This window comes from Pelagibacterium sp., from assembly GCF_048264985.1.
Classification (GTDB): domain Bacteria; phylum Pseudomonadota; class Alphaproteobacteria; order Rhizobiales; family Devosiaceae; genus Pelagibacterium.
Map to the genome: position 1 here is coordinate 1 of NZ_JBLXCL010000011.1, position 56071 is coordinate 56071.

57 protein-coding genes (1 of these 57 cut by a window edge) are annotated in these 56071 nt (G+C 57.7%); 31 read left to right on the forward strand and 26 right to left on the reverse strand.

The window, feature by feature from the left end:
* Positions 1 to 213: 213 nt before the first annotated feature.
* Entirely contained in the window at positions 214 to 537 is a 324-nt protein-coding gene (locus ACN0TA_RS17045) for an ArsR/SmtB family transcription factor (protein WP_417585168.1), read from the reverse strand.
* A 49-nt stretch (positions 538 to 586) separates the two neighbouring features.
* On the opposite strand from ACN0TA_RS17045, the gene ACN0TA_RS17050 reads away from it, so the two are divergent.
* Together ACN0TA_RS17050 and ACN0TA_RS17055 are read left to right on the forward strand one after the other, a co-directional pair.
* Complete coding sequence (locus ACN0TA_RS17050) at positions 587 to 1048, forward strand: SRPBCC family protein (RefSeq protein ID WP_417585170.1); 462 nt, start codon at positions 587 to 589, stop codon at positions 1046 to 1048.
* Between the two features lie 9 nt (positions 1049 to 1057).
* A complete protein-coding gene (locus tag ACN0TA_RS17055; protein WP_417585172.1) occupies positions 1058 to 1510 on the forward strand; it encodes an SRPBCC family protein in 453 nt (150 codons plus the stop codon).
* On the opposite strand, the gene puuE is transcribed toward ACN0TA_RS17055, so the two are convergent.
* Complete coding sequence (gene puuE / locus ACN0TA_RS17060; RefSeq protein ID WP_417585174.1) at positions 1507 to 2925, reverse strand: allantoinase PuuE; 1419 nt, start codon at positions 2923 to 2925, stop codon at positions 1507 to 1509. The genes ACN0TA_RS17055 and puuE overlap by 4 nt on opposite strands.
* 148 nt (positions 2926 to 3073) lie before the next feature.
* On the opposite strand from puuE, the gene uraH reads away from it, so the two are divergent.
* From uraH to ACN0TA_RS17095, 7 genes are all read left to right on the forward strand, one after another.
* The gene (gene uraH / locus ACN0TA_RS17065) at positions 3074 to 3430 is read left to right on the forward strand and encodes a hydroxyisourate hydrolase (RefSeq protein ID WP_417585176.1); all 357 of its coding nucleotides are present in this window, start codon (positions 3074 to 3076) and stop codon (positions 3428 to 3430) included.
* Positions 3431 to 3432: 2 nt separating this feature from the next.
* Positions 3433 to 4890 carry a xanthine dehydrogenase small subunit gene (gene xdhA, locus ACN0TA_RS17070; RefSeq protein ID WP_417585178.1) on the forward strand — a complete coding sequence of 486 codons (1458 nt, stop codon included), beginning with the start codon at positions 3433 to 3435 and terminating at the stop codon, positions 4888 to 4890.
* The gene (xdhB, locus tag ACN0TA_RS17075; protein WP_417585180.1) at positions 4890 to 7226 is read left to right on the forward strand and encodes a xanthine dehydrogenase molybdopterin binding subunit; all 2337 of its coding nucleotides are present in this window, start codon (positions 4890 to 4892) and stop codon (positions 7224 to 7226) included. Before xdhA ends, xdhB begins: the two co-directional genes overlap by 1 nt.
* Positions 7223 to 8056: a xanthine dehydrogenase accessory protein XdhC gene (xdhC, locus tag ACN0TA_RS17080; RefSeq protein WP_417585182.1), complete on the forward strand. Its 834-nt coding sequence runs from the start codon at positions 7223 to 7225 to the stop codon at positions 8054 to 8056. Before xdhB ends, xdhC begins: the two co-directional genes overlap by 4 nt.
* Positions 8053 to 9288: a urate hydroxylase PuuD gene (locus ACN0TA_RS17085; RefSeq protein WP_417585184.1), complete on the forward strand. Its 1236-nt coding sequence runs from the start codon at positions 8053 to 8055 to the stop codon at positions 9286 to 9288. Before xdhC ends, ACN0TA_RS17085 begins: the two co-directional genes overlap by 4 nt.
* Positions 9285 to 10592, forward strand: a complete 1308-nt coding sequence (gene guaD / locus ACN0TA_RS17090) for a guanine deaminase (RefSeq protein WP_417585186.1) — start codon at positions 9285 to 9287, stop codon at positions 10590 to 10592. The genes ACN0TA_RS17085 and guaD overlap by 4 nt, the downstream gene beginning before the upstream one ends.
* 70 nt (positions 10593 to 10662) lie before the next feature.
* Entirely contained in the window at positions 10663 to 12855 is a 2193-nt protein-coding gene (locus ACN0TA_RS17095) for a malate synthase G (RefSeq protein ID WP_417585188.1), read from the forward strand.
* 49 nt (positions 12856 to 12904) lie between these two features.
* Here the strand turns inward: ACN0TA_RS17095 and ACN0TA_RS17100 are convergent, their stop codons facing one another.
* From ACN0TA_RS17100 to ACN0TA_RS17125, 6 genes are all read right to left on the reverse strand, one after another.
* Positions 12905 to 13219: a hypothetical protein gene (locus ACN0TA_RS17100; protein WP_417585190.1), complete on the reverse strand. Its 315-nt coding sequence runs from the start codon at positions 13217 to 13219 to the stop codon at positions 12905 to 12907.
* Positions 13220 to 13275: 56 nt separating this feature from the next.
* Entirely contained in the window at positions 13276 to 14985 is a 1710-nt protein-coding gene (gene ade / locus ACN0TA_RS17105; RefSeq protein WP_417585192.1) for an adenine deaminase, read from the reverse strand.
* 114 nt (positions 14986 to 15099) lie between these two features.
* Positions 15100 to 16173 carry a BMP family ABC transporter substrate-binding protein gene (locus ACN0TA_RS17110; protein WP_417585194.1) on the reverse strand — a complete coding sequence of 358 codons (1074 nt, stop codon included), beginning with the start codon at positions 16171 to 16173 and terminating at the stop codon, positions 15100 to 15102.
* Positions 16174 to 16199: 26 nt separating this feature from the next.
* On the reverse strand, positions 16200 to 17114 hold the full coding sequence (locus ACN0TA_RS17115) for an ABC transporter permease (RefSeq protein WP_417585196.1): 915 nt from the start codon (positions 17112 to 17114) through the stop codon (positions 16200 to 16202).
* Positions 17107 to 18201: an ABC transporter permease gene (locus ACN0TA_RS17120; protein WP_417585198.1), complete on the reverse strand. Its 1095-nt coding sequence runs from the start codon at positions 18199 to 18201 to the stop codon at positions 17107 to 17109. The genes ACN0TA_RS17115 and ACN0TA_RS17120 overlap by 8 nt, the downstream gene beginning before the upstream one ends.
* Entirely contained in the window at positions 18198 to 19733 is a 1536-nt protein-coding gene (locus ACN0TA_RS17125) for an ABC transporter ATP-binding protein (protein WP_417585200.1), read from the reverse strand. Before ACN0TA_RS17125 ends, ACN0TA_RS17120 begins: the two co-directional genes overlap by 4 nt.
* A 229-nt stretch (positions 19734 to 19962) precedes the next feature.
* Here ACN0TA_RS17125 and ACN0TA_RS17130 point away from each other — a divergent pair, with 229 nt between their 5' ends.
* Positions 19963 to 20334, forward strand: coding sequence for a hypothetical protein (locus ACN0TA_RS17130; protein ID WP_417585202.1), 372 nt, complete (start codon positions 19963 to 19965; stop codon positions 20332 to 20334).
* A gap of 89 nt (positions 20335 to 20423) precedes the next feature.
* On the opposite strand, the gene ACN0TA_RS17135 is transcribed toward ACN0TA_RS17130, so the two are convergent.
* Positions 20424 to 21446: a LacI family DNA-binding transcriptional regulator gene (locus ACN0TA_RS17135; protein ID WP_417585204.1), complete on the reverse strand. Its 1023-nt coding sequence runs from the start codon at positions 21444 to 21446 to the stop codon at positions 20424 to 20426.
* 208 nt (positions 21447 to 21654) lie between these two features.
* On the opposite strand from ACN0TA_RS17135, the gene ACN0TA_RS17140 reads away from it, so the two are divergent.
* From ACN0TA_RS17140 to ACN0TA_RS17150, 3 genes are all read left to right on the forward strand, one after another.
* Positions 21655 to 23190, forward strand: a complete 1536-nt coding sequence (locus tag ACN0TA_RS17140; protein ID WP_417585278.1) for a sugar ABC transporter ATP-binding protein — start codon at positions 21655 to 21657, stop codon at positions 23188 to 23190.
* A complete protein-coding gene (locus ACN0TA_RS17145; RefSeq protein ID WP_417585206.1) occupies positions 23171 to 24202 on the forward strand; it encodes an ABC transporter permease in 1032 nt (343 codons plus the stop codon). Before ACN0TA_RS17140 ends, ACN0TA_RS17145 begins: the two co-directional genes overlap by 20 nt.
* A 79-nt stretch (positions 24203 to 24281) precedes the next feature.
* Positions 24282 to 25232 carry a substrate-binding domain-containing protein gene (locus ACN0TA_RS17150; RefSeq protein WP_417585208.1) on the forward strand — a complete coding sequence of 317 codons (951 nt, stop codon included), beginning with the start codon at positions 24282 to 24284 and terminating at the stop codon, positions 25230 to 25232.
* Positions 25233 to 25289: 57 nt separating this feature from the next.
* On the opposite strand, the gene ACN0TA_RS17155 is transcribed toward ACN0TA_RS17150, so the two are convergent.
* From ACN0TA_RS17155 to ACN0TA_RS17170, 4 genes are all read right to left on the reverse strand, one after another.
* Positions 25290 to 26816, reverse strand: coding sequence for an alpha,alpha-trehalose-phosphate synthase (UDP-forming) (locus ACN0TA_RS17155; RefSeq protein WP_417585210.1), 1527 nt, complete (start codon positions 26814 to 26816; stop codon positions 25290 to 25292).
* Positions 26813 to 27619: a trehalose-phosphatase gene (gene otsB, locus ACN0TA_RS17160; protein WP_417585212.1), complete on the reverse strand. Its 807-nt coding sequence runs from the start codon at positions 27617 to 27619 to the stop codon at positions 26813 to 26815. The genes ACN0TA_RS17155 and otsB overlap by 4 nt, the downstream gene beginning before the upstream one ends.
* Before the next feature lie 249 nt (positions 27620 to 27868).
* Complete coding sequence (locus ACN0TA_RS17165; RefSeq protein WP_417585214.1) at positions 27869 to 28066, reverse strand: hypothetical protein; 198 nt, start codon at positions 28064 to 28066, stop codon at positions 27869 to 27871.
* A gap of 458 nt (positions 28067 to 28524) precedes the next feature.
* Complete coding sequence (locus ACN0TA_RS17170; RefSeq protein ID WP_417585216.1) at positions 28525 to 28974, reverse strand: hypothetical protein; 450 nt, start codon at positions 28972 to 28974, stop codon at positions 28525 to 28527.
* Between the two features lie 268 nt (positions 28975 to 29242).
* Between ACN0TA_RS17170 and ACN0TA_RS17175 the strand changes: the two genes are divergently transcribed.
* From ACN0TA_RS17175 to ACN0TA_RS17205, 7 genes are all read left to right on the forward strand, one after another.
* Entirely contained in the window at positions 29243 to 30997 is a 1755-nt protein-coding gene (locus tag ACN0TA_RS17175) for a hypothetical protein (RefSeq protein ID WP_417585218.1), read from the forward strand.
* A gap of 69 nt (positions 30998 to 31066) precedes the next feature.
* A complete protein-coding gene (locus ACN0TA_RS17180; protein WP_417585220.1) occupies positions 31067 to 32056 on the forward strand; it encodes an MDR family oxidoreductase in 990 nt (329 codons plus the stop codon).
* A 116-nt stretch (positions 32057 to 32172) separates the two neighbouring features.
* Positions 32173 to 33705 carry an acyl-CoA carboxylase subunit beta gene (locus tag ACN0TA_RS17185; RefSeq protein ID WP_417585222.1) on the forward strand — a complete coding sequence of 511 codons (1533 nt, stop codon included), beginning with the start codon at positions 32173 to 32175 and terminating at the stop codon, positions 33703 to 33705.
* Between the two features lie 11 nt (positions 33706 to 33716).
* Positions 33717 to 35717, forward strand: coding sequence for an acetyl-CoA carboxylase biotin carboxylase subunit (locus ACN0TA_RS17190; RefSeq protein WP_417585224.1), 2001 nt, complete (start codon positions 33717 to 33719; stop codon positions 35715 to 35717).
* The gene (gene scpA / locus ACN0TA_RS17195) at positions 35717 to 37834 is read left to right on the forward strand and encodes a methylmalonyl-CoA mutase (RefSeq protein WP_417585226.1); all 2118 of its coding nucleotides are present in this window, start codon (positions 35717 to 35719) and stop codon (positions 37832 to 37834) included. The genes ACN0TA_RS17190 and scpA overlap by 1 nt, the downstream gene beginning before the upstream one ends.
* A complete protein-coding gene (gene mce / locus ACN0TA_RS17200; protein ID WP_417585228.1) occupies positions 37831 to 38256 on the forward strand; it encodes a methylmalonyl-CoA epimerase in 426 nt (141 codons plus the stop codon). Before scpA ends, mce begins: the two co-directional genes overlap by 4 nt.
* A gap of 34 nt (positions 38257 to 38290) precedes the next feature.
* On the forward strand, positions 38291 to 38569 hold the full coding sequence (locus ACN0TA_RS17205; protein ID WP_417585230.1) for a hypothetical protein: 279 nt from the start codon (positions 38291 to 38293) through the stop codon (positions 38567 to 38569).
* 6 nt (positions 38570 to 38575) lie between these two features.
* On the opposite strand, the gene ACN0TA_RS17210 is transcribed toward ACN0TA_RS17205, so the two are convergent.
* From ACN0TA_RS17210 to ACN0TA_RS17225, 4 genes are read right to left on the reverse strand one after another with little or no spacing between them, the layout of a single operon-like run.
* A complete protein-coding gene (locus ACN0TA_RS17210) occupies positions 38576 to 38905 on the reverse strand; it encodes a DMT family transporter (RefSeq protein WP_417585232.1) in 330 nt (109 codons plus the stop codon).
* Positions 38902 to 40185, reverse strand: coding sequence for a UDP-N-acetylmuramoyl-L-alanine--D-glutamate ligase (gene murD, locus ACN0TA_RS17215; protein WP_417585234.1), 1284 nt, complete (start codon positions 40183 to 40185; stop codon positions 38902 to 38904). The genes ACN0TA_RS17210 and murD overlap by 4 nt, the downstream gene beginning before the upstream one ends.
* On the reverse strand, positions 40175 to 41509 hold the full coding sequence (locus tag ACN0TA_RS17220; protein WP_417585236.1) for a hypothetical protein: 1335 nt from the start codon (positions 41507 to 41509) through the stop codon (positions 40175 to 40177). Before ACN0TA_RS17220 ends, murD begins: the two co-directional genes overlap by 11 nt.
* Positions 41510 to 41556: 47 nt before the next feature.
* Entirely contained in the window at positions 41557 to 42507 is a 951-nt protein-coding gene (locus ACN0TA_RS17225) for a metallophosphoesterase family protein (RefSeq protein WP_417585238.1), read from the reverse strand.
* Between the two features lie 32 nt (positions 42508 to 42539).
* Here ACN0TA_RS17225 and ACN0TA_RS17230 point away from each other — a divergent pair, with 32 nt between their 5' ends.
* Entirely contained in the window at positions 42540 to 43004 is a 465-nt protein-coding gene (locus tag ACN0TA_RS17230; protein WP_417585240.1) for an NUDIX domain-containing protein, read from the forward strand.
* Between the two features lie 8 nt (positions 43005 to 43012).
* On the opposite strand, the gene ACN0TA_RS17235 is transcribed toward ACN0TA_RS17230, so the two are convergent.
* Positions 43013 to 43972, reverse strand: a complete 960-nt coding sequence (locus ACN0TA_RS17235; RefSeq protein ID WP_417585242.1) for a glutathione S-transferase family protein — start codon at positions 43970 to 43972, stop codon at positions 43013 to 43015.
* Positions 43973 to 44235: 263 nt separating this feature from the next.
* On the opposite strand from ACN0TA_RS17235, the gene ACN0TA_RS17240 reads away from it, so the two are divergent.
* The 3 genes from ACN0TA_RS17240 to ACN0TA_RS17250 are packed head-to-tail and all read left to right on the forward strand — an operon-like array spanning position 44236 to position 46615.
* Positions 44236 to 44775, forward strand: coding sequence for a GNAT family N-acetyltransferase (locus ACN0TA_RS17240; RefSeq protein WP_417585244.1), 540 nt, complete (start codon positions 44236 to 44238; stop codon positions 44773 to 44775).
* 6 nt (positions 44776 to 44781) lie between these two features.
* Positions 44782 to 45414 carry a CoA pyrophosphatase gene (locus tag ACN0TA_RS17245; RefSeq protein WP_417585246.1) on the forward strand — a complete coding sequence of 211 codons (633 nt, stop codon included), beginning with the start codon at positions 44782 to 44784 and terminating at the stop codon, positions 45412 to 45414.
* Positions 45404 to 46615, forward strand: coding sequence for a CCA tRNA nucleotidyltransferase (locus ACN0TA_RS17250; protein WP_417585248.1), 1212 nt, complete (start codon positions 45404 to 45406; stop codon positions 46613 to 46615). The genes ACN0TA_RS17245 and ACN0TA_RS17250 overlap by 11 nt, the downstream gene beginning before the upstream one ends.
* Here the strand turns inward: ACN0TA_RS17250 and ACN0TA_RS17255 are convergent.
* The 3 genes from ACN0TA_RS17255 to ACN0TA_RS17265 all read right to left on the reverse strand — a co-directional run bounded on the left by ACN0TA_RS17255 (position 46609) and on the right by ACN0TA_RS17265 (position 48339).
* Entirely contained in the window at positions 46609 to 46794 is a 186-nt protein-coding gene (locus ACN0TA_RS17255) for a DUF1059 domain-containing protein (protein WP_417585250.1), read from the reverse strand. The genes ACN0TA_RS17250 and ACN0TA_RS17255 overlap by 7 nt on opposite strands.
* Positions 46795 to 46868: 74 nt before the next feature.
* On the reverse strand, positions 46869 to 47765 hold the full coding sequence (gene hemF, locus ACN0TA_RS17260) for an oxygen-dependent coproporphyrinogen oxidase (RefSeq protein ID WP_417585252.1): 897 nt from the start codon (positions 47763 to 47765) through the stop codon (positions 46869 to 46871).
* Positions 47766 to 47850: 85 nt separating this feature from the next.
* Positions 47851 to 48339, reverse strand: a complete 489-nt coding sequence (locus ACN0TA_RS17265; RefSeq protein WP_417585254.1) for a tRNA (cytidine(34)-2'-O)-methyltransferase — start codon at positions 48337 to 48339, stop codon at positions 47851 to 47853.
* Positions 48340 to 48597: 258 nt separating this feature from the next.
* Here ACN0TA_RS17265 and petA point away from each other — a divergent pair, with 258 nt between their 5' ends.
* The 5 genes from petA (at position 48598) to ACN0TA_RS17290 (ending at position 52182) form a co-directional block, all read left to right on the forward strand.
* Positions 48598 to 49122, forward strand: coding sequence for a ubiquinol-cytochrome c reductase iron-sulfur subunit (gene petA, locus ACN0TA_RS17270; RefSeq protein ID WP_417585256.1), 525 nt, complete (start codon positions 48598 to 48600; stop codon positions 49120 to 49122).
* Positions 49123 to 49136: 14 nt separating this feature from the next.
* Complete coding sequence (locus ACN0TA_RS17275) at positions 49137 to 50390, forward strand: cytochrome b (protein WP_417585258.1); 1254 nt, start codon at positions 49137 to 49139, stop codon at positions 50388 to 50390.
* A gap of 22 nt (positions 50391 to 50412) precedes the next feature.
* Positions 50413 to 51237, forward strand: coding sequence for a cytochrome c1 (locus tag ACN0TA_RS17280; protein ID WP_417585280.1), 825 nt, complete (start codon positions 50413 to 50415; stop codon positions 51235 to 51237).
* 135 nt (positions 51238 to 51372) lie between these two features.
* Positions 51373 to 51576 carry a hypothetical protein gene (locus ACN0TA_RS17285; RefSeq protein ID WP_417585260.1) on the forward strand — a complete coding sequence of 68 codons (204 nt, stop codon included), beginning with the start codon at positions 51373 to 51375 and terminating at the stop codon, positions 51574 to 51576.
* Positions 51577 to 51648: 72 nt separating this feature from the next.
* On the forward strand, positions 51649 to 52182 hold the full coding sequence (locus ACN0TA_RS17290; protein ID WP_417585262.1) for an adenine phosphoribosyltransferase: 534 nt from the start codon (positions 51649 to 51651) through the stop codon (positions 52180 to 52182).
* A gap of 32 nt (positions 52183 to 52214) precedes the next feature.
* Here the strand turns inward: ACN0TA_RS17290 and ACN0TA_RS17295 are convergent, their stop codons facing one another.
* Complete coding sequence (locus ACN0TA_RS17295) at positions 52215 to 53057, reverse strand: SDR family oxidoreductase (RefSeq protein ID WP_417585264.1); 843 nt, start codon at positions 53055 to 53057, stop codon at positions 52215 to 52217.
* A gap of 90 nt (positions 53058 to 53147) precedes the next feature.
* Here ACN0TA_RS17295 and ACN0TA_RS17300 point away from each other — a divergent pair, with 90 nt between their 5' ends.
* Positions 53148 to 53552, forward strand: coding sequence for a winged helix-turn-helix transcriptional regulator (locus tag ACN0TA_RS17300; RefSeq protein WP_417585266.1), 405 nt, complete (start codon positions 53148 to 53150; stop codon positions 53550 to 53552).
* Between the two features lie 4 nt (positions 53553 to 53556).
* On the opposite strand, the gene ACN0TA_RS17305 is transcribed toward ACN0TA_RS17300, so the two are convergent.
* The 3 genes from ACN0TA_RS17305 to ACN0TA_RS17315 are packed head-to-tail and all read right to left on the reverse strand — an operon-like array spanning position 53557 to position 54949.
* The gene (locus tag ACN0TA_RS17305) at positions 53557 to 53901 is read right to left on the reverse strand and encodes a DUF423 domain-containing protein (RefSeq protein ID WP_417585268.1); all 345 of its coding nucleotides are present in this window, start codon (positions 53899 to 53901) and stop codon (positions 53557 to 53559) included.
* Between the two features lie 5 nt (positions 53902 to 53906).
* Positions 53907 to 54458: a MaoC/PaaZ C-terminal domain-containing protein gene (locus ACN0TA_RS17310; protein ID WP_417585270.1), complete on the reverse strand. Its 552-nt coding sequence runs from the start codon at positions 54456 to 54458 to the stop codon at positions 53907 to 53909.
* Positions 54455 to 54949 carry a MaoC family dehydratase gene (locus tag ACN0TA_RS17315; RefSeq protein WP_417585272.1) on the reverse strand — a complete coding sequence of 165 codons (495 nt, stop codon included), beginning with the start codon at positions 54947 to 54949 and terminating at the stop codon, positions 54455 to 54457. Before ACN0TA_RS17315 ends, ACN0TA_RS17310 begins: the two co-directional genes overlap by 4 nt.
* A 70-nt stretch (positions 54950 to 55019) precedes the next feature.
* Between ACN0TA_RS17315 and ACN0TA_RS17320 the strand changes: the two genes are divergently transcribed.
* Entirely contained in the window at positions 55020 to 55160 is a 141-nt protein-coding gene (locus tag ACN0TA_RS17320) for a hypothetical protein (RefSeq protein ID WP_417585274.1), read from the forward strand.
* A gap of 607 nt (positions 55161 to 55767) precedes the next feature.
* Here the strand turns inward: ACN0TA_RS17320 and ychF are convergent.
* Positions 55768 to 56071: the end of a redox-regulated ATPase YchF gene (gene ychF, locus ACN0TA_RS17325; RefSeq protein ID WP_417585276.1), read on the reverse strand. 794 nt of this gene lie beyond the right edge of the window; 304 of the gene's 1098 nt are visible here — the last part of the coding sequence; its start codon lies beyond the right edge, outside the window; it ends in the stop codon at positions 55768 to 55770.

Genomic DNA, 56071 nt, shown 5'->3' on the forward strand with positions numbered 1-56071 from the left:
TCTCGAAAGGGAGAAGGGATTGACCCTGGCCTTTGAAGGGCGACTAAGCCAAAAATCCCGGATGCATGGGGCAATGACCGCTTCATAATTACAAATCTCAGTGCGGAGCGTTCAGCGCCCCATGCCGTCTATCCCTTCATAGCCCGAGGCGATGTCGCCGTCGGAGGTTGGCGCGTGACCATCAGAAAGAATGGACTTTTAGTTGCGATAACCTCAATGCCCGAGTTCCTCTTCCAGGCGGGACATCAGCCCCGCAGCGCTGCGAGCATAATCTCCGATCCAGCGATCGTGGATGGATTTGATGGGCAGCGCGTTGAGATAGTTCCAGCGCTCGCGACCCTCCTTGCGGGCCACGATCAGCCCCGCGGTTTCGAGCACCTTCATGTGCTGCATTACCGTGCAACGATCGATCTGGGGAAGCAGCGCCACGAGCTGGCCGGTGGTTTTCGGTTCATCCTTGAGGGCATCGAGGATCGCTCGCCGTTTGCGGTCGGCGAGGGCTTTGAAAATCACGTCCGAATCATCATCGCTTGACATGTTATAAATTTATAACATAATTGGCTAAACGCAAGCGGGAGTTGGCGATATGGACTTCAAATTCACGGTATCGGGCCGGATTTCCAAACCGGTTCACGAGGTGTTCGAGGCGGTGGTGGATCCGAAAAAGCTATCGGGCTATTTCACCACCGGGGGTGCCAAGGGCCGGCTGGAAACCGGCGCTACGGTCACCTGGGATTTCCACGATTTCCCGGGCGCGTTCCCGGTCAATGTGGTCGAGGTGGTGCCCGACGAAAAGATCGTCCTCACCTGGGGCGCCGCGCCCGAAGGCGACGACACCGGCAATTACGACACCACGGTCACCATGGTTTTCGAGCCGCTGGACGACAATACCCGCACACTGGTGTCGATCACCGAGGAGGGTTGGAAAGAGACGGAAACGGGTCTCAAATCATCCTATGGCAACTGCGAGGGTTGGACAGGCATGCTCGCTGCCATGAAAGTCTATGTCGAGCACGGCATTAATCTCCGCGAGGGCTTTTACAAGTAAGGAATTCCCATGCCTAACGTGATGGCTCGAACTGAACATCGCTTTTCTGGTCTTTCGGCCGACGCTGTGTATGCGGCCTGGCTCGATCCCGGCGCGGTGCGTTCATGGATGCAGCGCAATCTCGAGCGCACGGGAAGCTCGGCCCGAATTACGGAAATTGACATCGATCCCCGGGTTGGTGGCAGCTACCGATTTTCCGACATTGACGACGAAGGTCAGGAGAATCCCGCCTGGGGTTACTATCGCGAACTGGTGCCCGGCCATCGCATTGTCTTTACCTGGTTTGTCGAACCCGCCGAAGAGGCCGAAGACAACTCGACGGTAACACTTGAATTGCGCCGGGACGGGGCGGGTTGCGTGGCGACCATGACCCATGAAATGGATGCGCAATGGGCCGACTATATTGAGCCGACCGCCAAGGCGTGGAAAGGCATGCTTGAATCCATCGAGGAAAGCGCTTAGCCCGCAAACAGCGCTTCAATCCGCAACTGCGCAATGCGCTCGACCTGGGCGCACGCTGTGGCGAACTCGGCGTCGCGGTCGTTCTCCAGGCGGGCTTTGAATGCCTCAAGGATCGAAGCCTTGGTATTGTCGCGCACGGCGATGATGAAGGGAAAGCCGAACTTTTCCACATAGCGCGTGTTGAGGTCGGTGAAGCGCTCCCGCTCATCATCGGTCAGTGCATCGAGCCCGACCGAGGCCTGTTCCGAGGTTGAATCCGCTGTGAGCCGTTTGGCTGCTGCCAGTTTTCCGGCAAGGCCGGGGTGGGCATTGAGCACGCCGAGCCGCTCATCGTCCGATGCCATGCGGAACTGGTTGCGCAGGGCGAAGTGGATGCCGAGAGGGCTGTCATTGACCGGGCCGAGCTCGGCCTCCCAGGCGCGCTGGGCAATGAAGGGCGAGTGCTCGAACACCCCGCCGAATGTCGCCATAAAGCTCTCGGCATCCATCTGCGAGGGGGCAAGCTTGGGCGGTTGATAGGGGTGATGATCGGCCCAATGCCGGGCAATGTCGATCCGCTTGGCCACCCAGACCTTGTCGAACCCTCTGATGTAATCGACAAACCGCTTAAGCCCCTCGAACCGTCCGGGCTGGCCCACGAGACGGCAGTGCAGACCAATCGACATCATTTTCGGGCTTCCCTCCTCGCCTTCGCGATAGAGGCAATCGAAACTGTCCTTGAGCGCCTGAAAGAACTCCTCGCCATTGGCAAAGCCAGAGGCGGTGACAAACCGCATATCGTTATTCGCCAGCGTGTAGGGAATGATAAGCTGTGGCTTTGCGTTGTGAACCCTCCAGTATGGGAGGTCGTCGTCATAGGTGTCGGAGATATAGGCAAAACCACCCTGTTCCGACACCAGATCCACCGTATTGATCGAACAGCGACCAGTGTACCAGCCTCGTGGTCGTGATCCGGTAGCTACTGTGTGCAGCCGCACCGCCTCTGTGATCTGCGCTGCTTCTTCTTCGCGCTGCATGTCCTTGTGTTCAATCCATTTGAGGCCGTGGGACGCGATCTCCCAATCGGCGTCGAGCATGGCCTGAACCTGGTGGGGGGCGCGCATCAGCGCTGTTGCGACACCATAGACGGTCACGGGCAGTTGGTTTTGCGTGAACATTTGGTGCAGGCGCCAGAAACCGGCGCGGGCGCCATACTCATACATGGATTCGATGTTCGAATGCCGCGCATCTGGCCAGGGCGCAGCGCCGACCACATCGGCCAAAAAAGCCTCGGAGGCCTGATCGCCATGCAGGATGTTGTTTTCGCCACCTTCTTCGTAGTTCAGAACGAATTGCACAGCGATGTTTGCCCCGTCTGGCCAGGCAGCATAGGGGGGATTGGGGCCGTAACCGGCCAGATCGCGGGGGTATCGCATGGCGCACTCAATGATGGGCAGACAAAACTGGTGCCTACCTTAGACACAAATTTTTCGACCATGTGGTAAAAAATTCTGACCACTCCCCCTTTCGCGGGGCAGTTTTTGGGTTGATAGTCGAAGAAAACCAATGGCGCTTGGAGCGGGCATGACCACAACCGGACGGCTGACCACCCACGTTCTCGATACCGCGAACGGAACTCCCGCAAGGGGAATGACCATCGATCTCTATCGGACGAATGGTGAAAATGAAATGCTTGAAAAGTCGGTGGTTACCAATGCTGACGGGCGGTGCGACGGGCCATTGCTGGACGGGGATGAATTAGCGGAAGGGGGATATCGACTAAACTTCCACGTCGGGGAATACTTTAGCAAAATCAATGGTCAGCCGGTCGATTTTCTCGATGTCGTGGCTGTTGATTTCCGGGTAAGCGACGCCGCTTCGCATTACCATGTGCCGCTGCTGGTTTCGCCCTTCGGCTATTCCACCTATCGGGGGAGCTGATCTTGGCGCCTCGTACTGCTATCCGCTTTTATTTGAACGACAATCTGGTCGAGCTCGATACGCTGGAACCGGATCGGACGCTTCTCGATTTCCTGCGTCTGGACTGGGTTTTGCGGGGCACCAAGGAGGGCTGTGCGGAGGGTGATTGCGGGGCATGTACGGTCATTGTTGGCCGCATAAGTGGTGGAGTTGTGCGATATTTGCCTGCAAATGCGTGCATAATTCTGGTTTCGATGCTCGATGGCGCGCATGTGGTGACGGTCGAGCATCTCAAGGGCGCCGATGGCGGCCTGCATCCGGTGCAGCAGGCCATGGTCGACTTCCACGGCAGCCAGTGTGGTTTCTGCACGCCCGGGTTCGTGATGAGCCTTTACGGGCTGTGGCTTTCCAATCCCAATCCAAGCACTTCCGATATTGAAAAGGCGCTGCAGGGCAATTTGTGCCGTTGCACAGGGTATTCTCCGATCGTTCGCGCGGCGCAGGCGGTGTCCAACTATGGTTCGGTGCTGGAAGATGCGCTGAACAGGGAGCGCGAGACGATCGTTGCAAACCTGACAGCGCTCAAGGACGGGCGGAGAGTGGTTGTCGCAGGCAAGGGCGGCAAGACAATCATCCCTGCGGACGTCGATGATCTGGCAGCGGTGCTTGACGAATTGCCTGGGGCTACGATTGTCGCGGGGGCTACCGATGTGGGGCTGTGGGTCACCAAATTCATGCGCGAAATCGCCCCGGTGGTGATCATCGGGCATCTGATGGGCGAGGTGTCCGTCGAGGATGGACGCATCGTTTTCGGAGCCGGGGTGAGCTACGCCAGGGCGTTCGAGACCATCGCCACCCATATTCCGCAGATGGTCGAGTTGTTTGATCGGATCGGCGGCGCGCAGGTGCGGGCCATGGGAACCATCGGGGGCAATATCGCCAATGGCTCGCCGATCGGCGATGCCCCGCCGCCGCTGATCGCGCTGGGGGCCGAGGTTACATTGCGCAAGCGTGATCGCCGCCGTGTCGTCAAGCTCGAAGATTTTTTCATCGCTTACGGCAAGCAGGATCTTGAAAAGGGCGAGTTCGTCGAGAGCGTGTCGGTGCCCGTTCCAGCAAGCGATGAGCTGTTCGGCGTCCATAAGGTCACCAAGCGCCGGGACGAGGATATTACAGCAACGCTCGGGGCGTTCAGGGTGAAAGTTGTTGATGGCCTGGTCGTGGCAGCGACCATCGCTTATGGCGGCATGGCCGGAACGCCCAAGCGGGCAAAGGCTGTTGAAGTTGCGCTGGTCGGTGAAGCCTGGACGCTTGAAAGCATTGAAGCCGCGCTGGGCAGTTTCGATGACGATTTTCAGCCCTTGAGCGACTGGCGGGCAAGTGCGGACTATCGGATGCTGGCGGCCAAGAACCTTTTGAAGCGCTTCTACTTCGAGACTGTTGACGGGCCGAGCCATATCGTCCGGCACGAGGTGGTGTGATGACGGCGCTGGACAACAAGCCTGCAATCCAAGGCGGCGTGCATGTGCCGCAAAAGCACGATTCCGGGCACAAGCATGTGTCGGGCACGGCCGAATATATCGACGACATGCTCGAACCCGCCGGCACCCTGCATGCCTATCTTGGATTGTCGACCAATGCGCATGGCGAAATCCAGTCGCTCGGGCTCGAAGCCGTGCGGCAGGCGCCCGGCGTTGTCGGGGTGCTGACAGCGCACGATGTGCCCGGTCACAACGATATTTCCCAGCCGGGCAAGCATGACGAGCCGATCTTTGCCGAAACGCGCGTGGAGTTTTATGGCCAGCCGCTGTTCGCCGTGGTCGCGACGACCCGCGAAGCGGCGCGGCGGGCGGCGAAACTGGCGCAGGTGAGCTATACCGAACTGCCCTTCGCGCTCGATGTGACCGCCGCGCGCCAGGCGGGCGGCACTTTGGTGACGCCGGGCATGAAGCTCGAACGCGGCGATGTGGCGGCGGGGATGGCGGGCGCGAAACACCGGATCACGGGATCGATGGAAATGGGCGGGCAGGACCATTTCTACCTCGAAGGCCATATCGCCATGGCCATTCCGGGCGAGGACGACGAGGTGACCGTCCATTCCTCCACCCAGCACCCCAGTGAAGTCCAGCACATGGTGGGCCATGCGCTGGGCGTGCCGTCCAACGCGGTCAATGTCGTGGTGCGGCGCATGGGCGGTGGGTTCGGAGGCAAGGAAACGCAGAGCAATCTATTCGCTGCCGTTGCTGCGATTGCGGCGAAAAAGTTCAATCGCGCCGTCAAGATACGGCCCGACCGGGACGATGACATGATCGCGACGGGCAAGCGGCACGATTTCGTTGTCGACTATGAAGTCGGCTATGACGACGAGGGGCGGATCGAGGCCGTCGATGCGGTGTTTGCGGCGCGCTGCGGGTTTTCGGCGGACCTGTCCGGACCGGTGACCGATCGGGCGCTGTTTCATGCCGACAATGCCTATTTCTATCCCAATGTGCGACTGGTCAGCCAACCGCTCAAGACCAACACGGTTTCCAACACCGCGTTTCGCGGGTTCGGCGGGCCGCAGGGCATGGTGGGCTGCGAGCGTTGGATCGAGGATATCGCTTACGCGCTGGGCAAGGATCCGCTCGATATCCGCAGGGCCAATTTCTATGGCGACACCGACCGCAATCTCACGCCCTACCATCAGACCGTAACCGACAACATCATCGGACGGGTGGTCGATGAGCTCGCGGCGAGTTCGGACTATCGCCGGCGACGCGAGGAGATCGTCGCGTTCAACAAGACCTCCCGGGTACTCAAGCGGGGCATCGCGCTGACGCCGGTCAAGTTCGGGATCAGCTTTACCATGACGGCCTTCAACCAGGCCGGAGCGCTGGTCCATGTCTATCGCGACGGCTCGGTCCATCTCAACCATGGCGGCACCGAGATGGGGCAGGGGCTTTACGTCAAGGTGGCGCAGGTTCTGGCCGATTGCTTCCAGATCGATCTCGACAAGGTCAAGATCACGGCAACGACCACCGGCAAGGTACCCAATACCTCGGCCACAGCGGCCTCGTCGGGATCGGACCTCAACGGTATGGCTGCAGCCAATGCCGCCGAGCAGATCAAGGACCGTCTTGTCCGGTTCGCCATGGACAAATTCAACGTGCCCGAGGATGCGATCAGCTTCGAACCCAATTGCGTGATGGTGGGCAATCAGCGGTTCGACTGGGCCGATTTCATCGACCAGGCCTATCTGGCGCGGGTGCAGCTTTCGGCAGCGGGGTTCTACAAGACGCCCGACATCCATTGGGACCGGGCGGCGGGCAAGGGGCAGCCGTTCTTCTATTTCGCCTATGGCGCCGCGTGTTCGGAAGTGGTCGTCGACAGCCTGACCGGTGAATATATGGTCGAGCGGGTCGACGTGCTGCACGATGTGGGCAAGTCGCTCAACCCGGCCATCGATATTGGGCAGATCGAGGGCGGGTTCGTCCAGGGCATGGGCTGGCTGACCACTGAAGAATTGTGGTGGGACCAAAAGGGCCAGCTCAGAACGCACGCGCCGTCGACCTACAAGATTCCCGTGGTGTCGGACGTGCCCAAGACCTTCACGGTCAAGCTGGCTGAATGGTCCGCAAACAAGGCGCCGACAATCCGCCGCTCCAAGGCGGTGGGCGAGCCGCCCTTCATGCTGGCGCTGTCGGTGCTGGAAGCGCTTTCGATGGCGGCAGCGAGCGTAGCCGACTACAAGATTGCACCGCGCATGGACGCGCCGGCCACGCCCGAACGGGTGCTGATGACCATCGAACGGCTCCGGCGCGAGGCGGCGGTGCGGTGAGCGTTACCCCGCAGACACTGCGCGGTTTCCTCGACCGCCACGGGCAGGCCGTGCTTGTCGAAGTGACGGAAGCCAAGGGCTCGACGCCGCGCGAGGCGGGCGCCTGGATGGTGGTGTCGCCGGACGATGAAATCGGCACCATCGGCGGCGGGCAGCTCGAATTTCTGGCTATAAAACGCGCCCGGGAAGCCATTGCGTCAGGCGAAGCTGTGGCCGCCCTCGATATCCCGCTCGGGCCAGAGATCGGCCAGTGCTGCGGCGGACGGGTGGCCATCGGCATGCGCGCTGTCGATGCGGATGTTGCCCAGGATGTACGGGTGCGGGCCGAAAAAGCCTATATGGCGCGGCCCCATGTCTATGTCTTTGGCGCGGGACATGTGGGCAATGCGCTGGGGCAGGCGCTGTCGCTTTTGCCGCTGCGCACGCTGGTTGTGGACAACCGCGCCGCCGAGATTGCCAAGGTCCCCCAAGGGGTGGAAGCCCGGCATGTTCCGGTGGCCGAAGCGCTGGTGCGCGAAGCACCTTCAGGATCGTGCTTTGTGGTTCTCACCCACGATCACGGGCTCGATTTTCTCATCGCGTCCGAAGCGCTGATGCGTGAAGATGCGGCTTATGTGGGGATGATCGGATCTAAGACCAAAAAGGCCACGTTCAAAAGCTGGCTTTCCGACATGGAGCTGGATACGGGGATGGTCGGACGGCTGGCCATGCCGATTGGCGGGCCCGATGTTGCCGACAAGCGGCCCGAGGTGATCGCGGCGCTGACGGCGGCGGAGATTTTAAGAGCCCTTGCAGGGCGGGATTCAGAGTTGGGGCAATATCAAAAATGACCGATTTCACGCTGTTGTGGGAATGGATGGCGTTTGCCGTGCGCTGGTCCCATGTGATTGTGGGGATCGCCTGGATCGGTTCGTCCTTCTATTTCATCGCGCTCGATCTTGGGCTGCGCAAGCATGCCGATCTGCCGGCAGGGGTGCAGGGCGAAGAGTGGCAGGTGCATGGGGGCGGGTTCTACCACATCAACAAGTATATGGTCGCGCCACCCAATCTGCCCGAGCACCTGATCTGGTTCAAATGGGAAAGTTATACGACCTGGCTGACCGGCTTTGCGATGCTGATCATCGTTTATTACGCCGGGGCAGACCTGTTTTTGATCGACCGGACGGTATTCGATATCGATGTGCCAGCGGCGATCGGGCTTTCTCTGGCCTCACTCGCTATTGGTTGGGTGTTGTACGATCTGCTGTGCAAGTCGCCGCTGGGCAAGAGCCAGAACGGTCTTATGATCGTTCTGTTTGTCATCCTGCTGGTTATGTCCTGGGGCTATATGCAGGTGTTCACCGGTCGGGCTGCCTTCCTGCATATGGGAGCATTTACCGCCACCATTATGTCGGCCAACGTCTTCTTCATCATCATTCCCAATCAAAAGAAAATCGTCGCGTCAATGAAGGCGGGCGAGGCCCCCGATCCGGCCCTTGGCGCGCAGAGCAAGCAGCGCAGCGTCCACAACAATTACCTGACGTTGCCGGTTCTGTTCTTCATGCTCTCGAACCATTATCCGCTGGCATTCGCGACTGAATACAGCTGGGCGATAGCCGGGCTGATCTTTCTGATCGGTGTTCTGATCCGGCATTTTTTCAACACCATGCATTCCACCGGGCGGCGCGAATACTGGACGTTCGGGCTGGCGCTTGTGCTGTTCATCGGCATCATCTGGCTGTCAAGCTACCCCAAGACACAGGACGTCGGCGAAGAGGTGGCGCTAAGCGCGACCGCTCAGACCTTCCTCGACGATGCCCATTTCGAGCAGGCATCCCAAATCGTGCTTGGTCGCTGCTCAATGTGCCACGCTGCCGAGCCTGCCTATGAGGGCGTCGATATGGCGCCAAAAGATGTGCGGCTTGATACGCCCAATTTGATTGCCGCCCATGCAAGGGAGATTTATGTCCAGTCGGCGCGCAGCCACGCAATGCCGCCGGGCAATGTTTCATTTATGACCGATGCAGAGCGCGAGCTGCTCACTGTATGGTATCAATCGGTGACCGGGGAGCGGAGCCTGTGACAGCCAAAATCCTGCGCGGTCGCGTCCTGACTTTTGTTGCTGAACCTTCCGGTGCAGACGACCATGCGAGCTACCGTTATCTCGAAGATGGCGCGGTGGTTGTCGAACACGGCAAGATCGTTTCGGTCGGCGAATGGCATGAAGGGCTCAAACAACTGGTCGCGCCCAAAGCGGAAGTTATCGACCATCGGCCCGGCTTGCTTATGGCCGGCTTTATCGACACACACATCCATTACCCCCAGATGCAAGTGATCGGGTCTTATGCCAAGGACCTGCTCGAATGGCTCAATATCTATACCTTCGTTGAGGAGCAGCGCTTTGCCGATGCCGGTCATGCCGCGCGGATCGCATCGCTGTTTTGCGACGAATTGGTGCGGTATGGCACGACGACTGCGGCGGTTTATTGCTCGGTGCACCCGCAATCGGCCGATGCGTTTTTCGCAGAGGCGAGAAAGCGCGACATGCGCATGATAGCTGGCAAGATCATGATGGATCGCAACGCGCCAGACGAGCTTCTCGATACGCCGCAGCGCGGCTATGACGAGAGCAAGGCGCTGCTCGAAAAGTGGGATGGTGTGGGGCGGCTTCATTACGCGATAACGCCACGGTTTGCGCTGACTTCGACCCATGAGCAAATGGAAATGACCCAGGATCTGGTGCGGCAATTCCCAGACGCCTATATGCAGACCCATGTGAACGAAAGTTTAGGAGAAATCGCGTTCGCCAAGGAGTTGTTTCCCAACCTGCCCGATTATGTCGGCATTTATGAGCACTATGGATTGCTTGGCCCCAGAACGCTACTCGGTCATTGCATTCACATGAATGATCGTGAAATCGATGCGATGTCGGAGACCGGTTCGGTGGCCGTGTTCTGTCCGACCTCCAATCTGTTCATCGGGTCTGGACTTTTCGATCGCGAGCGATTGATGGCGTCCAATGTGCGGATCGGGGTCGCGACCGACGTTGGGGGCGGCACCTCATACTCTATGCTGCGTACGCTCGATGAGGGCTACAAGGTGCTGCAGTTACGCGGACAGCGCATGTCGCCGCTGGAGAGTTTTTTCATGATGACATTGGGCAATGCGCGGGCGCTATCGCTCGAAAACACGATTGGTACGCTGGCGCCGGGTGCCGATGCAGACATCGTGGTGCTTGACGCAAGGGCGCTGCCGCACATGACCCTCAAGATGGAACAGGTGGAAACGCTCACCGAAGAGTTGTTCCTGCTCCAGACATGCGGGGATGACAGAGTCATAGCCGAAACCTACGTGGCCGGCGAAGCGGCCAAGGCGCGCCTGAGCTGATTTCCGCATCGTGGAAGGGTTTTTATTGTAGCTTGGCGAGAACCGGTTTGCGCGCTACCGGCAGTAAACGATGAGGAGAGAGCCGATGAGTAGCTATGTCACACGCGCTGGATTGCAGGTCGATGAGCAGCTTGCCAGTTTCGTCGAGCACGAAGCGCTCAATGGGATCGATGTTGCCTCGGATAGCTTTTGGGCAGGGTTTGCCGAACTTGTCGCCGCCTACATGCCGGGCAACCGTGAACTATTGGAAATCCGCGACAGGATGCAGAACCAAATCGATGATTGGCATCGTGACAATGGCGCAGTCGCGCAGGACCCTTCCGGCTATCAGTCATTTCTGCGCGAGATCAAATATCTCGAAGACGAGCCGGACGATTTCGCAATTGAAACTGAAAATCTCGATCCCGAAATCGCCTCGCTATGCGGGCCGCAATTGGTGGTGCCTGTATCAAACGCGCGCTACGCGCTCAATGCTGCCAATGCCCGCTGGGGCAGCCTTTACGATGCGCTCTATGGAACCGACGTCATCTCACGCGACGGCGACCTTGCGCCCGGTCACGCGTATAATGCCAAGCGCGGTGCTGAAGTGTTTGCGCGGGCAGGGCATTTTCTGGACGAGGCGTTTCCCTTGCTTGGTGTCAAGCATTGGGCCGTAACATCTTATGGCGTCGATACTTCGGACGATGTTGCGAAGCTGGTGATCGAGAGCCAGGATGGGCCGGCCAGGCTGGCCTATGGCGATGCGTTCGCCGGCTATTCACGCGATGGCGACGTGCTCCGAATTCTGCTCCGGCACCATGGGCTGCATGTCGAGCTGGTGATCGATGCCAACCACCATGTCGGCAAGGATCATCCGGCCCATCTTGCCGATGTGGTCATAGAGAGCGCACTCACCACGATCCAGGATTGCGAGGATTCGGTTGCCGCAGTGGATGCCGAAGACAAGGTTGGCGTGTATCGCAACTGGCTTGGCCTGATGAAGGGCGATCTGGCCGATACGTTCAAAAAGGATGGAAAATCGGTTACGCGGACGCTTAATGCCGATCGCGAATATGCGGCACCCGATGGGGCGCCGCTGACGCTCAAGGGGCGCGCTTTGCTTCTTGTGCGCAATGTCGGACATCTGATGACCACCGATGCCGTGTGTGATGCAGAGGGCCAGCCGATCGGCGAAGGGCTTATGGATGCGCTTATCACAGCGCTCTGCGCCATGCATGACCTCAAGCGCAGCGCCAACTCAACAACCGGGTCGATCTATATCGTAAAGCCTAAGATGCACGGGCCGACCGAAGTGCTGTTTGCGTGCAATGTGTTCGGTGAAGTCGAAAAGATCCTCGGTCTCGCGCACAACACAATCAAGATCGGCATAATGGACGAGGAGCGCCGGACTTCGGCAAACCTTAAGGCCTGTATCCATGCTGCACGCGAGCGCGTGTTCTTCATCAATACAGGATTTCTCGACCGTACAGGCGATGAAATCCATACATCGATGGAAGCGGGTCCAGTGCTGCTCAAGGACCAGATCAAGGCCGAGCGCTGGATCGGGGCCTATGAAGACCGCAATGTCACTATCGGAATTGCCTGCGGACTGTCTGGCCGAGCACAGATCGGCAAAGGCATGTGGGCACGGCCCGATGACATGGCGGCGATGATGGAGCAGAAGATCGGCCATCCCAAATCGGGCGCAAATTGTGCCTGGGTGCCCTCGCCAACTGCGGGGACGTTGCATGCGCTGCACTATCACCAGATTGACGTGTTTGATGCCCAGAAACGCCGCCACAACGAACCGATTCCGAGCCTCGACGATCTCTTTTCAATGCCGGTGCTTGATCCAGCAACGCTGAGTGACGAGCAGATCCAGCGTGAACTCGAAAATAATGCGCAGGGCATTCTGGGCTATGTGGTGCGTTGGGTCGATGCCGGGGTAGGGTGCTCGAAGGTGCCCGACATCAATGATGTGGGGCTGATGGAAGACCGCGCCACATGCCGGATTTCCTCACAAGCGATTGCCAATTGGCTCTGGCACGGCGTGGTGACACAAGACGAAGTCGTAGCGACTTTTGCGCGGATGGCAAAAGTTGTAGACGAACAGAACAAGAGCGACCCGAGTTATCAGGCCATGAGCAGCGATCCTGAACATTCGATTGCGTTTCAGGCCGCTTTGGCCCTGGCGCTTGAGGGCACCGAACAACCCTCGGGCTATACTGAGCCGTTGCTGCATGCCAAACGCGCTGAAAAGAAGGCTGAGGGCCAGAACCGCTGAGAGGTTTTTCGCTTTCTATTGAGCGAAAAACTCCGACGGCAAAGAATTTTCAGGACGACTTCTTGTCGCGGCGACTTCGGCGCCAGAGGTGCCATTGGCGTTCGCCTCGCAATATGATGCCGTTCATCGGACGCTGCATGAACGGCAGATCTATGGACAGCAACAGAAGGCCGAGCGGCAGCATCCACAGCCCGAGCACTGGTAGAAAGGCCAGTAAGCCGCCAAGGCAGAAGAGGATGCCAAGAGGGATGCGAATGAGCATCGCCCAAGGCTGGCGCAGGATGTAAATCACCATCGCGAAGCGGGGAAACCGCGCTTCGAGGCGGAGGAACAGGCGTTCGAGGCGGGTCCGCTCTTTGGTCATGTTCTATGAGATAAGAGAGAAAATGGCTTTATCAAGCCAGCCGAAACTCAAACTGCTCACGAAACAAAGTCGAAAGCACCGACGTCGAACAGGCCATTGTCTGTCATTTTCAGGTGAGGGATCACCGGAAGGGCAAGGAAGGCCACCTGGAGGAAGGGTTCGGATAACGAACAATCGAGCGCCTTGGCAGCCTTGCGCAAGTGCTCGAGATGCTCGGTGACCATCTCAAAAGGCTCAAGGCTCATCAACCCGGCAATTGGCAGGGCCAGGTCCGCGAGGATTTCGCCCTCGCAGGCAACCGCAAAACCACCGCCGATTTCGATGAGGCGGTTGACGGCCAGCGCCATATCCTCATCGGTCACGCCAACAACCGTGATGTTGTGGCTATCATGACCGACGGACGAGGCGATGGCGCCGCGTTTGAGGCCAAAGCCCTTTACAAATGAGCGGCCTATATTGCCATTGATGCCATGGCGTTCGATCACCGCGACCTTTATGACGTCTGCGCGGGTGTCTGGCTTAAGGCCAGTCTCGTCGCTGGCCAGAGCCGCACTTTCACGGAAGGTGAGGATGAGGCCAGGCTTGACGCCGATGACCGGCACCTCGTTCTTGCCGGCAGTGAGTTCTGTGATGAATGCTGAAGGTTCTACCGGTCTGGCCTTCATGGATTGGAGGCCCACCGGGGCTACGTCCTTACGCGATGCCCAAATGTCCTGGGTCACAAGGCGTCCAGCCGAAACGACGTCGGATACTGTGCACTCTTCAAGGCTATCGAGCAGGGCAATATCGGCTTTCCAACCCGGCGCGACATGCCCACGGTCCTTGAGGCCGAAAATCCGTGCTGCGGAATGAGAGGCAGCGCGATAGACGTGATGGGTCGGGCACCCATGAGCGATCAATCGCCGGATCGAGGAATCGAGATGCCCTTCTTCCGCGATGTCGAGCGGATTGCGATCATCGGTGCATAGCGCGACGAATGCTGATGTGTTGGCGTCGAGAATTTCGGCCAAGGCATCGAGATCTTTTGACACCGAGCCCTCGCGAATGAGAATGGCCATGCCCTTGGCGAGCTTCTCGCGCGCTTCTTTGGCGCTGGTGGCTTCATGGTCGGTACGAATACCAGCAGCGAGATAGGCGTTGAGATCGACGCCCGACAACAGCGGAGCGTGGCCGTCCATATGTCGGTGCTGGAAGGCTTCGAGCTTGGCAAGAATGCCCGGATCGCAATTAATCACACCAGGAAAATTCATCATCTCGGCGAGGCCGATGATTTTGGGATGGTCCGCAAACGGCAGGAGGTCTTCGATCTCGAGCCTTGCACCTGCCGTCTCGAACGGGGTGGCGGGCACGCACGATGAAAGATTGATGCGGATGTCCATGATGGATTGCTCGGCGCAATCGAGAAAATACCGGATGCCGCTGGCGCCAAGAACGTTGGCAATCTCATGGGGGTCGCAGATGGCGGTGGTGACGCCGTGCGGAAGAACGCATCGGTCGAATTCGAGCGGTGTGACGAGGGAGGATTCGATATGGAGGTGAGTATCAATGAATCCGGGGACCGCAAACCGATCTGCTCCATCGATTTCGGTCGTGCCACTATAGGTGCCGTGCGTGCCCACGATACGGTCTGCGACGATGGCGATATCCGTGCGGGTGATCTCACCGGTAATGATATCGAGCCGTTGGACGTTCTTGATGACCAGTTCCGCAGGATCGAGACCGCGTCCGGCGCGGATCATACGGGCGAGAGTTGCTTCGTCGGTCATCGCTTGTCTTTCGTTTTCTTGTCGTAGTCAGGGTGTCGCGGGCCGTAGGCCCGGTCAAGAAACAAAAGCGGCGGCATTGCTGCCGCCGCCTTCGATTGATCTCAATTTCAGCGCTTACTGAGGAAGCTGGTCATCGACGCCGTCAACATAGAAGTTGAGGCCCAGCAGTGTGCCGTCATCGGCCTTTTCGCCCTCGGCGAGCCATACAGTGCCATCCTGCTTGGTAATCGGACCGGTGAAGACAAAGAGTTCACCGGACATAATGGCTTCTTCTGTTTCCTCGGCCAGAGCAGCGACCTCTTCAGGCATGTTGGTATAGGGGGCCATTGTCAGGATGCCGTCGACCAGACCGTCCCAGCTGTCCGAAGTCTCCCACGTGCCGTCGATAACCGCGCCGACGCGTTCGATGTAGTATGGCGCCCAGGTGTCGACGATTGCCGTCAACTGGGTTTCCGGCCCGGCTTCGATCATGTCGGAAGCCTGACCGAACGCCTTGATGCCTCGGGCCGCAGCTTCTTGCATTGGGGCGGTAGAATCTGTGTGCTGGGTGATGATGTCGACGCCCTGATCCATCAGAACCTTGGCAGCATCGGCCTCTTCGCCGGGATCGTACCAGGAGTTCGCCCAGACAACCTTGACGGCAAAATCGGGGTTGATCGACTGTGCGCCAAGCATGAAGGCGTTGATGCCCTGCACAACTTCGGGGATCGGGAACGAGCCGATATAGCCGGCGACCCCGGCTTCCGAGAGCGAGGCTGCGATGACGCCCTGGATATAGCGGCCCTCATAAAAGCGCGAGTTGTAGACCGAGACGTTTGGCGTTGTCTTGTAACCGGTTGCATGTTCGAACAGCACTTCAGGGAAGCGCTCGGCGACCGCGATGGTGGGGTCCATGAAGCCAAACGAGGTTGTGAAGATGATGTCGCAGCCGGAGCGAGCCATGCGCTCGATTGCGCCTGCGGATGTCGCTTCGGCAACATTCTCGATGTAGCGGGTTTCCACGGCATCGCCGTATTCTTCTTCGACAGCCAGGCGCGCAATGTCATGGGCCTGGCTCCAGCCGCCATCGGTGTGCGAGCCAACATAGACAAAGCAGGCTTCGACGGGCGCGTCTTGCGCGACGGCAGCAGGAACCAGCGTCAGCGACAGCGCAGTGGCTGCCGCAAGGGTTGAGAGAAGCGTTTTCATGAATGTCCCTTCCTTAATTTGGTTTTCTAGCGATCCGGCACGAAGCTCTTGCCGAGCGAAGCCGGGGTATTGATCAGCGTCAACCGGCGGTTCTGGGATATTAAGACCAGAACAAGCACGGTGGCGAGATAGGGGAGAGCGGAAAGGAATTGGGATGGAACGCCAATCCCGAGTGCCTGGGCGTGCAACTGGCCTATGGAAACAGCCCCGAAAAGATAGGCGCCGGCGAGAACGCGGGCGGGGCGCCACGAGGCAAAGACAACCAGCGCAAGGGCGATCCAGCCGCGGCCCGCCGACATGTTCTCTGTCCATTGCGGTGTATAGACCAGCGACAGGTGAGCACCGGCCAGCCCCGCGCAGGCGCCGCCAAACAGAACCGCGCAATAGCGGTAGCGAATGACCTTGATGCCCAGCGCATGAGCCGATTGCGGGTTGTCTCCGATCGAGCGCAGCGTGAGCCCTTGTTTGGTTTTGAAAAGGAACCAGGCGACGCCGAAGACCAACGCTATGGAGATGTAGAAAATGGGGTCCTGGCCAAACAGCAACCGACCGATGATGGGGATATCGGAGAGCAAAGGAATGTCGAGAACTGGCATACGGACGGCTGAGCGGCCGACATAGGGTTCGCCAATAAGGCCCGACAGGCCCAAACCAAGAATGGTCAGAGCCAAGCCCGTTGCATATTGATTGGTGGCCAGCGAGAGGGCAAGAAATGCAAACAGCAGCGACAGCGCCGTACCGAAGAGGACACCGGCCAGTGCGCCGATAAACGGATTGCCAGTGACGATCATGCCGACGAACCCACCAACGGCGCCCATCACCATCATGCCTTCGACGCCGAGATTAAGCGTGCCGGAGCGTTCTACAACGAGTTCGCCGATCGCGGCGAGCAAGAGGGGCGTGGCGGCTGTGGCGATGGTCAGAAGGATCGATTCAAGCATCGGCTGTGCTCCCCGATGCTTTTGATGTCCGCGCAAAACGGACGCGGTAGTGGATCAGGGTGTCGCAGGCCAGAATGTAGAGCAGCAGGGTGCCCTGAAAGACACGCGCCACCTTGTCTGAAAGCCCGAGCGAGATTTGTGCGGCTTCGCCACCGAGATAGGTCAGCGCCAGAACCAGCCCGGCGACAATCACGCCGAGCGGATTGAGGCGGCCAAGGAAGGCGACGATGATCGCTGTAAAGCCATAGCCCGGCGAGATGATGGGGCGCAGCTGTGCCGAAGCGCCGGCCACTTCGATGATGCCTGCAAGGCCGGCACATCCGCCGGCCAGAAGGAACGAAAAGAATATCATCTTTTTCGCGCTGAACCCGGCGAATTTGCCGGCGCGGGGGCTGGTGCCGAGCACCTTGATTTCGAAACCCTTGAGGGTCCGGGAGAGCATTATCCAGATGGCGACAGCGACAAGGATGGCAATGAGTATACCCCAATTGGCGCGACCATCGGCGGGCATCAGTTCGGGAATGCGGGCAAATTGGTGAAAACGCACGGATTCGGGAAAATTCATGCCGCCCGGATTGCGCCAGGGACCGCGGACCAGATAGTCGAGGATCAGCTCGGCCACATAGACGAGCATCAGGCTGACAAGAATTTCGTTGGTGTTGAATTTCGCCTTGAGCAGCGCGGGAATACCAGCCCAGAGCGCACCGCCCACAATGGCGAACGCCATCATCAGGGGCAACACGAGAGGGCCCTGGAAATCGGTAAAAAGGACCGGAAAGATAGAGCCGGCAAGGGCTCCCATGATGAATTGGCCCTCTGCCCCGATGTTCCAGTTGTTGGACAGGTAACAAACTGAAAGCCCAGCGCCCATAAGGATCAGCGGTGCTGCCTTGATGAGCAGTTCGTGAATGGACCACATCTCGGTCAATGGCTCGATAAAATAGACATAGAGCGCTGTCAGCGGATCCTTGCCGAGTATGGCAAACATGATCGCCCCGGTCAGTACCGCCAGGGTCAGGCCGATCAGTGGAGAGAGAAATTGCAGGGCACGTGACGGATCGCCACGTTTTATGAGTTCTAACCTCATGCTGGCTGGCCCTCAAAAATGCCCGACATTTTCAGGCCGATGGCATTGCGATCCGTCTTGGCGACGGGGCAAAAATCGGAAAGCCTGCCTTCGGCGATCGCAGCCAGCCGATCGGTAAACTCGAAGAGCTCGTCCAGATCCTGGCTGATAACCAGAACGGCGGCGCCGCCTTCGGCGAGATCGACAAGAGTCTGGCGGATACGAGCGGCCGACCCTGCGTCAACGCCCCAAGTTGGCTGATTGACGACGATCACCTTCGGGTCTTCGAGGACTTCGCGCCCGATAATGAATTTTTGAAGATTGCCCCCCGAGAGCGATTGGGCAGCAGGGTCGGATGCGCTTTTGCGCACGTCGAGCCTGTCCACAATGGTTTCGAGCAGGTTCTTAGCCTTGCCGCGGTTGAGGAACGGGCCGGATCTGAGGCCGGTGTTGACCCTGTAACGGGTGAGGATGACATTTTCGCTCAGCGAAAGTGAGGGGACAGTGGCGTGTCCCAGGCGTTCCTCGGAAACAAACACAGCACCTTTGGCGCGTCGCGCAGAGATATCGTCGTGGCCCACTGGCTGGCCGAACAATGTGATCTGCTCAGGGCGTCCGGCAAGACGCTCGCCTGAAAGGACATCGAAAAGCTCGGACTGGCCGTTGCCGGCGATGCCGGCGATGCCAACGATTTCGCCAGGAAAAAGGTCAAGGGAGACATCTTTGAGAGGTGTGCCGAAAACCTCTTTGGAACCCATTGAAAGACCGGAGATCGAGAGCAGCGGCGCAGTGCCCTGGGCTCTGGCCCTGGCCGGGCGGATCTGGTGAATGTCGGCGCCCACCATCATGCGGGCAATCGACGCCGCTGTTTCGTCGCGCGGAGTGCACGTGCCGACGATTTTGCCGTGGCGCAGAATTGTTGCGCGTTCGCAGAGCGTCCTGACTTCTTCAAGCTTGTGTGAGATGTAAAGGATCGCCTTGCCCTCATCGCGCAGCTTGCGCAGCACGGCAAAAAGATCGTCGACCTCCTGCGGCGTGAGCACCGATGTCGGCTCATCCATGATGATGAGGTCGGGATGACCCAAAAGGCAACGGACGATTTCGATGCGCTGGCGTTCACCAACCGAGAGATCGTGCACATAAGCCTCGGCCTTGAGCGGAAGGCCGTAGTCGCGTGAGACGGTTTCCACGTCGGCGGCAATTTTCTTGATCGGCGTTTCACCGGACAGTGCGACCGCAACATTTTCGGCGACAGTAAGCGCTTCGAACAGGGAGAAGTGCTGGAACACCATGCCAACGCCAAGCTGTCGCGCAAAAGCCGGGCTGGGAATCGACACCGATTTGCCGCGCCAGACGATTTCGCCGGCATCAGGCTGAAGCGCGCCATAGAGCATTTTGACAAAAGTTGATTTGCCAGCCCCGTTTTCTCCCAGCAGGGCGTGGATTTCGCCCGGAAAAATCTGCAAATCGACGGAGTCGTTGGCCTTAAAGGTCCCGAAGGACTTGGTGAGACCCCTTAGGGTCAGCAGTGGTTCGGGACCGCTTACTGTCATCACGCGCCAAAATTGGACCAAATGGACAAAAACACTATGTCGTCACAATTCGCGGCATGCAAGGTCGTTTGTACTCATGGTGGCCAGTTGTTGAACGATAATTTTCGATTGCACATTTTTGCGTCACAAGTTGGTGGAACGCGTGGCAGAGCCGTGCGTTTATCCGCTGCCGGGCACAATTCCCGGTCCGTTGGGCTCCGGCCGGGTCCGTATGACGAGGGACGTAGCGATGACTGATGAAAAACCCGAGCTGACCAAGACTGAAGTGCGGCAGGGCAATAGCCGCAAGATGAATTCGCGGGTTTTGATCTTTGGCATTGTCGCCATCGTGGTCCTGTTCGCAGCTGTTTATTGGTTTAGTACAGCTACATACGACGAGACTGCCACAACGACGGATGGCGGGGCGACGCTCGAAGATGTGCCTGCTGCAGATGATGATGTGGAAGGCGACCTTGACGCATTGCCTACACCAGTGCCGGCAGACGAGGCTGTAACCGAGCCCGAGACTCCGGCGACTGCAACACCTGAAGCGACAGCACCAGCAGAAACTGAAGACGCAGCGCCAGCCAGCGAAGAGACTCAAACACCAGCGGCCCAATAGCACGCTTGATCGATTGCCACCTCAGGCAGGGCCATAAATTGTCTTGAGGTGGCTGTTCGATCTTTTCCCCGGCGCTACACCGGTGCAAATCAAGATCGGCGCAGAGCGACTGAATTGCGCAGGATAAGTTCTGAACGCAAGAGAATTTCTCGCCGGTTCGGCCGCTCCCCCTCGAGCATTTCCAGCAGGAGGTCCATGCTTGCTTCGCCGATTTTCAAGCGCGGCTGTTTCATCGTCGTGAGCGATGGAGTGACAAAGCTGGCAAACGAAATGTCGTCAAATCCCATCACCGAAAATTCATGTGGCAATTGATAGCCGCGCGCTGTGAGTGCAATCAACACGCCCAGTGCCGTGGCGTCGTTGACGCAAAAAAATGCAGTGGGCAGCCTGTCGCGAACGAACATGCGCTCGGCCGCTGCGCGGCCGCTTTCCGTCGTGCCGTCAGCTTCGAGTATGAACCCGGGCTGCGCCGGTATGCCGGCGGCTGACATCGCAGTGCGAAACCCCCGCTCTCGCAATTGGGCAACGACCCGACCTGGCGATTGTCCGATAAACGCTATCTCCCTATGACCCTGACTGATGAGGTGGTCGGTAGCCACACGTGCCCCTTCCACATTGTCCACGCCGACGAATGGAATTTCGGAGTTCGTAATCGGCTCATTGATCGCGACCATGGGGGGAAGTCTGGCGCCCGGCTGTTCTTCTGCGAGGCCAAAAGGCAGGTGGCCGGTAAGCAAGATGATACCGTCAGCCTGGTTGGACGATATGAAGCGCAGGTAGTTCGTTTCCCGCACGGGGTCATTCTGGGTGTTGCCAATCAAGACGCCATAGCCGCGCTTAGACGCTTCGGTTTCAAGCCCCACCAGAATGTTGGAAAAATTCGGATCGCCGACATCGGGTGCCAAAATCAGGATCATGTGTGAGCGCCGGGTGCGTAGATTGCGCGCCATAGCGTTGGTCGTGTAGCCGGTCTGAGCAACCGCTTCTATGACCTTGCGACGGGTGGATTCGGCGACTTTACCCGGTTCGTTGAGCGCGCGGGAAACTGTGGCGATCGACACGCCGGCGATCAGTGCCACATCCTCAATCGTTGCTGGTTTGACCGCGCTCAAGGCTCCCCCATGCCGTTTTTTGTCCTTGCGGAGCACGGCCATTCAACGCAACGGATCCACGGTGCGTTGGCACCATTGTCCCAGCACAATGGTTTATACACATCTGCCTCTGTGTAAACCTTTACATGTCAAATGAAAAGGTTTACACAACCGGCAATGGGAGAGGTTGGACAGTGTTCTGGCCAAGAAAGTCGGGGGAGGACTGGTGATGGCCGATGGTGCCAGTGCACCACATATTCTTGCAGCCAGCAGGGTTTCCAAGAGCTTTGGAGAAGTGCCGGTCCTTTTCAGCATCGATTTCGATGTTCGTGAGGGCGAAGTTCATGCGTTGATAGGTGAGAATGGCGCGGGAAAATCGACGCTCATCAAGATCCTCTCGGGGATCGAGCAGCCTACCTCCGGCACTATCGTTCTGGACGGTGAGCCGATACGGCTCCCTTCAAACGGGGAAAGTGCGTCACTTGGAATCGTCGTTATCCATCAAGAACTGAACCTCGCTGAACACCTCACTGTTGCAGAGAGTATTTTTCTTGGTCGTGAATGGACGCGCTTCGGATTCTTGCGCCGCGCAGACATGCTCTCGGAAACTCAGCGCATTCTCGATGGTCTGCACGTTTCGATCGATCCCAATGCCCGCATCAACACCCTGTCGGTTGCCGACAAGCAGATGGTGGAGATCGCTAAGGCAATCAGTCGCGATGCACGGGTATTGATCATGGACGAGCCAACGGCCGTCCTGACTTCGGCCGAGACCGATACGTTTTTTGAGCAGGTGCGGCGCCTCAAGTCGAAGGGCGTGGCCATTGTCTTTATCTCCCACAAGCTCGACGAGGTCATGGCGCTGTCCGACCGCATTACTGTGCTTCGTGACGGGCAATTGATCGCAACCGTGGATACTGGTGATCTTACGCCGGACGCGATTGCCGAAATGATGGTTGGACGTGAACTTTCCAACCTTTATCCGCCCAAGGACGAACCCGATGTCGATGCACCGGTGCTTCTTTCTGTCGATGATCTGACGGCGCCCGGCGTTCGGGGGGTGAGCTTTGCTTTACGGCGGGGAGAGATTCTCGGGTTTGCCGGACTGATCGGCTCGGGGCGGACTGCCGTGATGGAAGCGATCGTGGGGCTAACCGAGAAAACCGGTGGTATTGTGCGGTTAAGAGGCGAGCCCGTAGCGTTTTCAGCGATCGGAGAGGCTATCGATGCTGGGCTGGTCTATATGACCAAGGACCGCAAGGGAAAGGGATTGCTGCTTAATATCGGACTGCAATCGAACCTGACTCTTTTAACACTCAAGCGCCACATCAAGCGCGGTTTTCTCAACGAAGCCAGTGAAGTCGAAGCCATGGAGCGGGCGACGCGACGGTTCGATATCAGGGCGCGCGATGCCTCCGTCCGTGTCGGTCAGCTTTCTGGCGGCAATCAGCAAAAACTGATGCTTGGCAAGGCGATGGAAAGCGAGCCGGAAATCGTCATTATCGACGAGCCGACGCGTGGCATAGACGTCGGCACCAAACAGCAAATTTATCACATCATTGCCGCCCTCGCCAAAGAGGGCAAATCCATAATCGTCGTGTCATCGGAAATGCAGGAAGTGATCGGGCTTTCGCACCGGGTGGTGGTGATGCGTGAAGGTCGCCGCATGGGTACGCTCGAAGGCGCTGAAATCAAAGAAGGGGAAATCATGCGCTATGCCGCTGGACTCAAGGGAGAGTTAGACGATGACCGCGCAAGCGCATGAGGGTGTAAAGCCCGCCAAAAAGCGGTTCAAGATCGATTACCACACCTTCGGTCCGTTGGTGGCGCTGATCGCCTTGTGTCTCTTGGGGTTGGCGCTCAACCCAGCTTTTGCATCCGAGGGCAATATCGCCAACCTTCTGACTCGTTCCGCCTTCATCGGCATCATTGCCGTCGGCGCGACCTTTGTGATCACCGCAGGTGGGATCGACCTTTCGGTCGGCTCGATGGCCGCAGTGATTTCGGGTGTGATGATTATCGTCATGAACGCTGCGATCGAGACATTGGGGACGGGAATTTCCACTGTACTGCTCGGCTGCGCCGCTTCGGTTCTCCTTGGATTGGCCGCGGGTTTTCTCAACGGCTTCATGACGACCAAGGGCAAGATAGAGGCCTTCATCGTGACGCTCGGCACCATGGGAATTTTCCGTTCGCTGGTGACCTATTTCGCCGATGGCGGCACGCTGTCGCTGGCGTTTGACGTGCGCGATGCGTATCGGCCCGTCTATTACGGCAGCCTGTTAGGCATTCCCATTCCCGTTGTCGTGTTTGCTCTGGTGGCAGTCCTGGGCTGGATTTTGCTCAATCGCACAGCATTCGGGCGATACTGCATGGCGATCGGATCCAATGAAACCGTTGCTCGCTATTCGGCCATCAAGGTCGATCGGATCAAGACACTTACGTACGTCATTCAAGGGCTTTGCGTTTCGATAGCAACAATCATCTATGTGCCGCGACTGGGGTCGGCCTCGTCTTCAACGGGCGTCCTTTGGGAACTCGAAGCCATTGCCGCCGTGATCATCGGGGGCACCATGCTCAAGGGCGGTTATGGTCGCATTGGCGGCACTGTCATCGGCGCGATCATGCTCACGACCATCGGCAACATTTTGAACCTTACAGACATCATCTCGAACTATCTCAATGGCGCGGTTCAGGGCATCATCATCATTGCCGCAGTCTGGCTGCAGCGCGGCAATCTCGGTCACCTCAATATCTTTAGGAAGACCAAGGGTTAGACAAATTCCAACCGGCGCAAACGCGCCGGCGGGGGCAGCGCCTTGAGGAGAGGCGTGATTAAAACCAAGGAGGACTATCATGCGAACACTCAAGCTCATTGCCGGTGCTGCTCTGTGCAGCGTTGCGCTGGGGGTGACCGCTGCGGCGGCCCAGGACATCAAGATCGGTGTTTCCATTCCTGCCGCTACGCGCGGTTGGGCAGGCGGGCTAAACTGGCATGCCGAGCAGGCCATGACCCGTATCGAAGACGCCAATCCCGATATTGATGTCATCCTGATCGCAGCTGACGGCCCGGCACAACAGGCCAACGATCTGGAAGATCTGATCTCCATTCATCAGATAGATGCTCTTGTCGTTCTGCCCTTCGAATCCGAGCCGCTTACCGATCCGGTGCGCATGGTCAAGGAATCCGGGGTCTTCGTCACCGTGGTTGACCGCGGACTGGCCCAGGAAGGTATCGAGGACGTCTATGTGGCGGGGAACAACACCGCTCTGGGTACGGTTTCTGGTGAGTACTTCCTGTCCAGGCTCGGGGAAGGCGACAACATCGTCATCCTGCGTGGCATTCCGACAGTCATCGACGACGAGCGCTTCAATGCCTTCATGGAAACTATCGATGGGTCCGGCATTAACGTTCTGGACAACCAATATGCCAACTGGAACCGTGATGACGGGTTCGAAGTGATGCAGGACTTCCTGTCGCGCTTTCCGGACATCGACGGCGTCTGGGCACAGGATGACGATATTGCGTTGGGCGTTATTGAAGCCGTGCGTCAGGCTGGCCGTGAGGATGAGCTGTTCATCGTTGGCGGCGCCGGGATGAAGGAAATCATCCAGATGGTCATGGATGGCTCGGAACTGGTGCCGGTGGATGTGCTTTATCCGCCCGCAATGATCGCTACCGCCATGGATGTGACGGTGAGCCATTTCACTTCGAACGGTCCGGTTTCCGGCGAGTACATTCTGGGCGCTCCACTCATTACGCCAGAGAATGCCGAGAACTATTACTTCCCGGATTCAACATTCTGATGGTGCTGTAATAGCGCTAAAAAGAAGGGCGGCTCGCGAGCTGCCCTTTTTTTGCGTTCACGTGCCGGAAAACACCGATCGCAGCCAAGGGAGAATCGAAAGACGCGGCGTGCGTTGCTCCAGCGACGGTTTTGCCGGGCGCCCAAGTGTTCCGGATCGGGGCAGCAGTTCGTTTTCTGCGTTGGGGTCGCCATCGGGATGCTGGTCTTTGTCAGCTGCCGGGGTGTCGCCGGCCAATGCGGCCAGATAATTGTCAGCCCAATTGTCCACGTTGTAGGTTTGAGCCGTCTTCATCAGGCTCTGCCAACGTTCCTTGCGTTCTTCGAGCGGCATGGCGATTGCCTTGCGCATTGCCTCGGCGGTTTCATCGGTATCGAAGGGATTGATGATAAGCGCTTCGTGGAAGATTTCCGCCGCCCCGGCAAAACGTGACAGGACAAGAACGCCGGGGTTCTCTGGGTTCTGAGAGCCGACATATTCGTGAGCGACAAGGTTCATTCCGTCGCGTAGTGGCGTAACGAGTCCGACGCGCGCAAGGCGATAAAGACCGGCTAGAGAGGCTTGGGAGTAGGCGCGTTTGACGTAAGTAATGGGCAGCCAGTCCGGCTCTGCAAAGCGTCCCGTTAATCGGCCCACTGCGGTATCGAGTTCATCGGAGATCACCTGATACTCTTTGATCGTATCGCGCGAGGGCGGCGCGATCTGGATCATGTGGACGGCGCGCCGAAGATTGGCATTATTCTCGAGCAGTTTCTCATAGGCCTGAACGCGCTGGGGCAAGCCCTTGGAATAATCCAGTCGGTCGACGCCTAAAATCATGGCGCGACCGTTCATTGAACGCTCGACGCGTTTGTACAACTTCTGAGCGTTCGGGCTGATGGCCAGCTTGCCAAAGGCGTCGGGGTCCGAGCCGATCGGGAAAGCCTCAAGGACTGTATTGCCCATTTCGATTTCAAAAGGGGTGCCGCCAGCCTGGCGGTACATTTCCTCATGAGCGATAAATTCGTTGAAGGCAGCGACGTCGCGCTGCGCCTGAAACCCAACCAAATCATAGGCAAGCAGATCAGTCAGCAACTCCTCGTGATGGGGAATTGCGTTGAGCGCATCGGGGGTGGGGAAGGGGATGTGAAGATAGAAGCCGATCTTGTTGCGGATATTGCGACGGCGCAGTTCCGTCGCGAGCGGAATAAGATGGTAATCATGCACCCAGATGATGTCATCGGGCTGAATATGCTTGGCGATTGCCTCGGCGAATTGCACGTTCACCCGGCGGTAGCCCTCATACCAATGGGAGTGAATGTCGGTCAGATCGAGGCGCAAGTGGAAGGCCGGCCAGAGGATAGAATTGGAAAACCCGGCATAATAGCTCTGGTGATCGGACTTGGTCATGTCGATCGAACCAATCTGCAGCCCGTCCACAGTCTCGAACTTGGCATCCTTGCTGGGGCTTTCGGCAAACGAACCCGACCAACCGAACCAGAAGCCGTCTCTTGCTGAGAGCGTTTTTTTCAGTGCGACGGCGAGTCCGCCGGCGGCTGGAGATTTTCCGGGAATACGGTTTGAAACAATGATTAGGCGGCTCATTTGACCTGGCTTTCCTGAACGCTTTGATCGGCAAAATCGGGTGCGGCTGTGTTTTGTTCCCTCTCAATAAGGGCCTCGAAATAAGCAAAGAGCGATGCAATGTCGGGGAGGGCGAACCGGGCCCTGGTTTGTGTCGGTTCGCCTATCCTTATGCCAAATCCTCCCAAATCGGCGGCGGCCTGAAAGCCATCTTCATCGGTCACGTCATCGCCGATGAAGACCGGCAAGCGCCCGGCAAACGGGTTAACTTGCATTAATCGGATTATGGCCGCGCCTTTATTGGCCGATGTGGGACGAACCTCCACCACCATCTTGCCGGCAATAGCGTGAAAATCGGAATAGTCCTGGATGGCGCTTTCGATGGCTGCGCTGGCTATAGCGCCCTTTTCGGGCGCTGCGCGGTAGTGAACAGCAACTCCGGTTGGTTTGGGCTCGATGAGCAAGCCGGCTTCCGCACCAAGTTTCTCAAATACGTGGGCGGTGATGGTTCTGGCGTCGGCTACAAGGTGGGGTTTAGGGCCGGTGGTTTCGCCTTCGTGACGCAGCTCTGCACCATGACTGCCAGAAACTGAGAAGTCCTGACCGGGGAGAAACGCATCGACTGTCTCAATGGTACGCCCAGTTACAACGGCAAGAGCGCCGTCAAGCGCTGTATATAGGGCGCCGAGCCGCGCGGGAAGGTCGCGGGGGACCTGCACAGCGTCAGGGTGTGAGGCGATTTCGACGAGCGTGCCGTCGAAATCGGTAAATATCGCTACCGGGTCCGAACTGGCGGACAGGATAGCGGAAACCGCGTTTTGCATATTCTCCGGGGCTTGTTTGTTTGAGTTCGCTCCGTCAATTCAATGTCCATAAAGACAAAGGGTTCCGGGATGGGGCGACAGGGACCGTCTCGTGTCTGCCTTTTGGCTGGCTATACCAAAGACTTGCCGACTGCGGCCGCCAAAGCAACAGCCAACAGCGCATACCGGCTAGTCACCGGTGGTGGATTGTAGCGGATCGGGCCATTTGAGTGCCTGGCCAGGGGGTGCCCGGCCAGGGCGTAATCTTTGTCAGCGCTGGATAACGGTTCGGATCAATGAAGCTGAATCCGGGCAGCCAAGTGAATCTGCCGTATCGATGCAGGCAATATTCGCCACGGCTGTCGAGGGTGTTACCGTCAATCCATTGGCTTGAGTAATCGTCAATATGACGATGAACAGGCTGGCCGCTAAAGCGGTCAGACTGACGAGGCGTGGTGTGGTCATCATGGTGGCCTCCCCGCACATGTCCGGATTAAGACGGCGGATCGATCCGCAGAACTTTCCGGAAAGTTAACGCCGCATACAGCTGCAGAATGCTTGAGACGAAACCGTCTGGCAAGCATTTGTTAATGAGTGTCCCAACACTAAGCCGATACCGAACGTTAGCGCTTGGGATTAAGCGATTGAAAACAGTTCATTAGCGGGTGCTGTCTATTGTGCCTGGCAGTGGAAAAATCGGGGAGAGGCACGGCCTAGGCCGGCTGGCAATATTACAGATGCCCCTCTCCCCTAAAGACTGGAAAAGCGAGGACGCGAGCCTTGCCAGTCTTTTCGATCGCGGCAATGGCCGCGAAGTGCGCTGAAGCCCAAAGGGCCGAAAAGGCGGGAGGAATGAATGCAAGCGCGTTCCTTGGGGGACTACGAAGCACATTCCTCCCTATCGGACGTAGCCGGGGACGCGGTGGCTACGCCCGAATGGGCCAGGTGACGGTCTCCCGTACCCAGAAATCAACGAGGGACGCCATTTCTGCCCGATAGGCGTCCAGTTCGTGGTGTCGGACGAAAACCGCATCGGCACCGCTGTCGAGCAGCTCACGACGGCACTCTGCTGCTCCAGTATCTGCAATGGCTGCCAGCGGAACGTTCGCATCGGCGACGAAGTTCCCGATGCGGGATATGAAGTCGGCCGATGCGCCTGACTGTGACTTGAGATCCACAATAACCATGTCCGGCCGGTCGATGCCGCTCGAGCCGAGAAGGCGCAGAAGGGTCCGTTCGGCGCGTCGTGCGCTGCCAATCCAAGCCACGCGAGCTGGGGAGGTTGTCGCTTGCATAGCCCGACGCATAAGGCGCGCAGAGTGTTTGTGGTCGTCGACGAGCACGAATAGCGGCTCGAGCGGGGCATTGCTGGTCATTGGCCTCAACCAGGAAAAAGACCTGTGCTGAAAACGCTCAGGTCGACGTAAGAACTCGCGTCAATAAGAGAAAAATTCCGAGCCTCTCCGCCAAGAGGCAATCTCCGTCGCAGCCAAGATGTACATAGTGCGGCACAGGCAGGCTGCATCTGGGGCATATGAGGGAAACACCTGACCGGGAAAAGGTTATCCCCGGTAAAAAGCGGTAAATGGAGGGTCGATTTACATGTAAAACATGGAAGTCTATTGTGACGGCAAGGAGAAGCTCATGCCGGACGGGCGGGTGCACGCCGAGGACGAACAGAAGGCGGCTCGCCAGGCGCTCAATGAGCTGCTGGCCTGGCCGCCAATGGCGCGCTCTCCAAGACTTTCTGCATTTCTCACTTATGTGGTGGAGGCAGCCCTCGCCGGGCGCGAAGGCTCAGTCAAAGCGTATTCGATCGCAGTCGATGTGTTCGGACGGAGCGAGACTTTCGATCCGCAATCCGATCCCATCGTCAGGGTACAGGCGCGACGGCTGCGAGGGCTCATCGAAGAGTTCGACAAGCTGGAATTGGGAACTGCTCCGGTCCGCATCGTCCTGCCGGTAGGACGATACGTTCCCGAATTTGTTGCACGCGGGTCCGTTTCCACAAAGAATGAGGCGCCGCAGCCCAAGGATGTGAGCGCCGAGAGCGATGCGACGCGACCGCCACAGGCGCCTTCGCGCTCCATCTGGGTTGCTGGCGCCGCCGCGGCAATCTTGCTGATTGGGTCGCTATACTTCTGGCCGGAGCTAGGACGCCGCACGTCATTGGAGCCCGAAACCGCTCAACCTTCAATGCCAATGGTGGTTGTTGAAGACTTCGAAAATCTCACCAATGACCAGCGCAGTATGCCGCTTGTCGCGGGTTTGGCTCTGGAACTGGTGACGGATCTCAATCAGTTTTCAGAACTTTCGGCACGATATGGTGGGGTCCAAGCTGAGCCATTGGGTGTCGAACAGACAAGTGACGCGGCCTATGTGTTGTCGGGCGTAGCCCGGCGTTCACCAGGTGGAATTCTCTACTCTGTCTTGCTCCAGGATGTGTCGAGTCGATCGGTACTGGCGACGTTTGAGGTTGAGGCAGAGATTGATGAAGGTGCACCAAGCCTGACATTGCAGGATGTTTCAGAAGCATTCTCACTGCGTCTTGGTAGTCCGCGTGGCCCGTTGCACAAGGCAGCAAGAAACTGGATCGATGGTCGCTCGGCCGACGAACGCATAGTGCTCGATCCCTATCCATGCATGATTGCTTATTCGGTGTTTCGTGAGCGACGCCACAGCTATGACACAACTATGCTCGAGCGCTGCGCCCACCAGTCAATGAGTGAGGAACGCTCCGAGGGATTTGCCATACTATCGGTTCTAACGGCTGACCGCGGGTGGCGTGTGGGCAACGATACCATCGAGGGGGCGGCACTCATCGAGCAGGGGCGTGCGCTCGCAGAGCAGGCAATCCTTCTTGAGCCTACCAATGGGTTCAACTGGGCACAACGCGCCTATGTTGCATTTCTTGCCGGAGAAAACAGCAACGCCCGCGACGGCTATAACACTGCTATCCAACTCAACCCGGCAATGGTCGATGTGCTGGCTGACTATGGGTTTGTCGAAAGTCTCAACGGCAATTGGCAGGCAGCAGTGATGCTCTCGCAGCGCGCACTTTCGATCGAGGCCGATCCGCCCGATTTCTATTCGATAGTTCCTGCCCTATGGGCAATGCGTGAAGGTGACTACATACAGGCGGCAGCCATTGGGGAGCGGATCTTGTCAGCTGCGCCAGATCTTGGATCGGCAGTCATGGTGGCTGCCGGAGGGCATTTGCGAGATGCCGACATCATAAATGCTTATTTGCCCCGTCTGTTAGCCAGCCAGCGGTTCAGGCGGCAGGGGATTATGCCCGTCCTGCGCGCCCATGTTATGGATCCGGATCTGTTGCGCGCGATTTCAACCGGAATCATCAGCGCCGGCGTTCCGCTCGATCGCCTGGCACAACCTTTCTGATCGTGCCGGTTCGATTGCGACTGGACGCGCATTGCAAATCACTGTGAGATGACGGCCGGAGGTGGCGCCATGAGTTTTACAGCACTGGTGACCGACAAGGGGGAAGACGGCAAGGTCGCATCGCGCATTGCCGAACTCGACGATGCACAATTGCCCGACGGCAATGTTCTGATCGGAATCGATTGGGCAGGGTTCAATTACAAGGATGGTATGGCGCTCGCCGGCATTGGTGGTTTGGTGCGCGCCTATCCCCATATCGGCGGTGTCGATTTTGCTGGTCGGGTTATCGAAAGCACTGATGAACGCTACCACCCCGGACAGGCTGTGGTTTTAACCGGCTGGCGGGTGGGAGAGTGGCACTGGGGTGGCTTTGCCACCAGAGCACGCGTTGACGCCGATTGGCTCGTGCCGCTGCCCAAACAACTATCGACCCGTCATGCTATGGTGCTCGGCACGGCAGGGCTCACTGCTATGCTGGCGGTGAACCGGCTAAAATCCGAAGGCATCAAGCCAAGCGATGGCGATATTCTGGTCACGGGCGCCGGAGGCGGTGTGGGGTCTATGGCTGTGCTTTTATTGGCGCGGCTTGGCTACAAAGTCCATGCAATGACCGGCCGTGCCGAGCTGGCCGACGATCTTAAAGCGCTTGGGGCGTCTGAGGTCGTTGGCCGCGAGGTGCTGACGAAATCTGGCAAGAAATTGATGGCGACCCGTTGGGTGGGGGCTGTAGATAGCGTTGGCGGGGCACCGCTTGGAGAATTACTCAAGCAGATTCACGGGGGCGGCTGTGTTGCAGCGGTCGGTTTGGCGGCTGGCGATGCCTGGGACGCCAGTGTAATCCCCTTTATTCTGCGCGGCATAACATTGGCCGGAATAGATAGCGTCATGCAGCCCTTCGAGGCGCGGACGGCAGCATGGGATCGGTTGTCCGCATTGTTTGGGTTTGGAGTTTACGAGCGGATGGTACGCGAGGTCGGGCTCGCTGACCTACCTGAGCTATCCAGTGAGATCCTGGCCGGAAAGATCAAGGGGCGGGTGATCGTGTCGCCCAAAAGCTAAGCTGCCTTTCAGCGCTGAAATTCAAAGAGCTCGCAGGCCGTGATCCAGCCGGGCGAAGGCCTCTCGAAAATTTGTCAGATGGCTATAGGGTAACGGGTAATTTGGCGGAGGACTTCATGCAGGATGTTATCGATGCGCTTGATGAAAAGCGTGAACACGCGCGGCAAGGCGGTGGCGCGCGGCGTATCGAGGCGCAGCATGGCAAGGGCAAGCTGACAGCGCGAGAGAGAATCGACGTCCTGCTCGATCCCGGCAGCTTTGAAGAATACGACATGTTCGTTACGCACCGTGCACGCGATTTCGGGATGGATCGCCAGATCGTGCCCGGAGATGGCGTCGTTACAGGCTGGGGCACGATAAATGGTCGGCTCACATACGTTTTTTCTCAGGATTTTACCGTCTTTGGCGGGTCGCTGTCGGAAACGCATGCGCAAAAGATCTGCAAGATCATGGATCTTGCCGTCCAGAACGGTGCACCGGTGATCGGGCTCAACGATTCTGGCGGGGCGCGCATTCAGGAGGGCGTGGCTTCGCTCGGCGGTTACGCGGAAGTCTTCTGGCGCAATGTTCAGGCTTCCGGCGCAGTGCCGCAGATATCGGTCATCATGGGACCGTGCGCGGGCGGGGCTGTCTATTCGCCAGCGATGACCGATTTCATCTATATGGTGAAAGACACGAGCTACATGTTCGTGACGGGGCCGGATGTGGTCAAGACGGTAACCAATGAAAGCGTGACCCATGAGGAGCTTGGCGGCGCCTCGACGCACACCAAAATCTCGTCGGTAGCCGATGCGGCGTTCGAAAATGACATCGAAACGCTGCTCGAGGTGCGTCGGCTGTTCGATTTCCTGCCGCTTTCGGCGCGGGAAAAGGCTCCAAGAGTTGCAACAAATGATCAGATCGACCGACGTGAGGACAGTCTCGATACCTTGATCCCTGCAAACGCCAATACCCCCTATGACATGGCGGAGGTGATTGAAAAAGTCGCCGATGAAGGCGAATTCCTTGAACTTCAGAAAGACCATGCCGGCAATATCCTTATAGGGTTCATCCGGCTCAATGGGCAGAGCGTGGGCGTTGTAGCCAACCAACCGATGGTTTTGGCCGGGTGCCTTGATATCAATGCTTCAAAAAAAGCCGCGCGGTTTATCCGGTTCTGCGACAGCTTCGATATTCCGGTCCTGACGTTCGTAGACGTTCCGGGCTTTCTGCCGGGCGTGGCTCAGGAATATGGCGGCATCATCAAGCACGGCGCCAAGCTGCTTTTTGCCTACGCGGAGGCAACTGTACCCAAAGTCACAGTTATCACACGAAAGGCCTATGGCGGTGCTTACGACGTGATGAGTTCAAAACACATACGCGCCGATGTGAATTACGCTTGGCCGAGCGCGGAAATCGCTGTGATGGGTGCCAAGGGGGCCACCGAAATCCTTTACCGCTCCGAATTGGGCGACCCGGACAAGATTGCGGCGCGAACTCAGGAATATGAGGACCGCTTCGCCAACCCGTTCGTTGCCGCCGAGCGGGGGTTCATCGACGACGTCATCATGCCGCACAACACGCGGCGGCGCGTAGCTCGAGCCTTCGAGAGCCTGAAGAATAAACAGGCGCATGTGCCGATCAAAAAGCATGGAAATATTCCGCTGTGAGGTTGTTTTAGATGTTCTCGAAAATCCTCATAGCCAATCGCGGCGAGATCGCTTGCCGGGTGATCGATACAGCCCGAAAGATGGGAATCGCGACGGTCGCAGTTTATTCCGATGCGGATCGGGATGCGTTGCATGCGCGGATGGCCGACGAGGCTGTCCTCATCGGGCCGGCCGCCGCCTCGCAAAGCTATCTCGACATCGAAAAAATAGTCGCCGCCTGCAAGCAGACCGGCGCTGTGGCGGTGCATCCGGGATATGGTTTTTTGTCGGAAAATCCGGCCTTTGCCGAACGCTTGCGGCAGGAGGGGATCTATTTTGTCGGGCCGCCGGTAAAGGCTATCGAAGCGATGGGGGACAAGATCACCTCCAAAAAGATCGCTGCAGAAGCTGGAGTGTCAACTGTTCCCGGGCATATGGGGCTGATTGCCGATGCCGCCGAGGCGGCGAAAATTGCCAAATCGATTGGTTATCCGGTGATGATAAAAGCTTCGGCCGGCGGTGGCGGTAAAGGCATGCGGATAGCGCGCTCTGACGCCGACGTGCAGGAAGCCTTCGAACGATCGAAGTCGGAGGCTGCAGCTTCGTTTGGCGACGATCGGATTTTCATCGAGAAATACATTGAGGAACCGCGACATATCGAGATTCAGGTGCTGGCGGATGGACAGGGTAACTGCATCCATCTGGGCGAGCGTGAATGTTCCATCCAGCGCCGCAACCAGAAGGTGATCGAAGAAGCCCCGTCTCAATTTCTCGATTCGGCAACACGCGAAAAGATGGGTGCGCAGGCTGTGGCACTTGCTCGGGCCGTCAATTATGTCAGCGCGGGCACCGTCGAATTCATCGTCGACAGGAACCGCAGATTCTATTTTCTAGAAATGAACACCCGGCTGCAGGTCGAACACCCTGTAACTGAACTGGTGACCGGGCTCGACCTTGTGGAAGAGATGATCCGCATTGCCGATGGCGAGGCTTTACGCTGGAGCCAGAAAGATATCAGGCTCGAGGGGTGGGCGATTGAGGCTCGGATTTATGCCGAGGATCCCTATCGCAGCTTTTTGCCCTCCACCGGCCGTCTCAAACGCTATCGCCCACCTGCCGAAGAGGCGTCTGCCCACCTTGTTGTGCGCAATGACACTGGGGTCGATGAAGGTGGGGAGATCAGTCCCTATTACGATCCCATGGTTGCCAAACTGGTCACCTGGGCACCCGAGCGGATGGGAGCTATCGATGGCCTGGCCATTGCTCTCGATCAGTTTGAAATCGAGGGAATTGGCAACAATATTCCATTTCTCTCTGCTGTGACCCAACAAGAGCGCTTTCGTGAGGGAAGGCTCTCGACCAACTATATTGCCGATGAGTTTCCCGATGGGTTTGCAGGCGTGGCGCTCGACGGGAATACCCTGCTGACTTTGGCTGCACTTGCCTGCAGGGCCAGCTTCCAACTCGAAACGCGCGGGTTCATCGAATCGACACCGCTCGATAGCGGGCACATGGCCGCCGAACGGAGCGTTTTGATCGGAGATCGGCGCTGGGATTTTTCTATTCCCAAATCCGATGAGTCCTTTGTGCTGATGACCGATGAGGGCCAGCCGCTGTTGATCGAGGATGGCTGGCAACCCGGCGCGAGTCTAACGGCGACAGAAATCGATGGCCGCACCCTGCATGTGAAGATGGACCGGGTAACCTCGGGATTCCGCATGCGCTACCGCGGCGCTGACATCGTCGCGAAGGTAGTGATGCCGCATGTAGCCGACCTGATGGGGCACATGCTCAAGAAGACGCCTCCCGATATGAGCCAGTTCCTCCTTTGCCCGATGCCGGGTCAGATCGTGAGGGTTGATGTTACCGAGGGCGATATCGTCGAGGAGGGGCAGGCTCTGGCCATCGTTGAGGCGATGAAGATGGAGAACGTTCTGCGCGCGGAGCGCAAAGCGCGCGTGGCCAGCCTCAAGGCTGGGCCGGGCGATGTTCTTGCCGTTGATGCCGTCATCATGGAATTCGAGGCTGTGTGATGGGTGATACTCCGCGCGATGTCTGGTCCCATATTGCATCCGGCGAACTGCGCGATGGCCGGATCGAGAGCCTGAAAAACGACTATGGCGGGCTGGAGGTCGATCCGGTCTATCTGGGCGACGACGGAGCAATTCCGGGTGTCGCGCCATTCAAGCGCGGCGTGAGGGCGACGATGTACGCCAATCGGCCATGGACGATCAGGCAGTATGCTGGATTTTCGACCGCTCAGGAGAGTAATGCGTTCTATCGACGGGCGCTGGAGCGCGGGCAAAAAGGACTATCGGTTGCCTTCGATCTGGCCACGCACCGAGGTTACGATTCCGATCATCCGCGCGTTGTGGGCGATGTGGGCAAGGCCGGGGTGGCGATCGACTGCGTTGAGGATATGAAGCTGCTGTTCGATGGCATCCCGCTTGATGAAATGAGCGTGTCGATGACCATGAACGGAGCGGTGATCCCGGTCCTTGCGATGTTCATCGTGGCTGCTGAAGAACAGGGCGTTCCACCCGAAAAGCTGTCGGGGACCATTCAGAACGATATTTTAAAAGAGTTCATGGTCCGCAATACCTATATCTATCCGCCTGAGCCATCCATGCGGATCGTTGGCGACATTATCGCATATACCGCCGAGCATATGCCCAAGTTCAACTCCATATCGATCTCGGGTTATCACATGCACGAGGCCGGTGCGACGGCGATACAGGAGCTGGCCTACACGCTCGCTGATGGCAAGGATTATGTCCGCGCGGCACAGGCGCGTGGGCTCGACATTGACAAGTTCGCAGGGCGGCTATCGTTCTTTTTCGGCATCGGGATGAATTTTTTCGTCGAGGTGGCCAAGCTGCGGGCGGCGCGCATCCTGTGGTCCAACATCATGACCGATCTCGGTGCCGCCGATCCACGCTCCAAGATGCTGCGGACCCATTGTCAGACGTCCGGCGTTTCGCTGACCGAGCAGGATCCTTACAACAATGTTGTCCGAACCGCTTATGAGGCCTTGGCAGCGGTGTTGGGGGGCACCCAGAGCCTGCACACCAATTCTTTCGACGAGGCCATTGCGCTGCCTTCCGAGATTTCTTCACGGATCGCGCGCAATACCCAGCTCATCTTACAGCATGAAACCAAAATCACAGACGCGGTCGATCCGCTCGGGGGCTCGTATTATGTCGAAGAACTTACCGCTCAGTTGGTAGATAAGGCCCAGGCTCTGATCTACGACGTAGAGACCCAGGGCGGGATGACCAAGGCTGTCCAAACTGGCGACCCGAAGCTGGCGATCGAAAAGGCTGCAGCGATGCGACAGGCGGCCATCGATCGGGGTGAAGAGGTCGTCGTCGGCGTCAATCGATATCGTCTGGACACTGAAGACCCCATTGAAACGCTAGAGATTGACAATGCGAAGGTCCGGGCTGGCCAGATCAACCGACTTGAATCCATAAGGCGCTCCCGCGACGGAGCCGGTTGCCAGGCCGCGCTCGATGCGCTGCGCGAATTTGCTGCGATGGATGAGGGTAATTTATTGGATGCGGCAGTGGCAGCCGCGCGCGCACGCGCTACGCTCGGTGAAATCTCGCAGGCGATGGAGGACGTGTTTGGCCGCTACGATGCGACAACACGCGTGCTCTCGGGTGTCTATTCCAAAAGCTATGCAGGCGATCCGCAATATGAGGAGATCGCTCGCCGGATCGAGGGGTTCAAGGCATCTTTTGGACGCGCGCCGACGCTGTTTATCGCCAAGATGGGACAAGACGGCCATGATCGAGGCGCCAAGGTAATTGCCACTGCGTTCGCAGACATCGGCTTCGTCGTTCATATGGGTTCCCTGTTTGAAACACCTCATGAGGTGGCCGCCCACGCTGGAGATCTGAAAGTCGATGCGGTCGGCGTTTCCTCGCTTGCGGCTGGTCACAAGACGCTGGTGCCCGAACTGATCAGGGCGCTCAAGGACAGGGCGCTCGAAGATGTGGCAGTTGTGGTCGGGGGTGTCATTCCCAGTGCCGACTACGATTTCTTGCGTGAGGCAGGGGTTCTCGATATTTTTGGTCCAGGCTCGAATGTGCTTGATGCAGCCTATTCGGTGCTCAATGCCATCGAAGGCAGGCTGAGCAATCGATGATAGGGCGCGTCAACCATATTGCTATTGCCGTACCGGACCTTCAGGCTGCGGCGCGCCGGTATCGCTATATGCTCGGCGCTAGTGTTTCGGCACCACAGGATCTAATCAACCACGGTGTTCGGGTTGTTTTTGTGGAATTGGAGAACACCAAGATCGAATTGCTCGAACCCTTGGGAGACGCTTCGCCAATCGCTGTATTTCTCGAACGCAATCCCGACGGGAGCATGCACCATATCTGCTATGAGGTTGCTGATATCGATGCCGCGGTGCGGCGGTTGACCGAGGACGGCGCACGGGTGCTTGGAGATGGGAAACCCAAGACCGGCGCCCACGGATTGCCAGTGGTGTTCCTCCATCCCAAAGATTTTGACGGTACGCTGATCGAGCTTGAAGAGGTCAAGCCAGATTTCGCACCCGCCTAACATATTCTTAAGGCTGTGGGCGCATCATTGGTTCATGAGCAGCACGATCTCGACCTTTAAAAAGATGAACTGGGTGCCCAAGAAGTCCGCTTGGCAAGAGATGCAACTCGCCAAGCAGCGGCGACAGCAATCATCGGATCGCATTGAACGCATGAATGCTGCATCGTACGGTTTTCAAGCCGCCCAGACCATGCAGATTCAGGGTATCGGTCAACTTGCTTCCCAAAGCGCTCAGTCCCGGCTTGAGGGACAGGTCAAAGCAATGCAGGAAAAACTCACGCAGCGAATGAATGCCCTCTCCAAGATTGCCTGATCAGCATTAATGGCCAGTGCGAGAGAATGTGTTAATAACAATTACGCCGGCTATGATCAGGCCCATGCCAATCAAGGCTGGAAGGTCCAATGTCTGCTTGTAGACCAGCCATCCGACAAGCGAAATCAGGACAATCCCCAAGCCTGACCAAATGGCGTAGGCCACGCCAACCGGCATCGTGCGCAGGGTGAGTGAGAGAAAATAGAACGCTGCTGCGTAGCCCAGAACCACGACAACCGACGGCACTAGGTTGGTAAATCCATTGGCAGCTTTGAGCGCAGAGGTGCCGATCACTTCCGCGACGATGGCGCAGAATAAAAAAACATAAGTCATCAAAGTACTCGGCTGAAATGTTGACGTGCCAGAGCCTTGAACCGGTCGCCGCGTTCCTCAAAATTCCTGAACTGATTGTAACTCGGTGCGCCGGGTGAGAGAATGACGGTATCGAAGATCTGGCCGGCTGCGGCAAGCGCTTGCATGGCCTCATCAAGCGTTGAACATTCTGCAATTGGGATCGGTGTGTTGTCACGCACTGCTTGCGCAAGTCGCTGGCCAGTGACCGGCAGTGAACAGAGCATGACCACGCTTGTCAGCCCCATCAGGTTTGCAAGGTCTGTATAATCCTGCTGCCGCTCGTGCCCGCCAGCAATCAGGGCGATTTTTCTGCCCTTGTAGGCAGCGAGTGCAACCTTTGTTGCCTCCGGGGTCGTCGATATGGAGTCGTCGACAAAAAGCAGGTCACCGACAGTCAGCTCTTCGAGGCGATGGGGCAGGGGAACAAAGGCTTCGATGCCTTTGAAAATGCCCTCACGCGTCGCGCCGGCTGCCAGCGCGATAGCGGCGGCCAGTCTTGCGTTGTCATGGTTGTGGGCACCCTTGAGCCGCGAATGCATGGCCGCCATAAGGACCTCGTCGGCAAGGTCAATTTCGAGCGCCGGGACGCGGCTGGTGGTGGGGGGAATGGCTGCGATAACCCGCTCGACGGTTGCAGCCTGCGGGCCTATGGCAACAAGGCCAGGGCCTTTGGCAATCAGGTTGAGCTTGTCACGGTAATAGGCATCAAGCCCGCCATGCCAATCAACATGTTCTGGATAGAGATTGGAAATCGCGGCGATGTCGGGTGCAAAGTCGATGTCTGCAGTCTGGTACGACGAGAGTTCGAGCACGACAGTCTGCGCGCTGTCGGCGGCATCGAGCGGGGGGATACCCACATTGCCGGCCAGAACCACATCCACCCCTGAATGCTCGAGCATCAGGTGGACCAGAGTTGCTGTTGTCGATTTTCCCTTGGTTCCCGATATCGCAACTACAGTGCGGCCATCCCGGAAATGGGCACCCCAAATGTTGAGGTTTGACGTCACCGTAACGCCCGCAGCGCGAGCCGATGCAAATATCGGCTTGTAGAGAGACACGCCGGGGCTCTTCACGATGGTGCCAAAGCGCGAAACTGCACTTGCCTCTTGGGGCGAGATAAAGCTCGCCCCTTCGATTTCGGCGACACCGTCGTCGGTCGTTACGAAGAGCTCTAAGTCGGGATGGGCGCGGCGCAAGAATGCTGCAGTCGAGCGCGCCTCGCGCCCGGCGCCATAAAGAAGAACGGGGCCATCAATGTGCATGGGGAGCAACCGCGTTTTGGATGTGTTCTGGAATGAGGTGGTCGGCGCTATCGGACATCAACTCTTCATAGGCCGATTGCAGGCGGGCAGGGCCGTAAAAGGAGTTCAGATCCGGCTTGAGCGCTTTAACGACGGCACTGTTGCGCCAGTCGGGATGGTCGGCGATGCGCCAGAGGCAAGCAGCAGCTTCAAGAATTTCGCCTACACATTCCCACGGCTTATGGCCGGACAACCCGGTCAGTTCGCTGTAGGCTGGAATGTTGTCGGCATTGTCGAGCACATCCTGGTCGAAAATCTTTGTCAGTCTAGTCTTGTCCATATGCGGCGCAAAGATCAGGAAGACGAAGTGGCATTTGGGACATTTCCCGCACCAAAGCGGGCCGCCATAGCCCGAAAGGCGGAAATTGCGGTTGCAGCTAGAAAATACATCGTCATAGCGTAGCGACCGGGCGAACAATGCCGCTATCCGCGCTTCCGAGTAAGGACGGAGCAGGGAGAAATATTCAAGAGATCCGGCCGTCGCTGTGAACAGCACATCGCGAATGGCGCGCTCAAAGTCGATCGACTTGGAGTATTGATGGTTAGCTTGCCTGCCATCGAATTCGATATTGCCCTCGCTGGCCGAGCGCTCATTTGAGAGGACGATTTCGCCATAGCCATACAACAGGCTTGCGAGCGCAGCGATCATTGAATTGATCGCCGTGGACGGGACGTGGCCATTGTAATAGCCCGGCTGTTGCCCTAGCGCGATCATTCCAGGATCAAGAATGCGCTCGACGGCAATAAACGGAAGGCCGGAGCGTTCGACCGAGCTGAGGATGGGGCCCTTGGGGTTGACGGCAAACAAGCTCATTTCGGTCCCCGCGCTTTCGAGCAATTGCACGCTGACTAGCGAATCCTTGCCCCCGCCGATCAGAACGAGGGCTCGATTGGGAAGCATTGGAGGAACTTCTTCTTCTTGTGGCGCGCTGGATGAAAGCGATAGCCGCCCGAAGCGTTTGAGAGCGTTGCGGGCATAGAATTCGCCAAGCCCATTCTCGTAAACATCGAGCACGAATGCCTGCTGGGCCTGCGAAAGTGCCAACGCTGTCGCGTCAATTTCAAAGGGCGCGCGCAGTTTGAAATAGCTCACGCCAAGCACTGCTGCAGCAAGTTGCAAAAGTATCGAAAAGGCTGCTGTATTGGATCGCGTAGCATCCAGCCCATCGGTGGAAAAGCGCAAAGTCTCTACAAAAGCGTGTTCACCGAGCTGATAGGAAAATTTCGCCTCGCCAGTGACGGGGTCGAAAAGCGGCGGGTCGATGATGAATGAAGTCTGGCTCACTGTCTCGCCTTGCGCCCCATGGAACAGCGTGATGAATCACATGCTTTCTAATATATGCGCATTTGCAGCCGTAATGCGATGTCGTCGCCGATGCGCTGATATCCGTATTCGCGCATGGCGCATGTCCACTCGGTGCCGACCTTCTCTATGCGGAAAAGATTGTAGCGGCCAGGTGCGTCGTGGCCCTCGGGCGCTGCCGAGGCTGCAGCAACGCCGATCACAGGAATTTCCTGAGTTGGGCCAGCAATGGCGTTTACCGACGACAAATGGGTGTGGCCATGCAGAACCATCTCCGCACCGGTTTGTTTGAGTGCGGCGCGGAATTCGCTGCCGTCCCAAAGGCCCAAACGCTTGGAGTCGGCGAAATCGGCGTTGGGGGGGTGGTGGATCATCACGACACGGAAATAGCCCGCTTCGCCGAGCAGTTTCAGCAGTTTGCCGAGGCGCTCGATCTGGTCTGCCCCCACTTTGCCCGCTGCAAATAACGGGGGGGTGGTGACGGCACTGGACACGCCGATCATGGCGACCATGCCAAGCCGTCGCACATAGGGGAAGCTATGGTCATCAAGCGTTTCGCCGCGCATGTAATTCCCGTAAGCCCCCAGCGCCTTGTCCAGTGCCCCGGGCACATAGGCGTCGTGGTTTCCTGGAATCGCGCAGACCTTCTCGGCGCTGCCCAGGCCTGTAAACCAGTGGGCTGCCCGCTTGATTTCGTCATCGAGTGCGAGGTTGACCATGTCGCCTGTGACGGCGATCATATCAGGGTGATGCGCCTTGAGATGATCGATCAGGGCCATCAATGTTTCGGGCCGCATGTCATTGGCGCGCTTTAGACGCCAGTTCAGCCATCCGGTCAGCCGCTTGGACGCCAGATCACTCAAGGTGACGGGAGGAAGCGGTGCGAGATGGACGTCGGATATATGGGCGAGGGTAATCATTGACTGCACTATTGGCACGTGGGCTACGGCAATAAAATGGCCGATTGCCGCCTTTGCCACAATTTGTCATGTGTTGCCGGATAGGAGCAGCCATGATTAGCCGTTGGAACAGATTCAAATTCGGCGCGCTGCTGCGCGCAAAGGGCATTTACACCCATCTCACGCTGGGCGCGCGTACGGCGGTAATCGTTGATGGCCGTGTGCTGCTGGTGCGGCACGGCTATGTTGCCGGTTGGCAGATGCCCGGCGGGGGGGTCGATCCCGGCGAAAGCGCCGAACAGGCGGCGCGGCGCGAGGTGCTTGAGGAAACCGGCTTTGCAATCGATGGAGAGATGCGGCTTTTCGGGTTTTATCATGCGACTGCTTTCACTGACCGTGATCACGTTGCGCTCTTTCTAGCCGGTGGTGCGCGAGAGGTTCGCGCGTTCACTCCGAACAAGGAAATCGCCGAAATCGGGTGGTTCGATCTTGAGAACCTTCCCGAACCGATGGCGCCAGGCGCTATGAGACGGCTAGCCGAAATTAGCGAGGGACGCTTGCCCTCGCCAAAATGGTAGATCTGAGATCAATCGAGGAAATCGAGCACCGGACCTTCTGGCACGATGCGGGTTGGATTGATCGTCGTATGGCTCCAGTAGTAATGGGTCTTGATGTGATCGAGGCGCACTGTCTCTGCCACGCCCGGCCACGCGCAAAGGGTTGCGAGATACTTGGAGAGGTACGGATAGTCGGCGATGCGGCGGATGTTGCATTTGAAATGGCCAACATAAACAGCGTCGAACCGCATTAGCGTAGTGACCAACCGCCAATCGGCCTCAGTTGGAGTGGAGCCGGTGAGGAACTGCTGTTGAGACAAAATGCCTTCGACCCAGTCGAGCGCATCAAACAGCTTGGTGACCGCGTCGGTATAAGCCGCCTGGGTCGTCGCGAAACCGGCCTTGTACACCCCATTGTTGATGTCGCTGTAGACGCGGGCGTTGACAGCTTCGATGTTCTCGCGTTTGCCGCGTGGATAGAAATCGAGCGTGTTGCCGGTGATGCCATCGAAACTTGAGTTGAGCATGCGGATGATGTCGGCGCTTTCGTTGGAAACTATCGTCTGGCGCTCTTTGTCCCACAAAATTGGCACGGTGACGCGCCCTGTATAGTTGGGTACTGCCTTGGTGTAGATCTGCCAGAGATTGTCGGCACCGTTCAGTGTATCGGTATCCGACCCCATTTCGCCGGTGAACGCCCAGCCCGTTTCATCAGGCATTTTGGGAGAGACCGCCGAAACCGAGATATGGTCTTCAAGACCTTTCAACGCCCGAAAGATCAGCGTGCGGTGTGCCCAAGGGCAAGCGTACGAAACATAGAGATGATATCGTCCGCTCTTCGCTTCAAAGCCGCCCTCACCGGTTGGGCCCGGTTCACCATCGGTGGTAACCCAGTTGCGGAAGGCCGACTCTGATCGTTTGAATTTGCCGCCCGTGGATTTGGTGTCGTACCATTGGGTCGACCATTTGCCGTCAATCAGCTGGCCCATTGTCTTTCTCCTTTTTCATGCCTGTGCTCGATAACGGCATATCTAGCCAGATTGTTCTCGATTATTAGACGGATATCGGCGAACACCGTGTTCGGCATCGATTTCGATGGACCAAAGGTAGCGAGAATGCTAAATCCGGTTTCGGCCAGTCATTGGAGCTCGGTTGCGATGTTCAGTAGCGAAAAAGACATTCGACGAATTTAGAGCGCGCTTTGTTGCGCGACTGTCGTCGTATTGCCTTGATCGATCTGGATAATCTTACAATGACCGCTGTTTCGCCGCTCCCGGCTGCCAATGTCCCTGCGCCTTCTGCTCTGTTCATTCGGCTTGAAACGCCGGAGGATGATTGCTGGATAGAAGCACTGCACGAAGTTTCTTTCGGCCCCGGTCGGTTTGCGCGTGCTGCATTCCGTGTGCGTGAGCGCATCGCTGTAGACCCTGCCTTTTCCTACATCGCCCAGATCGAAGGACAACGGGCAGCAAGCGTAAGAATGACTCCGATCAGTGTCGGTGGCTTCAATGGATATCTGCTCGGGCCGCTGATGACGGACCCTCAATTCAGAAAGCAGGGCGCTGGCCGGGCACTGGTCACCCATGTCTGCGAACTCGCGCTCGACTGCGAGGGGATTGATTTCGTTCTTCTAGTTGGCGATTTCGCGTATTATAGCCCTTTGGGTTTTGTGCGCACCGTGCCCGGCGCCATTACATTTCCGGGACCCGTTGATCCAACGCGCGTGCTGGTTCACTCTCGCGATCCAAAAGTGGTGAATACACTTGCCGGGGACGTGTTGCCCTGGGTTTAGGGAATAATGTCGAGCGAAAATGATATCAGGGATATCGTCACCCGTTTGCTTCCTGCTGCGGAACCTATGCCCGATGCCTCAGATCTGGTGGCCGATTTCGTTATCAGCGATTTGAGTGACGCAGTGCCCGTACCGGCCGCGGTACTTATCGCCCTGGTTAAGCGCGGGATGAGTTATAACGTGCTCTACACCGAGCGTGCGACGGCTCTGCGCAAGCACTCAGGGCAGGTGGCCTTTCCCGGTGGGCGTATCGATCCAGAGGATCAAGACGCTGCGTATGCCGCACTGCGCGAGGCCAATGAAGAAGTCGCATTGCACCGCGACGACGCGGAAGTCCTCGGCTATATGCCGTATTATTATACTGGCACCAATTATTTCATCACGCCTGTCGTAGCCATCGTCGATCCGCGTGCGCCGTTTGTGCCCAACCCGGGCGAGGTTGACGATGTCTTCGAGGTGCCGCTCGAAACATTGGTCGATGAGACGAGCTACAGCACCTTTCGCGCGCATTATCGCGGCCAGGAGCGCAAGAGCTGGCAAATTGATCATGAGGGGCATCGCATTTGGGGGATTACCGCCAATCTAACCCGGCGCTTCCGCGATACCGTCCTGACCGAGACCGACCGCGATGGACAGTAAGGCAGCGCTCGCGCGTCTACAACGTGCCCCTTGGCTGAAATCGGCACAGCCCTTTTTTGCCTGCCTCGATGGGGCATCGGGCAAGACGCGCGCCGTCGGCGGTATCGTCCGCGATACGCTGCTCGGGCTCAAAGATGCTCGGTCCGACATCGACTTGGCCAGTGAATTGACGCCCGAAATTGTGGAAGAACGAGGGCGTGCAGCTGGGATGAGCGTATATCCTACCGGTGCCGATCACGGTACCATGACGCTTGTGCACGGTGGTTGCGCAGCAGAGGTCACGACCTTGCGCCGCGATATGGAAACCTTCGGTCGCAAGGCGAAAGTGGTGTTCGGGACCGATTGGGTTGAAGACGCAAGGCGACGCGACTTTACGATGAACGCGCTCTATTGCGGTCAAGACGGCGCCTTGTTCGATCCGCTGGGCGGGTTGGATGATTGTCTGGCCGGCCGTGTCCTGTTCATAGGTGATCCCGACACACGCATCGTCGAAGACAAGTTGCGCGTCTATCGCTATTTCCGGTTTGTCGTCAGCCATGGGAATCAGCAATTCGATGATGCCGCCATCGCTGCGTGCGGGCGCGCTGCAGGCAGTCTTGCTGCGCTTTCCGCGGAACGTGTGGGCCGCGAAATGACTCGACTGCTTGCACACCGCTACTGCGCGGCAACGGTGTCGCAAATGGCTGCACTTGATATTTTGCCTGCTAAATTCGTCAGCCCACAGGCCTTGGTTGCATTGGGGCAGCTAGAGCGCTATTCGGCCTCGCGCGATGGTGACATGCGGATCGCGCTCATGGGAATGTCGGGCGCTGAGTTGGCACGCTTACGTCAAAACTGGCGTTTGTCGAACAAAACGATGGCCCGAGTCGATCTCCTGACGAGCGCCGCGCGGTTGGCAAGAAAAGGTAAGATTGCCGAGCTTGTTTATCGCTATCGCAGCGAGTGGTCGTCAGGATTGGTCTTGGCTGCTGCTTTGGAGGGCAAAAACGAAGACTGGCTCACAGCGCAATTGGCAATCGCCAGTGCATTTTATCCCGGACATTTTCCACTTTCTGGAGCAGATCTTGTTTCGAAGGGGTACAGGCCCGGCCCCGCTCTAGGGGCCGAACTTAAAAGGCTCGAGACTTTGTGGATCGCCTCAATCTTTGGACTGGACCGGGAAGCGTTGCTAGCTCTCTGCCGCCCCGCTGACGATCAATGACGCGTCTGCACGTCGAATATGCGTTCCTTGATCCGCTCTACCATGTCTGGCCGAACTTCAGCTTCGCCATGTTCGGCTCTGAGCTTTTCGACCGCCTTGCGAACCACTTCGGCTTCGCTTTCAGCCGTGGCGTGCCACGTGGCGCCTGGGATCAGCGATCCACCATCAAATCGTTTCATGATTTCCTCCGTATCCTTCTGGGTTGCACGAAGTCTAACATAACGAAAACGGTTTGATGTGCGAGGGGTTCCTTTTACGGCCAACGCACGGCCGGCGGCATTGACGACAGGATCGAAGTTACATTGCCGCCGGTCTTGAGACCGAATGTGGTGCCCCTGTCATAAAGCAGGTTGAATTCCACATACCGGCCGCGACGTACCAATTGCTCATCGCGCTGCTGGTCTGTCCAGGATGTGTTGAAATTGCGCCGTACCAGTTCCGGGTAGATTTCGACGAACTGCCGACCGACATCTTGTGTGAATGCAAAATCTGCGTCCCAATCACCTGTATTGTGGCGGTCGTAGAATATGCCGCCGATCCCGCGGGGCTCGTTGCGGTGAGCAAGGAAGAAATACTCGTCGCACCAATCTTTGTAGCGCTGGTAATCGACTTGGGTATGGGGATCGCAAGCAGCCTTCATTGCTGCGTGGAAATCGACGCTGTCAGGGTCGGTCTGGGTTCGGCGGGCGTCGAGAACAGGGGTAAGATCGCCGCCGCCGCCGAACCACCAATTGGACGTAACAACCATTCGCGTGTTCATGTGAACCGCGGGCACATTGGGATTCCAAGGGTGGCCGATGACCGATATGCCTGAGGCCCAGAATTGCGGGCTGTCTTCGGTGCCCGGGATCTGCTTGGCGAACTCGGGCGAGAATTCCCCGAAAACTGTCGAGATGTGAACGCCCATTTTTTCGAACACGCGACCCTTGATGATCGACATCTCGCCGCCCCCGCCCGCTGGCCGGTCCCAGGCGTCGCGTTCGAATCGTCCCGCGGGAAGATCGGCGTGGGGGCCGGTCACCTCATCCTCGAGCTTTTCAATAGCGGCGCACAGATCGTCACGAACGGATTTGAACCAGGTGCTGGCTTGAACCTTTTTGTCTTCGATATCGTCGGGTAGGGGCATTGTCTCAAAATTCTGCATATTCATTGTGTGTGCCGGGTCACTATCACGTTGAAGGTCGCCCGACCATGCGGCAGATCCGGCCCAAACGGATTGACTGGGATCAAATGCGTCAGCCTGCCGCGGGGCGCGCGGAAAGTCGTTCAAAGCCGCCGGTCTGATGCAATGCTTCTCCTACAACCATTGCTGCGGAGATCGCGACATTGAGTGAGCGTGTTTCCGGTTTCATCGGGATGCGGACGCGCAGTCCGGCGTCGTCGGCGATTTCGGGCGGTACGCCGGCGCTTTCGCGGCCAACCATCAAGATATCTTCGTCTCGATAGCGCGCGTGATGAATTGGAACGCTGGCCTTTGTGGTCAGCAAGACGAGTCGTTTGCCTGCCGCGCGGCGCCAGAGGTCAAACTGGGTGTAATTATTGTGCTCTTCCATATCCACTGTGTCGAGGTAGTCCATGCCGGAACGCTTCAGGGCGGAGCGCGAGAACGGAAACCCGGTGGGGTGGATGATATGGACCTTCACATCAAGGCAAGCGCCGAGCCGCAAGAGCGTTCCGGTGTTGAGAGCGATGTCGGGCTGGTAGAGTGCAAGGGCTATAGGCAATGACAGAACCGTGGCCTGAGGTTGTCGAAAGATTGATGGGTATCCTGAGGTTGTCGAAAGATTGATGGGTATAGTGTCGCAGATCGATCAAGTCACCTTTGGCAAGGCTGGACAAGTCCATAAGACAGTGCAAAAAGAAGCCAAAAATCCGCACCGCCTGGCGGCGGCGGACCCGACTCGCGTACCCATGCGTGTTAAATACCGGCGTCCGGCGGATATCAGAACAAGTTTGTGCAGGCCTTTTGGGGATCTAGAGCTTTGGCGACAGCGAGCGAAACAAAAGCGACACGACGCGATTTTCTTTATATCGCGACCGGTGCGGTCGGGGCAGTCGGGGTGGCGGGAGCTGCCTGGCCGCTTATCAATCAACTGAATCCCGACGCGTCGGTTCTGGCCCTGGCCTCGATCCGTTTTGACGTTGCGCCAGTTGCTGAAGGGTCGTCAGTTACGATCATGTGGCGCGGACTGCCCGTCTTTGTCCGGCATCGTACGCCTGCCGAAATCGAAGAAGCGCGAGCAGTGCCGCTCTCCGATCTCAAGGATCCGCAGACCGATGAAGAGCGCGTCCTCGAGGGGCATGAAGAATGGCTCATCATGGTTGCCAATTGCACCCATCTGGGCTGCGTTCCAGTCGGTGAATCGGGCGACTATGATGGGTGGTTCTGCCCCTGCCATGGATCGCACTACGATACCGCGGGGCGTATCCGCCGCGGGCCGGCACCGAAGAACCTCGTCGTGCCGCCTTATGAGTTTGTTTCCGATACTGTCGTGCAGATCGGGTAAGGGGAGTAGAGGGCATGTCCAATCACGCTGGCAATTATACGCCGGGCACCGGGATCGAGCGTTGGCTCGATGACCGTCTCCCCATCATCAGATTCTCCAAAGAACATCTGATGGATTACCCGACTCCGAAGAACCTCAATTACTGGTGGACCTTCGGCGCGATCCTCACCTTCATGCTGGTCATTCAGATCGTCACCGGCGTTATTCTGGTGATGCACTACACACCTCACGTCGATCTTGCGTTCGCTTCGGTCGAGCACATTCGGCGTGACGTCAATTTCGGCCGTATCATTCAGGGTACCCACGCAGTGGGCGCCTCGATGTTCTTCGCGGCAGTCTACGTCCACATCTTCCGTGGCCTCTATTACGGCTCCTACAAAGCGCCGCGCGAGGTTATCTGGATGCTGGGCGTTATCCTGTTCATCCTTTTGATGGCGACCGCCTTTATGGGCTATGTTCTGCCCTGGGGCCAGATGAGCCTTTGGGGAGCAACGGTCATCACCGGCATCTTCTCGGCCATTCCGCTGGTTGGCGAAGCGATTCAGACCTTGCTGCTGGGCGGCTTCTCGGTGGCCAATCCCACGCTAAACCGCTTCTTCTCGCTCCACTACCTCATTCCGTTCATCATCGCCGCCGTCGTCGTGCTCCACATCTGGGCGCTGCACGTGCCGGGCAACAACAACCCGACCGGTGTCGAAGTGAAGGAAAGCCGCGACACGCTGCCTTTCCATCCCTACATCACGATGAAGGATCTGTTTGCTGTCGTTCTGTTCCTCATCCCGTTCGCCTGGTTCGTGTTCTTTGCGCCCGACATTCTCGGTCACGCAGACAACTACATCCCCGGCAACCCGCAGGTTACGCCGACACACATCGTTCCCGAATGGTATCTGTTGCCCTTCTACACGATGCTTCGCGCCATCGATTTCAACGTGCTGTTCATCGATTCCAAGCTTGGTGGCGTCATCGCGATGGCCGGCTCGCTGCTGATCCTGTTCGTTATTCCGTGGCTCGACACATCCAAGGTGCGCTCGGGTGCATTCCGCCCGCTCTTCCGCCCGTTCTACTGGTTGTTCGTGATCAACTTCATTGCGCTTGCCTATCTGGGTGCGCAGCCGGCTGAAGGTATCTACGTATTGCTGGCCAAGATCTGTACTGCCTATTATTTCGGCTACTTCCTCATCATTCTCCCGATCCTTGGACGCATCGAAAAGCCAGCGCCGCTTCCGGCCAGTATTTCGGAAAGCGTGCTTGGCAAGGCAAATGGCTGATATGGCGCGAAGGACTACAATGATGTTTAAAAAGACGATCCTTGGCGTACTCGCCCTTGCAGCTTTTGCCCTTGGGGGCACAATGGTGCAGGCAGCCGAAGAGTATCCGCATACCGATCAGCAGGACTGGAGCTTTGCTGGCATTTTCGGGACTTACGATCAGAACCAGCTCCGGCGCGGCTTCCAGGTTTACCGGGAAGTCTGTTCAAGCTGTCACGGTCTTGAATATATTGCATTCCGCAACCTGTCTGAGGACGGCGGGCCGCATTACAGTGAAGACCAAATCCGGGCCCTTGCGGCGGAATATACCGTTGCTGACGAAATGGCCGAGGGTGGGGAGCGTGAAGGCGTGCCTGCCGACCGTTGGCCAAACCCGTTCCCTAGCGAACAGATCGCCGCCGAAGCCAATGGTGGTAAGGCGCCGCCCGATCTTTCGCTGATGGCCAAAGCGCGCGGCATCCACATGGACTTCCCCTGGTGGGTCTTCAACTACTTCACTGCCTATCAGGAAGCAGGTGCGGATTTTATCTACAACCTGCTTACGAGCTACGAAGAGGCGCCTGAAGGCGTGGACGTCGCACCAGGCCTGCACTACAATGAATATTTTTCGGGCCATTTCATTTCGATGGCGGCGCCGCTTTCGGACGGCATCGTGTCTTACGAAGACGAGTCGACACCGCAGACTGTCGAGCAGTATTCAAAAGACGTTGCAGCCTTTTTGCAGTGGACAGCCGATCCGCATATGGTATCGCGCAAGTCGACCGGGTTCATAGTGATCCTGTTTCTGATCGGGCTTTCAGTACTGATGTATCTTGTGAAACGCCGCATTTGGCGGGACGCACACTAGTCGAATTGAAAGGGCCCCGCGGGGCCCTTTTTTTGTGCAGTGATTTTTGCCCTTGTTCGCCATGACCAAAGACTTCATTGTACTGGCGGCGACGCAGCAACCGTAATCGCAATCGGGTTCGATTGGAGAAAAACAATGTCGGCTTTCCGAGTGGCCAAGACGGTTGCCTTGCTGGCACTTGCCGCAAGCCGTAGCCCGGTCGTCCGTTCTGCTATCAAAGCGGCGCCAAACCTGTTGTCCGAGGAGCGCAAAAACGCCGCATTCGAGGTTACAAAGCGTGCTGCGCGCAAGGCTGGTGAGCTTACCGCTCGGGTTGTACCTCCCAATCGCTATTTCTAGCCTTTTTGAATTTTGTGGCTGTTGGCCCCCCGTCCATTCGATCGTTGAACTAAAGCTGCGGATCTCTGTTTCATGGCCACCGACCTCAAGACGCTTGTCCGCTCAATTCCCGACTATCCCAAGCCTGGCATCGTCTTCCGTGATATCACTTCGTTGATCGAGGATTCCGACGGGTTTAGAGAAAGTTGCGAGCGCTTGGCACTTGCGCACAGAGATAAAGGTATCACCAAGGTTGCGGGGATCGAGGCGCGCGGGTTCATTTTCGGGGCTGGCGTCGCCATTGCACTTGGTGTGGGGTTCATTCCTGTGCGCAAGGCCGGCAAGCTGCCAGGTGAAACGATTGGGCAGAATTACGCGCTGGAATATGGCGTAGATACTATCGAGATCCATGCAGATGCGGTGGATGAGAATGATAACGTATTGTTGGTCGATGATCTGATTGCGACCGGCGGGACCGCAATCGCCGCCGTTTCTCTGTTGCGGCGCACCGGTGCGAAGGTCGACTACACAGGGTTTGTCATCGACCTTCCCGAAATTGGCGGCGCTGACAAGCTACGGGCGCATGGCGTTACAGTTGAAGCGCTTATGATGTTTGAGGGTCATTGAGAGCGACCGTTTGGGCCGCTCTCCTATCGCGCCTAGTTCAAAGCCTGAGCTACGGCTTGCTCAAGCGTTTGTGTCGGACGCCCCAGCAACCTTCCAAGTGCTCCACTCTCATCTGAGAACGCTCCGGATGCAGCTTTTGCATCGCTATCTGCCAGTAGGTCGGCGACCGGTGCCGGAAGGCCCATCGAGATAAGAATCCTGGAGTATTCGGCCTTTGGGAGATCCTTGTAGACCACAGACTTGCCAGATTGACGCGAGAGTTCTGCTGCAACGTCGGACAAAGTATATGCCTGGTCGTTAGCGAGTTCATAGATTTGGCCGACGTGGCTGCTTGATGTCAGTACGATTGCTGCGGCCGCCGCCAAATCAGCGCGGCTTGCAGTGTTGAGTTGACCGCCCCCTGCCGATCCAATGATGGTGCCGCTCTCGAGGGCAGCTCCGAGGTTGCCGGTGTAGTTTTCTGTGTACCAGGCATTGCGAAGGATTGAGTATTTGAGGCCAGATGCCTTGAGGGCAGCTTCAGTTTGGCGGTGCTCGGGCGCGAGGGTGATCTCTGAAGTGTCGGCATGCAAAAGGCTGGTATAGGTTATGTGCTGCACACCGGCCCTTACAGCGGCATCGATGACTGTCTTATGCTGGAGGCCGCGTTTGCCGATTTCGCTGCCTGAAATCAGCAGGAGTTTGTCGATACCCTTTAGAGCGGGTTCTAATGTCTCTGGCTCGTCATAGTCGAAATGACGGGCCGTAATGCCGAGGTCGGTGGCTTTGGAAAGGTCGCGCACCAGCGCTATTGTTTGTCCGTCCAGTCCTTTCTCTTTGAGTGCTGCGATGACGAGACGGCCCAATTGACCATTGGCTCCGGTAACTGCGTACATTGGGGTGAACTCCATATTTTCGTGTTGCGCAGACCGATATAAAGTCGATACTTACAAATAGTAAGTACGTACGCAAAGGTAAGTATGCAGATGGACACCGACGACAGCCTCAAGCACAAAGGACCCTTGGGAGATGCCATGGACCGGGGGCAGCTCTTTTCCCATGCGTGTCCGTCGCGGGAGGTCCTGAAACACCTCACGAGCCGGTGGGGAGTGCTTGTGCTGATTGCGCTCCTGGACGGCACGCACAGGTTCAGCGAACTGCGACGCAAGGTTGGTGGCGTGAGTGAGCGCATGCTGGCCCAGACGCTGCAATGGCTTGAGGACGATGGTATGGTCGACCGTCGTGCCTATCCAGTGGTTCCTCCGCATGTCGAGTACACTCTTACGCCGCTGGGGCGTGAAGCTGCGGAGAAGGTGAGGGTTCTCGCCGACTGGATCGAGACCAATATGCCGCGGATTGGCGCTGTATGGGCCGAAAAAGGCACTGAATAGCCATTCAACCGCGCCGTGCGAAAAGCCCGCCAACGATCAATAGGCTCCAGCCGAGGATCAGAGCCATGCCACCTGCAGGCGCGAGCAGGGGCAAAGGAGCAGCGCCCAGGAGATGGCGTAGCGCCAGATCACCGCAAAACAGTAGCGATCCTGTCATCAGGGCAATCAGAGCTCCGTTAAACACCGGCGGCAACGCTGCCAAGGCGAGTGCCAGTATTGCGGGGGCATGGGTAAGTGCAATCAAGGCATAGGGTCCGAGCAGTGCTGCACCGGCATGCGAGCTCGCTGCGGCTGCGGCGACCCCTGAAGCCCCAAGCAGGCCGGCAAGGATTATCGCAATGCGCTCCAAGGGCCTCATCTGTTTACCAATGATTTCAGACCGGGTAGCTTAGCAAGGGCCGTCATGGCGCGCAGCCTGAGCGGCATTGTGTAGTCGCGCCGCTTGGAAAACCCGACGAGGTCAGCGGAATAGACGAGCTCACCGTTCTGGTTATGCGCTTCGAGCAGATTGAAGAGCAGTCCCCAACCCGCAATGGAATTGGATGGTCGTTTTCCGGTGACCGTCAGAGTGTATCGCACCGTATCTCCGGGCCTGACCGGCGCCTTGAAATCCATACGATTGACTCCGGGCGAGGGTCCTGAGACGCCCGGTTCGCCGCCTTCAGCGCGCACGATATCTTCTTCTGCAAAAAGCCGATCCACCATCAACCGGTGGCCCACGCTGACCGTATGCCAACCAGACGCTACCAGTCCCCCAAAATGAGAATTTGCGGCCGCATCGGCGTCCACGTGAAAATACTGTGGGTCGTAGAGCTCGCCGAACCTTACGATTTCGTCTTGCGTGAATGTGTGACTGCCCAGATCGAACGGATCGTCGAGCCGTACCTCTTCGAACCAGCGGGTCATTGCGCGGCCTCGTCGGGCGCTGTCGAAGGATCGCGCACTTCGACGAGATTTGTCAGGTTCAGCGTCATCACCTGTTGGCTCTTTTGGTTGCGCATGTCGAAAGCGATTGTGATGATGCCCATATTGGCGTGGGTTGCGGAGCGTCTCAATGAAGTGATTGTTGCAGTGCCTGAAAGCGTATCACCCTTCATGAGAGGGCGCTTCCATTTAAGGTCGGTAAATCCCAGTCCGCCCATTGATGCGATGTCGGACAAGAAGGCGTCCACAAGCATGCGGAGCGAGAGCGCTCCAGTCTGCCAGCCGCTGGACGCCAGTCCACCCAACAGGCTTTCTTTGGCTGCCTTTTCATCGAGATGAAAAGGGAAAGGATCAAACTCTGTCGCAAACTCGATGATGTCAGCCTTGCTGACAGTGCGGGGGCCGAGCGCAATGGTTTCGCCGACCGCCAAGTCTTCGAAATGGCGTCGATCTTTGGTTGTCGGATTGGTCATCTTGTTATCCTAAACGTCAATCTCGATTGTGCCTTACCGATTATGGTGATGCAAGGCCGCACGCGGTCTATTGTCCCGCAGCCTCGATCGCATTGACGGTATCGAGCTGCCCTATGACGCTGATCAGGTGAGTGATCGCGATGATCGCCACTTGGTCGCAAACCAGGCGAAGCTGAGCCAGGATGTCTTTTTCCGTCTCGGCGTTGAGTGAGCTGGCCCGTCGAGGAGTATGTTTCCAGGATCGGTAGAGAGGGCTCGAGCGATAGCGATCCGTTGCCGTTCGCCCCTCGCGTCGCGCGGGTGACCAGCGGGACAAAGACAATACCGGGGGGCAGCTGATCGATGAGGCGAGAAGATAGATAAGGTGCCGCAATCGCTGTCAGGGGGGCCTGGAGGGTCGGAACCGCAACCAGTGCCAATACCCCCCGAACTGCCCCAAGATGCTCGCCAGCATGGCTTTAAGGGGCGGTGCGACCCGCGCGAGATCAACGTTCATTTCAATCTCCTGACGGGCCGGCAGGAAACGATAGTTGATTCGTCACAGGGGAGGACAATTGTCCGAGCGTTCAGATAAAGCCCCCGAGCGCCCTGGGCAACCGTCATTTGTGGCTACTCAAGTTCGGCGATGAGAGCTTTCATTTCATTGTTCTCGCTGCACCAACCCGAACATCACGACAGTGGACATGACGATCATAGCCGGGAAACGGACATGGGCTGCCATTGTGCTCCGTCCTTGGACTAGAAGAGCAGAAATGGCAGTGATCCATCCAGATTCCCGAAACGGCAGGCCAAGGGGCGCCCGGTGGCGCCTGTCGTGATCAGGTGTTGAACTTGAACAGCATGACGTCTCCGTCCTTGACGACGTATTCCTTGCCTTCGTCGCGCGCCTTGCCGGCTTCCTTGGCCGCCACTTCGCCACCAAGTGCTATGAAATCGTCATAAGCGATCGTCTGGGCGCGAATGAAGCCACGCTCGAAATCGGTGTGAATGACACCGGCTGCCTGGGGCGCCTTTGTGCCGACAGCAATGGTCCAGGCGCGCGCTTCTTTGGGGCCAACGGTGAAATATGTCTGGAGGTGAAGGAGCTTGTAGCCCTCGCGGATCAACTTGTTCAGTCCGGGT

Coding starts and splice junctions, on each gene's coding strand:
- ACN0TA_RS17120 (WP_417585198.1), bottom strand. CDS start 18,201: ATGAGGTTAGAACTCATAAAACGTGGCGATCCGTCACGTGCCCTGCAA.
- otsB (WP_417585212.1), bottom strand. CDS start 27,619: ATGCAAAACGCGGTTTCCGCTATCCTGTCCGCCAGTTCGGACCCGGTA.
- ACN0TA_RS17295 (WP_417585264.1), bottom strand. CDS start 53,057: ATGTACGCAGTTACCGGAGCCAATGGTCAATTGGGCCGTCTCGTCATC.
- ACN0TA_RS17185 (WP_417585222.1), top strand. CDS start 32,173: ATGCAGGATGTTATCGATGCGCTTGATGAAAAGCGTGAACACGCGCGG.
- ACN0TA_RS17280 (WP_417585280.1), top strand. CDS start 50,413: ATGTTTAAAAAGACGATCCTTGGCGTACTCGCCCTTGCAGCTTTTGCC.
- ACN0TA_RS17230 (WP_417585240.1), top strand. CDS start 42,540: ATGATTAGCCGTTGGAACAGATTCAAATTCGGCGCGCTGCTGCGCGCA.
- ACN0TA_RS17205 (WP_417585230.1), top strand. CDS start 38,291: ATGAGCAGCACGATCTCGACCTTTAAAAAGATGAACTGGGTGCCCAAG.
- ACN0TA_RS17285 (WP_417585260.1), top strand. CDS start 51,373: ATGTCGGCTTTCCGAGTGGCCAAGACGGTTGCCTTGCTGGCACTTGCC.
- ACN0TA_RS17190 (WP_417585224.1), top strand. CDS start 33,717: ATGTTCTCGAAAATCCTCATAGCCAATCGCGGCGAGATCGCTTGCCGG.
- ACN0TA_RS17180 (WP_417585220.1), top strand. CDS start 31,067: ATGAGTTTTACAGCACTGGTGACCGACAAGGGGGAAGACGGCAAGGTC.
- ACN0TA_RS17085 (WP_417585184.1), top strand. CDS start 8,053: ATGACCGATTTCACGCTGTTGTGGGAATGGATGGCGTTTGCCGTGCGC.
- ACN0TA_RS17050 (WP_417585170.1), top strand. CDS start 587: ATGGACTTCAAATTCACGGTATCGGGCCGGATTTCCAAACCGGTTCAC.
- ACN0TA_RS17235 (WP_417585242.1), bottom strand. CDS start 43,972: ATGGGCCAGCTGATTGACGGCAAATGGTCGACCCAATGGTACGACACC.
- ACN0TA_RS17290 (WP_417585262.1), top strand. CDS start 51,649: ATGGCCACCGACCTCAAGACGCTTGTCCGCTCAATTCCCGACTATCCC.
- ACN0TA_RS17095 (WP_417585188.1), top strand. CDS start 10,663: ATGAGGAGAGAGCCGATGAGTAGCTATGTCACACGCGCTGGATTGCAG.
- ACN0TA_RS17250 (WP_417585248.1), top strand. CDS start 45,404: ATGGACAGTAAGGCAGCGCTCGCGCGTCTACAACGTGCCCCTTGGCTG.
- ACN0TA_RS17140 (WP_417585278.1), top strand. CDS start 21,655: ATGGCCGATGGTGCCAGTGCACCACATATTCTTGCAGCCAGCAGGGTT.
- ade (WP_417585192.1), bottom strand. CDS start 14,985: ATGACCGACGAAGCAACTCTCGCCCGTATGATCCGCGCCGGACGCGGT.
- ACN0TA_RS17170 (WP_417585216.1), bottom strand. CDS start 28,974: ATGACCAGCAATGCCCCGCTCGAGCCGCTATTCGTGCTCGTCGACGAC.
- ACN0TA_RS17155 (WP_417585210.1), bottom strand. CDS start 26,816: ATGAGCCGCCTAATCATTGTTTCAAACCGTATTCCCGGAAAATCTCCA.
- ACN0TA_RS17150 (WP_417585208.1), top strand. CDS start 24,282: ATGCGAACACTCAAGCTCATTGCCGGTGCTGCTCTGTGCAGCGTTGCG.
- ACN0TA_RS17165 (WP_417585214.1), bottom strand. CDS start 28,066: ATGATGACCACACCACGCCTCGTCAGTCTGACCGCTTTAGCGGCCAGC.
- ACN0TA_RS17300 (WP_417585266.1), top strand. CDS start 53,148: ATGGACACCGACGACAGCCTCAAGCACAAAGGACCCTTGGGAGATGCC.
- ACN0TA_RS17240 (WP_417585244.1), top strand. CDS start 44,236: ATGACCGCTGTTTCGCCGCTCCCGGCTGCCAATGTCCCTGCGCCTTCT.
- xdhB (WP_417585180.1), top strand. CDS start 4,890: ATGACGGCGCTGGACAACAAGCCTGCAATCCAAGGCGGCGTGCATGTG.
- ACN0TA_RS17175 (WP_417585218.1), top strand. CDS start 29,243: ATGCCGGACGGGCGGGTGCACGCCGAGGACGAACAGAAGGCGGCTCGC.
- scpA (WP_417585226.1), top strand. CDS start 35,717: ATGGGTGATACTCCGCGCGATGTCTGGTCCCATATTGCATCCGGCGAA.
- ACN0TA_RS17055 (WP_417585172.1), top strand. CDS start 1,058: ATGCCTAACGTGATGGCTCGAACTGAACATCGCTTTTCTGGTCTTTCG.
- ACN0TA_RS17255 (WP_417585250.1), bottom strand. CDS start 46,794: ATGAAACGATTTGATGGTGGATCGCTGATCCCAGGCGCCACGTGGCAC.
- ACN0TA_RS17130 (WP_417585202.1), top strand. CDS start 19,963: ATGACTGATGAAAAACCCGAGCTGACCAAGACTGAAGTGCGGCAGGGC.
- ACN0TA_RS17145 (WP_417585206.1), top strand. CDS start 23,171: ATGACCGCGCAAGCGCATGAGGGTGTAAAGCCCGCCAAAAAGCGGTTC.
- murD (WP_417585234.1), bottom strand. CDS start 40,185: ATGCACATTGATGGCCCCGTTCTTCTTTATGGCGCCGGGCGCGAGGCG.
- ACN0TA_RS17115 (WP_417585196.1), bottom strand. CDS start 17,114: ATGCTTGAATCGATCCTTCTGACCATCGCCACAGCCGCCACGCCCCTC.
- ACN0TA_RS17110 (WP_417585194.1), bottom strand. CDS start 16,173: ATGAAAACGCTTCTCTCAACCCTTGCGGCAGCCACTGCGCTGTCGCTG.
- ACN0TA_RS17245 (WP_417585246.1), top strand. CDS start 44,782: ATGTCGAGCGAAAATGATATCAGGGATATCGTCACCCGTTTGCTTCCT.
- ACN0TA_RS17275 (WP_417585258.1), top strand. CDS start 49,137: ATGTCCAATCACGCTGGCAATTATACGCCGGGCACCGGGATCGAGCGT.
- puuE (WP_417585174.1), bottom strand. CDS start 2,925: ATGCGATACCCCCGCGATCTGGCCGGTTACGGCCCCAATCCCCCCTAT.
- ACN0TA_RS17045 (WP_417585168.1), bottom strand. CDS start 537: ATGTCAAGCGATGATGATTCGGACGTGATTTTCAAAGCCCTCGCCGAC.
- ACN0TA_RS17315 (WP_417585272.1), bottom strand. CDS start 54,949: ATGACCAATCCGACAACCAAAGATCGACGCCATTTCGAAGACTTGGCG.
- uraH (WP_417585176.1), top strand. CDS start 3,074: ATGACCACAACCGGACGGCTGACCACCCACGTTCTCGATACCGCGAAC.
- mce (WP_417585228.1), top strand. CDS start 37,831: ATGATAGGGCGCGTCAACCATATTGCTATTGCCGTACCGGACCTTCAG.
- ACN0TA_RS17100 (WP_417585190.1), bottom strand. CDS start 13,219: ATGACCAAAGAGCGGACCCGCCTCGAACGCCTGTTCCTCCGCCTCGAA.
- ACN0TA_RS17310 (WP_417585270.1), bottom strand. CDS start 54,458: ATGACCCGCTGGTTCGAAGAGGTACGGCTCGACGATCCGTTCGATCTG.
- ACN0TA_RS17125 (WP_417585200.1), bottom strand. CDS start 19,733: ATGACAGTAAGCGGTCCCGAACCACTGCTGACCCTAAGGGGTCTCACC.
- hemF (WP_417585252.1), bottom strand. CDS start 47,765: ATGAATATGCAGAATTTTGAGACAATGCCCCTACCCGACGATATCGAA.